Here is a 57,671-nt window from a genome sequence, read left to right on the forward strand (position 1 = left end):
TGAGATAGTGTCGATGGTAGTTGGGAGACGCCCTGTGAGAAATACACCACTGATTTTTCAGTGGTGTCAGAGTGTTGACAAAATACCTCGAGAGTTGCATCTCTCGAGGTATTTTGTCAACACTCTGAAATTGCCACGTTTAGTGGCAATTTTTTATTAAAATTATATTGTATTATGAAACTATTACTGCTATAATTTTACTTATCGCTAAGGAATACTATTTGGTCCCGTGGTGTAGCGGTTAACATGCCTGCCTGTCACGCAGGAGATCGCCGGTTCGATCCCGGTCGGGACCGCCATAATACATAAAATACAATCCTTTACAGTCAGGAGACTTGTAAAGGATTTTTTTTGTCTAAATATTTATTTCATGTAAGGTGGTACAAATAATACTTTAACAGAAACTATTCATTAAATTATGTAAAATATTGTCTAATTATTAGTTTTAAATTTCACTCATGATGGCAACCATGAATAAATATATTGGTATTACCAAGTTTTACATCGGGGTGAAAAAATTTGAATAATCATAAACTTCGACAAAAATTAAAGGTATTATATTTTATTATAATAGCAAATTTGTTACTGTTTGTAATTAATTATAATTATGAGACTAATAAATTCTATACTATCGAAGAAATGAATCAATTTAGATGGCAAAAGTTTATGAGCGAAGAGGAATACAATCAATTAGAAAATGGAATGTCCTATATGGAGGTAGTTAAGATTGTAAAAGGTAGAGGGGATCAGTTAACGGAAAATACCTTTGTTTGGAAAGATGAAATTCTATTGACACAGTCTTATCTGATTACTTTTGAAGATAACGGATTAGTAAGTAAACAAATTTATAACCAAAAAAAGCAATACTAAAATAAATCATTTATAATAGGTGTGCATGAATCCAATTGCACACCTTCAATTGTTGTATAGTGTATTGCTTTTGAACAAACTACAATCATTAGGTAAACTATAGTTAACGTAGTTAATGAAAGAGGATACGAAAAATGGAATATGAAATAATGATTAAGTCTCTTGAAGAAACAAATAACCTCGCAAGTAAGTTGGCAAATTTGCTGAAAGCACAAGATACGATCACACTAGAAGGTGATCTAGGTGCTGGAAAGACAACTTTTACAAAAGTTTTGGCAAAAGGGTTAGGTATAAACAGAACTGTTAATAGTCCTACTTTTACTATCATGAAGCAATATGAAGGAAGAGTAACTTTAAATCACCTTGACGTTTATCGTTTAGCTGATAGTGATGAAGATTTAGGTTGGGATGAAATATTTTATGGAGATAGCGTTACAGTTGTAGAATGGGCGCATTTAATCGAGGATTACTTACCTGAAGAACGTTTGAAAATTGAAATAAGCCGAATTAATGAAAATGAAAGAAAAATACGATTAATACCTATTGGCAAACGGTATGAAGAGTTGTGTGAGGAGTTATTAAAATGATATGGCTAGGAATTGAAACATCCAATTCACCTCTATCCATTGCGATAGTGAAGGATGGACAAGTATTAACTGAAGTTGTACAAAATATAAAACTGACCCATTCAGTAACGGTAATGCCAACAATTGAAGAGTTGTTTTCAAAAGTGAATCTTAAACCAAATGAGATAGATGCCATTGCAGTATCAGAAGGTCCTGGATCATATACGGGTTTAAGAATCGGTGTAACGATTGCAAAAACCTTAGCTTGGACATTGCAAAAGCCGTTAGTTGGCGTATCGAGTTTAAGCGTATTAGCTTCCAATGCAAATCTTTTCAATGGACTTATCTGTGCAATGTTTGACGCAAGAAGAAAAAATGTTTATGCAGGTGTATATAAAGGACAGGAGTTAAATGCAGTAATTGATGATCACCATACGCATATCGATTATTTATTAGAACGACTGAAGGAATTAAACATGCCTATATTGTTTATAGGAAGCGATATCGTTTATTTTAAAGATCAAATTGCTGAACAACTAGGGGAGCTTGCCTCCTTTGCATCATCATCAATTAATTTACCAAGAGCATCTAAATTAATCGAACTTGCTGCCAAAAAAACGTTGCCTTCTCAAGATGAGATACATACATTTGTTCCAAAATATCATCGACTCGCTCAGGCAGAGGCTGAATGGATAAAAGAACAAAAGAGGGAGCAGCAAAGCTAATGGTCATTTATCGAAAAATGACAGAAAAAGATGTGCAAGCAGTACATGCAATTGAAGTTGCCTCTTTTCCGACACCTTGGACATTAGATTCTTTTTATTATGAAATGACGGAAAATAACTTTGCCTACTATATTGTAGCGGAAGACGAGAATAGTAATATTGTTGGATTTTGTGGAATGTGTATTGTAATTGATTCTGCTCAAATTACGAATGTTGCCGTTGTTCAAAATGTTCGTGGGCAAGGAATTGGTGAAGGACTAATGCGAGAGGCAATGCGTATAGCACGCGAGCATGAAATAGATGTAATGAGTTTAGAGGTGCGTATTTCAAATACTGTTGCTCAAAATCTATATCGGAAATTAGGATTCCAGGATGGCGGCATAAGAAAAGGATATTATACAGATAATCAAGAAGATGCTCTTGTAATGTGGGTGAATATATAATGGAAAATCAAATGATTTTAGCGATTGAAACGAGCTGTGATGAAACAGCAGCAGCTATTATTAGAAATGGAACGGAAATTGTTTCAAACGTAGTTGCTTCACAAATTGAAAGTCAAAAACGATTCGGTGGTGTAGTACCGGAAATTGCATCACGGCATCATGTTGAAAAAATAACACTAGTTATAGAAAAGGCTTTAAAGGATGCAGAAATCGAGCCAAAAGATTTAGATGGTGTTGCTGTTACAGAGGGACCTGGGTTAGTAGGTGCATTATTGATCGGAATTAATGCTGCAAAGGCTTTTGCCTTCGCCCATGGACTACCTATTATCGGTGTACACCATATCGCAGGCCATATTTATGCAAATGCACTTGTACAAAAAATGGAGTTTCCATTACTAGCACTAGTCGTTTCAGGTGGTCATACAGAATTAGTTTTAATGAAAGAGCATGGTCATTTTGAAGTGATTGGAGAGACACGCGATGATGCGGCAGGCGAAGCATATGATAAAGTCGCACGTGTATTAAACATGCCTTATCCAGGAGGGCCACATATCGATCGTCTAGCACATGAGGCAGAAATTGGAGTTGAATTTCCTCGGGCATGGTTAGAAGATAGCTATGATTTTAGTTTTAGTGGACTAAAATCAGCAGTAATTAATTACAAACATAATATGGACCAACGTGGAGAAGAAATAATACCCGAACAGGTAGCTAAAGGTTTCCAAGATAGTGTTGTTGAAGTATTAACAACGAAAACTGTTCGTGCTGCAAGAGAATTTCATGTAAAGCAAGTGATTGCAGCAGGTGGCGTTTCAGCAAATAAAGGGTTGCGCTCTAGTTTGGAACAAGCATTTTCTAAGGAAGGCATTCCTTTTTATGTACCACCTTTAAAATTATGTACAGATAATGCAGCGATGATTGGTGCAGCGGGTTCATTTATGTTTAAATCAGGTGTTCGTAGTAATTTAAGTATGAATGGATTACCTGGAATGGAATTGAAAAGTTGGTCATTAGCTTAATTTATTCTGATCTACAATTTTACTATGACTTAAGAGCTTTGTTAGGACTGTTTAGAAAGTGAAATGCATCTCGATTGTAAGACAAACATCTTACAATTGAGATGCATTTTTTTCTATTTCTTTTGAAAGATAAAATGTAGTATATTCTAAATAATATAATATTTAAATAAAATAATATAATATTTACAACGGTTATTAAGAAAAAATGGTCGTTTTAGAGAAAAAGTGTTGTTTTTTTATAATATATATTATAAAATCTGAATAAATAATATAATATATACAAGAAAGTAGTGCTGTGGTTAGATATGGAAAAGGAATATGGAGAAAAATCTGATTACGCGTATAACTTAATCAAGGAAAAAATATTTAGTTGGGAATATGGGCCAGGGCAGAGGTTAAATGTAAGCAAGATGTCTAAGGAAATGGAATTAAGCGCTATTCCTTTGAGGGAGGCATTATCAAGATTACAGTCATCTAAGCTTGTTGTTTTAATCCCTAACAAAGGATATCAAGTAACTGATATTCTAGATGAAATCTCAATGAAAAAAATGTCTGAATTTAGATTAATGTTAGAATCTGAGTCCTTAAAAACTATCATCCGTAGCAATAAATCGGAGTGTTTGTCGAATCTAGAAAAGATTAATGAAAAAATAAGACAAATACAAATTAATAACTATAAAGATATTCTTGAGTTTAATAATCTTGATTATATGTTCCATTCAGAATTGATTAAAAATTCAGAAAATAAATACTTGATTGAGAGTTTTGAAAGTTTGTTTTGTCATTTGCACATAGCTAGATTTTATTATAGACGAGGTTCAGTTGATCAAAATGAAACAATAATTGAACACGAGAAAATTATAAAAAGCATTCAAATGAGAGATTTGGAGTATGGACTGGAATTTATTAAAGATCATATTTTAGGTGCGTCAAGTAGATTGCTAGAAAAAAGATCTTAATAAGCACTTTAAAAATAAAACTATAAATGTAAGGGGAGTAGTAATTGTGGAGAAATATGGACACTTTGTTGATGGGAAATGGATAGAGGCTGGTGAAATTATTCCTGTAACGAACAAATATACAGGTGATACCTATGGTGAAATTTATGAAGCAGATGAATCAATAGTTAATAAGGCTGTTCAAAACGCCTATGAATCATTTGAGAAGAATGAACTATCTGCTGAGGATCGTTTTACCATTTTAAATAAAGCGGTTACATTAATTGATGAAAGAAAACTTGAGTTAGCAGAATTGCTCATTTACGAAGCAGGAAAAACTAGAAAAGATGCTGTTACAGAAATTGAAAGGGGTATTTCAACACTTAGAGCATCGGCAGAAGAAGCAAAAAGAATAACGGGGCAAGGAGTAGCTTTGCCAAATAGTGCTGATAAAGGAAAACTTGCTTTTACAGTTCGAGTACCAGTTGGAGTGGTTGTTGCTATTACACCATTTAACTTTCCATTTAATTTAACAGTTCATAAGATTGGACCAGCATTAGCAGCAGGAAATGCAGTCGTTTTAAAGCCTGCTGAAATGACACCTTTAATTGCATGTAAACTGGTTGAAATATTTAAAGAGGCAGGTTTACCGGACGGATTATTTAATTTGGTAAATGGTAGAGGTACACAGACAGGTGAATATTTATTAAAAAATAATTTAGTTGATATGTACACATTTACAGGTAGCCCAAAAGTGGGTCAGTTAATTAAAAGTAAAACCGGTATTAGAAAAGTTGCCCTTGAATTAGGAAATAACTCACCGAATATTGTCCATAAAGATGTAGACGATTTAAAAAGAGCTGCAGAGCTTTGTGTATCAAGAGGGTTTTCTAATGCTGGACAAGCATGTATCTCTGTTCAAAGAATTTACGTTCATGAAGAAGTCTATGATCAATTTTTAAAGTATGCTACCGAATTTACGAAATCGTTAGTTCTTTGTAGTGAAGATAATCCTGATGGAGACGTTGGACCTGTTATTTCAGAGAGAGAAGCTACTCGGATAGAATCATGGATCGAAGAAGCTGTTCAACAAGGGGCAAAAATTATTGTCGGTGGGCAAAGAAAGCGTTCACAATTTGAACCAACTATTTTGGCTGATGTGTCGCAATCGATGAAAGTAGTTTGTGAAGAAATTTTTGGACCTGTTATTACGATTCAAAAATATCAAGATATTGATGATGTACTTCATAAAGCGAATGACTCAACAATGGGACTACAAGTGGGAATTTTTACATCAAATATTCAGATTGTTATGAAATCTATTAAAAAATTAAAGTTTGGAGGCGTTATTGTAAATAATGTCTCTACTTATAGAGAAGATGTTATGCCATATGGGGGAGTGAAGAATAGCGGTATCGGTAAAGAAGGTCCGAAGTATGCAATATTAGAAATGACAGAAGAAAAATTAATTGTTTTAGATGCGTAATTTATAAATTAATTGGGGTTATTTAAAAAACAGGGGGCAAAAAAAATGAGAAAAGAATGGAAATTAAGTTTAATTGTTTTAACTATATGTTTAATGATTTTATCTGCATGTAGTGGGGGTAACGAAGGGGCATCATCAGATTCAGGAGATGTGATAAAGCTTAGATTAGGACATATCTTCCCAGCAGACAGTGTCAAAGACCAAGCTGCAAAATTATTTGCAGAACGAATAGAAGAAGAAACAAATGGAGCAATTCAAATTTCAGTTTTCCCTTCAACACAATTAGGTGGGGATGAGGTAATGGCTCAAGATATTTCGCGAGGAACTTTAGATATGTCATTTATTAACCAAGGTTCTTTATCTGGATTAGATCCGCTATTGGATTTCCATTACTTACCGTATATCGTAACATCTTATGAACAAGCTGATAAAATTTTCTATGGTGATGGCGTTATTCCAAAATTAATGACAGAAACATTGGCAAAACATAATATGACAACATTAGGTTTCTTTGAAAATGAATTCCGTGGTGTTTCAAACTCTATTAAAAAAATTGAAAAAGTAGAAGATTTAAAGGGATTAAAATTACGAGTTCCAGGCTCACAAGCGATTAAAGGATTCTTTGAAGAGGCAGGCTCACAAGCGTTAGTAATGCCATTTAATGAATTATATTTAGCGCTACAACAGGGAACAGTTGATGGGCAAGATAACGGATTATTATTTACTGTTGATAGTAAATTCCAAGAAGTTAATAAATTTTACACACAGTTAAATCATGTATATGCTTCAGGTTCAATTGTCATTAACACAGATAAATTTAATTCATTAACTAAAGAGCAACAGGAAATTTTTAAATCAGTTGGAGCAGAGATACAAGCATGGCAAATTGAAGAAAATCGCAAGGCAACTGAGGAGTACATTCAAAAAATTAAAGATGTAGGTGTAGAAGTAACGGAATTAACAGAAGAACAAATTAAGGCATTCCAAGAGTTTGGATTAAGTCAATGGGATAACTATGAGTCAACGTATGGTGCAGAATTAATTCAATCTCTAAAAGAAGAATTAGCTGAAATCAGCGAATAATTATTAGTTATGATGGGACAGAAATATCTGTCCCATCTATTAAATAAGGAGTGAATACAATGTGGCATAAGATAGAAAAAGGTTTATATAAGACTCAAGAATTCTTAATTGCCATTGCACTAATAGTTATTATGATTGCTGTAATACTCCAAATTGTTGGCCGTTTACTTGGATGGCATTCTCTAGGGATGCCAGAATATGCAGCTATTGGAATGACAACTATTACGTTTTTAGGTGCTAGTGCAATTACTTATAGCAGGGAATATATATCAATAGAATTGAGCCAAGTTATAAAGATCAAAAATATCCAAACTATTATGAATCTGATAGTTGACGTTCTACTTGTAATTTTTGTTGTAGTATTTTTCAATATTGTATTTTCATTCTTTCAATTTGTAAGCGAAAGCGGAGAAAGAACATTAGAAGCGGGCATTCCTTTATCAATTACATATGGAATTATTGTTATATCCGTTGTTGTAATGGGATTACACAGTTTAAGTAATATCTTTAAAGGTATTCAAATGCTACGAAAAGGAGGGGCTGCGTAATGTTACTAATTGTTATAGTACTAATTGCTATTTTAATGATAGGTGTACCGATTGGTGTATCTTTTGCAATTAGTGCATTACTGGGAGGGGAAATATTAGATATCCCAGCAGCTTCATTTGCAACATTATCGAATCAAGCTGTTTCTTCCTTTTCATTGTTAGCAATTCCTTTGTTTATACTAGCTGGACAAATTATGAGCCAGGGTAGTATTATTTCGCAATTAATTCAGTTATCAGAGAAGTTGTTAAAAAAGATTCATGGAAGTTTAGGTTATGTAACGGTATTAGCAAGTGCATTTTTAGGAGCAATAACAGGTTCCTCTGTTGCAACAGTGTCTGCTATTGGAAGTTCAATTGGTCAAAAAATGGTCGAGAAAGGTTATGAACGTGGCTATACGGCTTCACTAATTGCGGCGGCTGGTTTATTAGGTGTATTTATCCCACCTTCAATTCCGTTGATTCTTTATGGAGCAACTGTAGGTACTTCAATATCTGATTTATTTATTGCATCCATTGTACCGGGAATATGCTTTATCATTGCATACCTTTTACTACACCGCATTTTATTGAAAAAAGTGTATAATCCAAAACTATCATCTGTTTCAGAAGAAACGAACCAACTAGAAAACAAAGCTGCTAATGAAACGTTAGGCAAAACGTTTCTAAAATCTATTCCGGCTTTGATTATGCCAATCATTGTATTAGGCGGAATTTATAGTGGAATATTTACACCGACTGAAGCAGCAGCTGTTGCTTGTATATATGGTTTGATTTTGGCGATTGTTACAAAAAAAATCAAATTCAGCGGACTATTTTCGCCATTTAAATTAGCTGCACTTTCATCTGCAGCGATTCTGGGTATTATTGCATTTAGTAATCTATTCAATTACATGATTACTTTGGAACAAATCCCGCAAATGGTATCAGAGGCGGCTATTAATTTAACAGATAATAAGTATGTATTTTTACTTTTATTACTTCTTATTTTGTTTGTTGTTGGGATGTTTATGGAGACAAATGCAGCGGTATTATTGATGGCAGTTTTACTAGCACCTGCTGCACAAACATTTGAAATTAATCCTATTCACTTTGGGATTATATTAGTTACTACTATTGAAATAGGACTACTTACACCCCCTCTAGCTGCAAACGTATTCGTTTCTGCGAAGGTGAATAAAAGTTCAGTGCTAGAAATGATGCCACATACAATAAAGTTTTTATTAGTGTCAATAATCGTGTTGTTAATTGTCACATTTGTACCGTTTTTAACAACATGGTTCTTATAAATTTAAAGTTGATTGGGTAGGTGGAAGTATTGAAAACATATTGGCAATATAACTTTCCTGGTAATATTTATTTTGGAGAAAATTCTTTAGACGAATTAAAAAATATTTATGCAACAATGAACAATCAAAAGACTTTGGTAATTACAGATAATGGGATAAAAAACAGTGGGATTCTTGATGTGCTTAAAGAGAAATTAGATACATTTGAAATTCCTTATGAAATTTTTGATCAGGCGAAGCCAGAGCCTACTGTAAAAGATGTAGAAGAAGTACTAAATGTTTATCGAAATAAGGATATAGATATATTAATAGGTCTTGGCGGAGGAAGCTGTATAGATTTAGCAAAAATGATTGCTTTTATGCTGAAAACGGATCATCCTATAAGCTATTTCTATGAAAATAAAATTGATTTTAAAGCTGCTACTATTATTGCAATACCAACTACTGCAGGTACGGGATCAGAAGTAACGGGTGTTGCAGTAGTGAATGATGAAGAACGTAATCTGAAAGTAGGTATCTCAAGCAATTATTTAAAACCAAATTTTGCAATTCTAGATCCGCAGTTAACGGTAGGTATGCCGCCAAGGGTTACAGCATGCTCAGGTATTGATGCACTTGTACATGCAGTAGAAGCATTTACATCTAAAAATTACAATGAATTTGAAAAAGACTACCAAGCAGATTTTAGAGGATCTACAGTGTTATCTAATTTATTTGCAGAAGAGGCAATCAAGCTTATTACATCAAGTCTAGTTGCTGCTTTCAAAGACGGAAAAGATATTAAGGCTAGATCAAACATGCTTTTAGGCAGTTTATTAGCGGGACTAGCATTTTCGAATTCAGGTACATCTATTTCACATGCAATGGCATATGCGATTGGTGGAAGAGTACATTCTCCACACGGAGAGATTACGGGTTTAATGCTACCATATACAGTCAAGTATAATTATCAATCTAATTTAGAAAAATTTAATAAATTATATGATATGTGTTTACCAAATGATAATTCAACGAGTGTCGAAGAAAAAGAAAATAAACTTTTTGAATACTTTATTCAACTTCTTAACTCTATCAATTTACCAACAAAACTATCAGAAATTAAAGTTCAAGAAACAGATTTAAAACCAATGACACTTGAAACTTTGGGTATAGCACGATTAATGAATATGAACCCTAGAAAAGCAACAGAAGAAACTTTATATGAAGTATTTAAAGAAGCTTACTAAAAATAAAACAATCCTAATATGAAAATAAAATATCTAAGTAGTAAAATTCTAATAAATTTGCTACTTAGATAAAAAAGTTCTTTAAGGAAGAATAAAAAAATCCAGCTATAAAAAACACTTTTTTATAGCTTTTTTGAATTTCAAAGATTTACTCATACATAACTTTTAAATACTTTAAAGCGCTATTTGATTAAAAATATCTCCAAGAGTAATAATTGTTCCACCTAACAAAGATAAAGATCGACCAATTTACCTCTGTTTCTCCAATAAAATATACATTCCCACAATTTATATGCACCAAAAATAATTGTATTTGCTAAACCTAAAATTAAATAGAAGGTATTCCTTTGATAATAAAACAGCGACTCTATGATGAAAGTTTTAACAAATCATATTCGTTGAATTTTTCTGAAAAATTATCCACAGGTTTGCAATAAAAATATAAAAATGTCAATACGAACACTCGTACTTATGCACAAACTGTGGATAACTTGTGTATAACATGTGGTAAAACTATATATTGTGTTTAGATTTACACACAGCTTTGTGGATAAAATTAATTAAAAATGTGAATAGTGTGGGAAACTTTGTTGATATGTTGTTATTACTGAATTTGTTCTGTGCATAAAACTGTGGAATATATTTTGCGAATTTTGTCTATTGACCAAGATATATGCATTATACTGTCGGATAACAAAAACCATGTGGAATAAGCCACATGGTTTTATAAAATAATGTTTTCAAGCTCTTCATTTAAATCGAGCCAGTGTAGTTCAAGATTCTCGTATTCTGATTTGAAATTGTCTAGTTGAGTTTGTAATTCTAAAACTTTCTCATGATTTTGGAAAATATCAGGCTTACATAATTCTTCTTCAATCTTTGAGATTTCCTCATTTATCTCTGCCATTTCTATCTCAAGCTGTTCTATGGAACGTCGTAATTGGCGTTCACGTTTTTTTGCTTCTTTATCAATCTTAGAAGTGGTTTGTTTTACAACAATTGCTTCAGCTTTTTGAGATTCATTTACTTTCATTTGAGCAAGTTCCTCAAGCTCTTGCTTTTTTTCGATATAGTAATCGTAATCTCCTAAATATTCAAAGGCGCCGTTTGAAGAAAGTTCAACAACTTTTGTAGCAATACGATTAATGAAATAGCGGTCATGAGAAACGAAAAGCAATGTACCGGGATAATCGATTAATGCATTTTCTAAAATCTCCTTACTATCTAAGTCAAGATGGTTTGTTGGTTCGTCTAATATTAATAAATTTGCTTTTTGCATCATTAACTTTGCTAATGCAAGCCTTGCTTTTTCTCCACCAGATAAAGAATTAACGGTCTTAGTAACATCATCCCCACTAAATAGGAAGCTCCCAAGAATTGTTCGTATATCTTTTTCATTCATTAATGGCCATTCATCCCATAATTCTTTGAGCACAGATTTATTGCTGCTTAACTTTGCTTGCTCTTGGTCATAATAACCAATTTTTACATTTGTACCATAACGGATATTACCGTTCTTGATAGGTAAATCCTGTACAATTGTTTTTAAAAGCGTAGATTTCCCTACACCATTTGGCCCAACTAATGCAATACGATCTTCACGAAAAGCTCGAATTGAAATATTTTTAGAGATCGCTTGATCAGCATAACCAATTGTAAGATCATCAATAGAAAGTACGTCATTTCCACTTTGTTTTTCAATGGTAAAACCAAAGTTTGCGGTTCTTTCATCCCCCTCCGGAGAGTCCATCCACTCGGTACGTTCTAACATTTTCCGTCTACTTTGAGCCATTTTTGTTGTAGAAGCGCGGGCAATGTTTTTTTGAATAAAAGCCTCTAGTTTGGCTTTTTCAGATTGCTCTCGTTCAAACATTTTTAGATCACGTTCATAATTTTTTGCCTTTTCTTCCAAATAACCGCTGTAATTTCCAACATATTTTGTTACATGTGTTCTTGAAACTTCATAAACAATTGTAACTAATTGGTCAAGGAAATAGCGGTCGTGGGAAACAATTAAAATGGCACCTTCATAGCTTTTTAAATAATTTTCTAGCCATGTAAGTGTCTCAATATCTAAATGATTTGTGGGTTCATCTAAAATTAATAAATCAGGTTTACTTAATAACAATTTTGCGAGTGCTAATCGAGTTTTTTGTCCACCTGATAACGAAGAGATTGGTTTATCATAATCTTCAGGGAAATACTGCATACCATGCAATACAGAACGAGTTTCTGCTTCATACTGATAACCACCAGCTTCTTTAAAATCATGTTGTAATTGATCATATTCGGCAGTTATTCGCTCATACAGATTTTTATTTTCATAAACCTCAGGATTCGCCATTTTTTGTTCAAGCTCACGAAGTTTTTTCTCCTGTACTTTAATATCTGTGAAAATGGTCATCATTTCTTCCCAAATGTTTAAAGTAGAATCAATTCCTGAATGTTGTTCTAAATAACCGACTTTAATACCCTTCGGAATAATGATATCTCCTGAGTCGTACGACATTTGACCAGCGATAATTTTTAATAAAGTAGATTTACCTGCGCCGTTGCGCCCTACCAATGCTACTCGATCACGATGCTGCACTTCTAATTTCACACCGCTTAATATTTCATCAGTCCCGAAGGATTTATATATTTGATTTACTTGTAAAACTATCATTGTTACACCTCAGTTCACTATTATTAGTGTAAAGTATAGACTGGGTACCATGCAATCGAATGCTTTACTTATTTTCATTTGTTTAGTAAGATGTATACATTTCCGATGATTGTTATTTTTTAATCTTTGATAATATCATAATATAGTTAATAAAGTATAAATCGACGATGTTTTATTCGCAGGGGAATATTTGAATGGGGGATAGATGCGTGAAACCAGAGCTTAAAATTCCACAAGCAACGACAAAAAGATTACCACTTTACTATCGTTTTTTACAAAATCTAGCTAATGAGGGGAAAAGGCGGATTTCATCACAGGAATTAAGTGAGGCTATGAAAATTGATTCGGCGACGATAAGACGTGATTTCTCCTATTTTGGAGCATTAGGAAAAAAAGGGTATGGGTATGATGTTTTGTATTTGCTTGAATTTTTCCGCCGTACGCTTGATCAAGATGAGGGAGCAAATGTTGCACTTATTGGGGTAGGGAACTTAGGAAATGCATTTCTAAAGTATAACTTTCAAAAAAATCATAATACACGTATTGTAGTTGCATTTGACTCAAAGGCGCCGATGGAAGGAAATGAAATTAATAATATCCCTGTATATCATCCAGATCGATTAGAAGAAATGTATGAGAAGTATAATGCAGAAATGGCAATTTTAACAGTTCCATCCCGTTCTGCTCAAGAAATAACAGATAGACTTATTGCGGTTAATGCAAAAGGAATACTTAATTTTACGCCGGTTAGACTAAATGTACCTGATTCGATGAAAGTCATGAATATTGATTTATCCGTTGAATTAGAGGCATTAATCTATTTAATACGCAATGCTTAAGACGAAAAGATTTCACATTAATATAATAGCAATAACATTTAAAGTAAGTTAAAATGGTACATATAATAGAGGAGGTTAGCAACAATGGTAGTGCATTTAAACGCAATTGGACCAACAGCAATAATTATTATTGCAGTGGCAGCATTACTGATCTTTGGACCAAAAAAATTGCCTGAATTAGGTAGAGCAGTTGGGACTACTCTTCGTGAATTTAAAAAAGGCACTAAAGGTTTAATTGATGATGAAGATGATGATTCAAAGAAAAGCGTCATTGAACATAAAAATACAACAATTCAACAAGCAGAAGTAAAAGAACCAAACAAAGACCAAAATGTTAAGTAAGTCAAGGATGTCAAGTCTATGAATCCAAAAGAACAAACAGTCGTTGAGCATATACAGGAATTGAGAAACCGGCTAGTAGTATGCGCGGTAGTTTTTATGATTTCTTTATTTGCTGGCTTCTATATAGCAGAGCCCGTCATAAAATATATTCAGCATAGTAAGGAAGCTGAACAATTAACATTAAATGCTTTTAATGTTACTGACCCACTTGCTGTTTATTTACAAGTGACTTTTCTAGTAGCTTTAGTGATTACATCGCCGATTATTTTATATCAATTATGGGCATTTATTACACCAGGCTTATTAGAATCAGAACGTAAAGCAACGTTGAAATATATTCCCTACGCCTTTTTCTTATTTGTAGGTGGACTAGCTTTTGCATATTTCGTCTTATTCCCAAATGTCCTTGATTTTATGATGAATCTGTCAAACCGACTTGAAATTGAGCAGACTATTGGGATAAATGAATACTTTTCCTTTTTATTTAAATTAGTTGTACCTTTTGGATTTATATTCCAGTTACCAGTAGTAACATTATTTTTAGCACGACTGGGAATATTGGATCCAAAGTTAATGGTGAAGTTCCGTAAATATTCATACTTCGTCTTATTTGTTATAGCTGTTTTATTAGCGCCACCGGATCTTGTTTCATATTTAATTATTTCAATTCCATTATTTGCGTTATATGAAATAAGCATTATCATTGCTCGTATCGGCTATAGGAAGTTTATGAAAGCGGAAGAACAAAGACAACGTGAAGAACAAGAAGAGAGTCAAAGACAACAAGTAGAAGCACTACTTGCTGAGCAACGACGCCAAATCGAACAAATGAGCAATCAACAACCATAAAAAAGTGTAGGTAAAATCCAATGTGATTTCACCTACACTTTTTCTATTGTATAAAAATAAAGAACTGGAGCGCGTTTTGCATTTCTTTAAGTGTTTCGTAATTTAGTTGAGTGATGACAACAAAACCATTAAGCATGGTATGGGCAATAATTGAAGTAAGTAAACGCTTAGTTTTGTAATAAAGAAAAGCGAAAATAAAGCCACTAATCGTATAAAGAATAATATGTGTAAAGTCTAAGTGAATTGCTCCAAAAACAATGGAGCTTATGATTCCGGCAATCCAGAAATTTTGTGTCTGTACTAAAGAACCAAATACAACTCTTCGGAAAATAAGTTCTTCTAAGAATGGGCCCAATAACACCGTCGATAAAATCATAATAGGAGCAATTTCAGTAACTCTTAAAAGAGTCTCGGTATTTTCAGAACCATAATCAATCCCGATAGCAACCTCAATATTTGCACCAACCATTTGACCAAATAATACTAAGAAAAAACCTAAAATACCCCAAAGGATTGCGCCACCAACAGAAGCCTTTTCACCTTTAAATATATTCCAGAAATTCTTATTTTTTAGAATTAAAATGATAGAAATGACAAATGCGATAGCAAAGGCAATTGTAGACCACCAAGCAGTTAAAGAATAGATTGCTACGGTATCATTTCCTATATAATTTAGGAATAAATCTCTCACGGTTGGAATAAGTAAAAGAAGGCTAGAAAGTTGACAAGCAATATAAACAAGCAATATATAAAATGCAGTTTTTTGTGTTTTACCATTATTTTTATGACTCAATATTTAAATCCCTCTTTCTAAAAGATGTAGTTTAAAAAATAATGGAAATACCTAGAATAGTACAGTTGGGCTCTAAATATAACCAATCTTACTCTATTGTAGATGATGATGAAAATAATTCAAATTTTTTTGTGCTTCATACTTGCAAATGGAAATTGAATTCATTATTATAATAATTGTATTAGCACTCGTTAGAGTAGAGTGCTAATAAAAATGAAATATTAAAACTAATAATATTCTAGGAGGTTGTTTCACTTGTTAAGACCATTAGGTGATCGTATCATTATCGAACTAGTTGAGGTGGAAGAAAAAACTGCATCAGGACTTGTTCTTCCAGATTCAGCAAAGGAAAAACCGCAACAAGGTAAAGTGGTAGCAGTAGGAACTGGTCGTGTACTAGATAACGGCACACGTGTCGAGCTTGAAGTGAAAGAAGGAGATACAATTATCTTCTCTAAATATTCAGGCACAGAAGTGAAATATGAAGGTAACGAATATTTAATTTTACGCGAAAGCGACATTTTAGCTGTAATTGGCTAAAAATGATATGAAACTAGGAAAAATAGCGATTTAGTAGATGCTTTTAATATGAATATTGAGTTAAAAATTGGAGGGTAAAACAATGGCAAAAGATATTAAGTTCTCTGAAGAAGCTCGTACGTTAATGCTTCAAGGTGTTGATAAATTAGCAAACACTGTAAAAGTAACATTAGGCCCAAAAGGTCGTAACGTCGTTCTTGAGAAAAAATTTGGTTCTCCATTAATTACAAATGACGGTGTAACAATAGCAAAAGAAATCGAATTAGAAAATGCTTATGAAAATATGGGTGCAAAATTAGTTGCTGAGGTTGCATCTAAAACAAACGAAATCGCTGGTGACGGTACAACTACTGCAACAGTATTAGCTCAAGCGATGATTCGTGAAGGTCTTAAAAACGTTACAGCTGGTGCAAATCCAGTAGGTATTCGTAAAGGTATGGACAAGGCTGTAGCTGCTGCATTAGAAGAACTACAAGTGATTTCTCGTCCAGTAGAAAATAAAGAAGCGATTGCACAAGTTGCTGCAATTTCTGCTGCTGATGAAGAAGTAGGTCAATTCATTGCTGATGCGATGGAACGTGTAGGTACTGATGGTGTTATTACAATCGAAGAATCAAAAGGCTTCACTACTGAATTAGATGTAGTTGAAGGTATGCAATTCGACCGTGGTTATGTATCTCACTACATGGTAACAGATACAGATAAAATGGAAGCTGTATTAGAAAATCCATATATTTTGATTACTGATAAAAAAATATCAAGTATCCAAGAGATTCTTCCATTGCTTGAACAAGTTGTTCAACAAAGCCGTCCATTATTAATCATCGCTGAGGATATTGAAGGGGAAGCTCTTACTACATTAATTTTAAATAAATTACGCGGTACATTTAATGTAGTTGCTGTAAAAGCTCCTGGCTTTGGTGATCGTCGTAAAGCGATGTTAGAAGATATCGCTATCTTAACTGGTGGTCAAGTAATCACTTCAGAACTTGGTTTAGACTTAAAAACTGCTGACGTTACTTCATTAGGTAAAGCAGGTAAAGTTGTTGTTAATAAAGACAACACAACAATCGTAGAAGGTGCTGGTAGCAGCGATGCAATTGAAGGTCGCGTGAACCAAATCCGTTCTCAAATTGCTGAAACTACATCTGAATTTGATAAAGAAAAATTACAAGAACGCCTTGCGAAATTAGCTGGTGGTGTAGCAGTGATCAAAGTTGGTGCTGCAACGGAAACAGAATTAAAAGAACGTAAACTTCGCATTGAAGATGCATTAAACTCAACTCGTGCTGCAGTTGAAGAAGGTATTGTATCAGGTGGTGGTACTGCACTTCTAAACATCTATAATGCTGTTGATAAAGTACTTTCTGAAGTAGAAGGCGATGTAGCTACTGGTGTACGTATCGTATTACGTGCTTTAGAAGAACCAGTACGTCAAATTGCGAACAATGCGGGTCTTGAAGGTTCAATTATCGTTGACCGCTTAAAACGTGAAGAAATTGGTGTTGGATTCAACGCTGCAACTGGAGAATGGGTGAACATGATTGATGCTGGTATCGTTGACCCTGCAAAAGTAACTCGCTCAGCATTACAAAATGCTGCAAGTGTAGCTGCTCTATTCTTAACAACTGAAGCAGTAGTAGCAGATATTCCAGAGAAAAACCCAGCTCCAGCAATGCCTGACATGGGCGGAATGGGAATGATGTAATACACCCGGAAATACTGGGAAATTAGGCTTTGTTATAGAGGCTTCTCATTAGTTTTTTAAACTTTTGAGAAGCTTCTTTTTTTATAAAAATGTATATCGAAAACCAAAAATAAGATGTATATCTAAACATAAAAATGACACTTAAAGAATGTACTTCAAGTGTCGTTTTTATTATGGAGAATAATAATAAGTTTAATATTTCCCGATAGGAGACTCCTACTTCAAACAGCTTGTAAGAGAATTAAGTGGAAGTAGTTCAAAAAGCCTTATACATCTTTCACGCAATTTTTGAAAAGGAATTAATACCTCTTTACTTCTTAAATGTATGAAGAATTAGTAATGGGAAAATCTAATTATGAGTTTAAGAAAGGAGAGATGTTTAGTGAATTATACAAAAGCGTTTTTTATTAAACTCGTTATGACAGTAGCTGTTTTATGGATTGTTTTAGGACTGTTTTTTGGCGTATCTTTTGGAGATATACTTATTATAAGTGCACTACTAACTGTAATTGCATTTGTTGGAGATATATTCATTTTACCGTTAACTGGAAATATAGGTGCTGCTGTTGGGGATTTTATTCTTGCCTTTTTAGGAGTTTGGGTTTTAGGCTCATTTTTGTTTAATAATAACGTAGCTGTATTGTCTGCTGCATTTTTATCGGCTTTGTTTATCGCGGCTGGGGAACTATATTTCCATAGATATTTAAGAGATCATGTTTTTGAAGATGTAGATCGGCCAAATAATTATAATCGTGTCAATAATCTTCAAACAGAATTTTCGGAGGATTTTGATACCGATTTGGATAAGGAAAAGGAAACTTAGGACTTAAGTTTGAAAATATGTGGAAGATTATTAATTCAATATATAGAATAAAGGGAAGTACGCCTATGATAAGAAAGGTGTTCTTCCTTTTTTGTATGTTGTAATAAGAAACAAACCTTTAAAAGTTCAGCAACTTTTGTAGGTTTGTTCAATCTCTTAAGTTATAAAGAGAAAAATAAACTTAATTAGTCATATTGTCATCCAAAATAAGTAAAAAGTTCTAAATTTGCTTTTATTGAGGATATCGTTAAAATCCAATGGAAATCTATGTTACAATTTATATATTGTTAGATATTTTAAATAATTTAACAGAAAGGGAGATTGAGATGAAGAAAAATAGAATTGCCTCATTTTTACTCGCTTTACTTTTAATCCTTGCTTTACCAATTCAACAAGCGCATGCAGCAGGTTCTTTTAAAGATGTTGCAGAGAATTATTGGGCTAAGGATATTATCAACGAATTTGTTGAGGCGGGTATTATAAAAGGTTATGAAGATCAAACTTTCCGTCCAAATCAAAAGGTTACTCGTGGACAAGCTGCAATTATGCTAACAAATGCATTAGAATTGGATACTGAGAATGTAAGTACTATCCAATATAAAGATATTAAAGCAGACCATCCTTACGTTAAAGAAATAGCTGCGGTTACAAATGCAGGTATTATGTCAGGGAGTAATAATAAGTTTGAACCTAACAAGCCACTTACGCGAGCTCAAATGGCTACAATCTTAACAAACGCATTTGACTTAAAAGGAAATAAAACTTCAACTTTCAAAGATGTAAAGAAAGATTATTATGCATATGCAGCAATTGATGCACTATATGCAAATAACATTACAGCTGGATATGAAGATAAAACATTTAAACCTTCTGTACCAACAACACGTGCTCATTTTGTAGCTTTCCTGTCGAAAGCTCTAGATCCTAATGAGGAAAATACAGGTGTTGTAGATTTATTGAAAGAAGTTTATACAAATGAACTAAACCTAAATACTTACGAGTTTGAAGCAAATATGGATTTAGGTCTTATTTTACCTGAGATTGATGAGGAAACACCAGAAGTTGCAGCATGGTTTGAAGTATTAAAAGATGTTCAAATTGATATCACAGGTGCATACCAAAAAGACCCTATGCAATTTGAAGCGGATATTAACGTTTCATTAAAAGGTGACATTCAATCAACATTCACTATACCAATGGTCATGACAGAAGAAAAAATGTGGATCAAACTTCCAGATTCTCCACTATTACCATTACCAGAAGCGCTTAAAGGGAAATTTATTGAATTTGATCTTATAGAACTAGCTGAGTTATCTGGACAGCCTGCTTCAACATTTGATATGGAGTTACAAACGAAACTAAATGCAGACATTATTAACCTATTCGTTGATTTACTAGGAAAAGATTTCTATAAAGAAATCGATTTAAGTACTGTAACAGTTCCAGAAGGTGTAGATGCTAGTAAAGTAATTAAATTTGAATTAACGAATGAAACATTAAAACCATTTTTAGATAAAGTCGTTAATGAATTATTACCTCAATTATTAGAGGTATTAGATAATCCTGAATACATTAAAGCTTTAGGACTAACAGATGAAGATCTTGCATTAGCGAAAGAATTATTCGCTACTGAAGAAATTAATATTGATGAAGTAGCTTCAGAGATTAATAAATATTTAAAAATTAATCAATTAGATGAAATCATAGTAATTAGTGAGGACAATTATATTAGCTATGATGAAAGTACAATTGATATTACGATTACAGCTGAAGGTGAAGCATTTAGCTTTAAACTTTCATTAGATCAATCAAAATCAAACGTTAATGAAAAAATCGAATTTTCACATGGTATTCCTTCTGGTGACGATGTTCTTCCATTTGAAGAACTAATTAAACTAGAGGAAGAAGCATTACTAAATGATATAAATTAACGTATCGTAAGTGAACATAACCAAAAGGCCTTGTAGTGATACTACAAGGCTTTTTTAATGGAATATGGAAATATAGTTATAAATTTTGGTTCTTTGTCAAATGTGGTGGTGTTTAATCCACCAAAAAAATCCAAAATACCCACTCTTCGAAGTGAGTGTACCTTTTATACACTCACTTCTCTTACAATTTGACGCCATAATATTTTCTTTCTTAATCTTGCGAAAGACTTAATTCCGTAAGACTTGCGTTTTATAACCTTAGTTGTATTGTTTACTCCCTCAATATAGCCATTACTATATAGATAGACAAACGAGTTTAAAATCTCTGTTTTCCATCGTTTAAATGTTCCAACAACTGAATGAAATGCCTCTATATTTGAATTCTCTGCTAATTCACACCAGCGTTCAAGACCTGCTTTAGCCGTATTGCTATTGCTTGTTTTAAACCATTCATCTAATTTATTTTTTAATACATACGCTTCTTGCAATCTTGGCTTATCTTTTAACAATTCTTTGACTCTACTTTTTTGATCATCTGTTAGTTTAAACGGTGATTTCCATAAAAGTTCTTTACTTCTTTTACAGAGAATACGATCTTCTTTTCGAAGTTCATTTTGTACTTCTCTTCTCACCTTATCAAACCCCCAATAAACCTGTCTCATATAGTGAAATCGATCCGCAACGATTAAAGGGTTTCCAAGGGCTTTTCGAACCGCATCTTTAAAACGTTTGGATAAATCCATAACGACCACTTTTACTTCACTTGTGTCACATTTTCGGAAATAGTTTTCTATGGTTTTACTTAGACGATCTGGGAGAACATCAATGATTTTTTTATTTTGCACATCTACAATAATCGTCTGAAACTTTTCTTTATCGGCATCTCCTTTAAATTCGTCAATGGCAATTATAGCTGGGAGTATACGTTGCACCTTGATTCGACGCTGATCAAATAGGCGCATCACTAGATTTGTGCTTACCCCGGCCATTTTCCCAACATCCTTAAAAGAGTTCTCTCCCACATACGTTAATACCTGTTGTTCAAGGGATGTAGTATGACGTTGATAACGTTTGATAAATCCCACTTTTTCATAAAAAGTCTTCTTACAAGCTGTACATAAATATCGTCTTTTTCGTAGATGAATTTTTACAGGTCGATCTTCTATCAGACGTCCTTTAATTTTTTGAGTACGATAACTATGAACTCGTTTTGTTTTAGTACCACAATTAGGACAAGTTTGTTTCCTTTGTTTTGTTTGAAGCCAGAAGTGAAATTCCCGGTTTTCTTCTTTCATGTCCCATAGTTCAACGTGTTTATCTTTAATTCCTAGTAGTTCCATGATAAAATGTTCTTGCATCCTTACTAACTCCATTCCTTTTTTGCGCCACATTAAAGGTATCAAAAAGAGTGAGTAGGATGTTATTTTTTTTGCTTTTTTTAGAAAGTTGTCAAACTCTTGATTGTACTGACCACACCACCACATTCAGTATAGAGCCTAAATTTTTTACTAGCTACCTTAAAAGCTACATTGATCGGTAATTGTGATTATCAACAAAGGAATAAGAAAAACACACACCCAAATGGATGTGTAATAGTTATACAAGGTTCTTTAGATTTACTACTTTTAATACTAACGGAAATTTTCTAAAATTTTTGAACGGCTCTCATTCATTTTGTTAATAAATTGAGTCATTGTATTGAAAGTTTCATTGCGTTTATTTGACAATGATTGAAGACGTAGCATATCCATCTGCTGTGAATTGCTTATACTGTCAAGGTAGGTTTTCACTTTAGTCAATTCAATTTCAACTTTCGACTTTAAATTAACTAAATGTTCCTTTTGAGTTGAGTCAAAGTTTAAATCTAATTTATCCATCCCGATGCTTTGATAAATTGCATTCAACTCAGTTAGATGATCACTTAATGTGGACGTATCGATGCTTTGTTGAGAATTCAATAAAATTAAACCTAGCTCATCATTCATTGCTTTTAAAATAAGGTGTACATTATTCATTTGGCTAGCCTGTTCATTCCTCTTTTGAACCTCTAATATTTGTTGGTTAAGCTGTTCATCAAGTAATTTCGTTCTTTGTTGCTGAACCATAAGCAGAGCACTTTCAATATCCATACCTTCTAAATTTATCTGACTGATGTTACTAGTACCGATATTTTCTAAATTACTTTGTGCTGCTTTAGCAGACGGTGGTCCAACAGTAACAAGTACAAAGCTAGCTGTTAATGCTGCACCAATTAATAACTTTTTCATAATATTTACACCACCAACTCCGTTTTTTTAGAGACAATGAAATTTTGTATTACTTCAAAAAATCCCTAGGTTAAATTGTAAGAGTTAAAGGTTAAATCTAGGTTAATTTCAAAAAAACTATTCACATTTACTCTATAGAAGAGGGATAAAAGTATGGCTTACAAAAGTTCTGCCTTCTTTTTGTGCATATAACGCCATAGGTGAACAGATATCTCATGTGCTTCAGCTTCATGTCGTGAGTTTCTAAAGGATTTATTAAAAGCAGCAACAACTACCTCGAGAATAGAATAATTACCTTTGGATGAATTTAATTCACATAATATAAATTCAGCATATTCTTTCCCTTTTTCTGAATCTAACTCGGTTAAATTTTCAATAAATCCTTGCAGTTGTTTTACTAAGTCTTCTTTTTTAATAACTTTTTCTTCGATTTTACTTCGTAATGCTTGAACAATATCCGGTGTAATGATTAGATCACTCGACGAGACAAGATGTGGAAGCATACTTTCTATACGTTTTAAAATGGGAAAAATTATATTTTCAGGGGATTTATTTTGTTTTGTTGTAATAGAAATTGTTCGAAGTGTTTGGAACAATATTCCAAATAAGGAAATAGCGCAATCGTAGGAAACACTTCTTATTTCCTCTCCGAAAACATCAACAAGTCGATTGGCTAACCAATTTAATTCTTGAATCGTATGCTTTTCTAATACCTCTTTAAGCTCAGCATCTTTAAAACCTGATATGGACTCAAATATTTCTAACAAATTGTGCTCTCGGTTTACATGAAGCAATAGTGATATTTGTTTGACGAGAACATTGAAATCGGTAGGATCTTCATTCATGGCAACTTCAAATCGTCTATTAACTGTTACTTCTCTACTTTCCTCTAAAATAGCAATTAAACATTCATTTTTCGAAGTAAAGTGATTATAAAAAGTCCCCTTTGATACATTTGCTGAAGCAATAATGTCCATAATAGATGTATCGTTAAAACCCTTTTCTATAAATAATTTACGAGCTGCATTAATAATTTGGCGTTTTCGATTATTCATTTGATCACCCTATTTGCACTTTATTACTTAAAATTATACCACAAGTATACTTTGTAAACACTTACAATTCAGCGGATTTAAAAAAATAAATTTATTTCTTGTAAAAAATAGACTACGGGTATAAAATGTATTTCAGCTATATGAAATGAAAGAAAAGAGAGAGTGAATATAATACTTATGAATACACATACAGAACAAACTCCTCAAAAGCCCCCGTATTTAATGATTGCCATTTTATTTGTGGGTGCTTTTGTTGCTTTTTTAAATAATACACTATTGGCTGTTGCGCTACCAACGATAACAAGTGATTTAGGAGTAAGCTATGCAACAGGACAATGGTTAGCAACAGGGTATATGTTAGTTAGTGGGGTACTTATTCCTGCATCTGCATATTTTATTACCCGATATAAAACAAGACCTTTATTTATTGTAGCAATGATTATTTTTGCACTAGGTACACTTCTTGCTGCAATCGCTCCAACATTCGCAGTGCTACTTGCTGGGCGAATAATTCAGGCAGTAGGGTCTTCATTTATGGCGCCATTATTAATGAATGTTATGCTAATCAGTTTCCCCGTTGAAAAGCGCGGTGCTGCGATGGGGATGTTCGGATTAGTTATGATTGCTGCACCTGCAATTGGGCCTACATTATCTGGATATATTGTTGAACACTTCAATTGGCGAGTATTATTTGAAATGATTTTACCATTCGCTATATTGAGTCTATTATTTAGCTTTTGGAAGCTCGAAAATGTGTTACCAAATAAAAAAGTTACATTAGATTATTTTTCCATAGTTCTTTCAACGATAGGTTTTGGTGGACTACTTTACGGTTTCAGTACTGCAGGTAATGATGGCTGGACTGATCCTATTGTAATTACTACACTTATTATTGGAATTATTGGCGTTACTTGGTTTGTAATCAGACAGCTAAAATTGGAAACACCAGTATTAGATATGGGGATTTTTAAATCACCAATGTATGCTCTCGCAGCAATTATTAGTGCTGTTTTATCAATGTCAATGATGGGTGGTATGATTTTAACACCTGCATATGTTCAACAAGTTCGTGGAATTGAGCCAATGGAATCAGGTTTAATGATGCTTCCAGGTGCTATAGTGATGGCAATTATGTCGCCGATTACAGGTAGATTATTCGATAAAATTGGCCCGAAACCATTAGCAATTACAGGTTTAATTATTACAGGAATCTCAACATATCTATTAGCAAAGCTTCAAATTGATTCAAGTTATTTCTACATTATTTTTGTATACACAATCCGTATGTTTGGGATCTCTCTTGTTATGATGCCGATTATGACAAATGGATTAAATTCACTAACAGCAAAACTTTATCCACATGGTACAGCTGCAAACAATACGATTCAACAAGTTGCAGGTTCAATTGGTACGGCAATACTTGTTGCAGTTATGGGTGAACGAGCAGCTTCAGCTGGGGCTGATATTGCAAAAGAAGCAATGGCTAGTGGTACTATGATTACAGAAGAAGCGTTAACACAACAAGCATTGCTTGAGGGAATTCATCTGTCGTTTTTAGTAGCGACTTTATTCACAGTAATTGCATTAGTACTTTCATTCTTCTTAAAACGTGTAACAAATTCAAAAAAAGCACATTAAACAATATAAAATGACAATCAAAACCACTTCTCAGCTTTTGAGAGGTGGTTTTTTCTAAAAAGCGATTACTAATCAGTGCTTTTATTGTTGATGAAATCATAATTAATCATATGATTGGCTTAAATAGGCATTTTCCCTTATATTAAAAATGAATAAAATGATGTATATTTATAAATTATTATTCAAAAAAATTCATACACGCAACTTTTTGTAATATATGATTTCGTGTATAATTAATTTAATAGCTTTGCCAGTGAAATTTGTGTGTGGGGGTTTGAAGGATGAATGTTCTCGATATTTTAGATAGATTAGACGATATAGAAATAGAGTTTGAACCAATTTATAGTGCGGATGAGCATGTTCTAGTTGCTTATGAAGTAATAGGTCAAATTGCAAACGAAGGTAAAAGCTACAAAATTGTTGATTATACTTACGATGAATCGATTCCGGCGGATTTACGTATAGAAATAGAGCATTATGTTGTGGAAAAAGCGATTAAGCTTGCAACAGATCAATTGCGAGAAGTGAATTTATTATTGCCATGTAATCCGAATTTATTAATGGAGGATTTCGGAGATTCTTATTTTCAAATCTTAAAAAATTTAGTTGAAGAGTCCCTATTACCTCATATTTATTTAGTAATTCCAGAGCATAAATATAAAGGGGAATTTGAGCAATTGCAACATCCGATACGATATATTAAAACGTATGGGGTAAAGATTGCTTTAGATAATATCGGTTCTGAAAGTAAATTGGACCAAATATTAATGCTTGAACCAGCAATATTGAAAATCAATGTTACTCAATTGAATTATAATAATTGGGGGGCACAAAACCATGTGTTTAAAACGATTCAATCACTAGCTGTTAAAATTGGTGCAACACTCATGTTTGATCATATACAGACTGACTATCAGCTTCATCATGCTTGGAAAAATGGTGCGCGATATTTTAAAGGTCCTTATTTGCAAAAGCCCACTAAAGAGTATATCCCACGTGACACGTTGAAGGAAAAATTTCGAAGTGAATGTCAGCATTTTATATCTGCTGAGAAAAAGCAACTTGAAATAAAATATGAGGAAATGAAAAAGCTGCAGAAAATGATAGCAACCATAGTGGAGATGATTAAACCATCAAGCTGTGATGTGGAAAATTTACTACAATTAGCTAAAAAGTTAGAGGCATATGCATTTCGTTTTTATATTTGTAATGAAGAAGGGTTTCAAACTTCACCGAACATCATGTTTAAAAATGGTGTATGGAATGTACAAGAAAGTGCAATTGGTAAGAACTGGAGCTGGCGTCCTTACTTCCTTTTCAACATCATCAAAATGCGAAATGACGAAAAAGGTGAATTATCTGCAATCTATAGTGATATCGAGACAGGTGAGTTAACACGTACATATTCAATGGCAATAAGTGATAAGGAGTATTTATTTGTTGACATTACCTACGATTATCTATATGAGCATAATCTAGTGAATTAATGCTAGCTGTAATGAGGAATACCCGTAAAAGTTTGAAAATGATCAAACTTTTACGGGTATTTTTATAGTTGTGATTTGTTATGTATTTTGATATTGAATCATAAAATTAATTGATATGGACAAAAGCGACCTACAGCGTCCATTTAGTGAAAAAGTGATAGAAGGAGTGTTATCATCCAAATTCATGTTGTACGGCAAGGTGAGTCGGTATGGGGGATATCACAAGCATATGGTATAAACTATCAAAATATTTTACAAGCAAATCAATTAGCAGAAACAGATCAACTAGTCGTGGGGCAAGCGCTTGTGATTCCGATTGTAGGCAGTTTTTATTGGGTTCAACAAGGTGATTCTTTGTACTCGGTAGCACAGCGATTTGGCCTTAATCCAAATAATCTTGCTCAAATCAATGGGCTTAACCCCAATCAACAATTGTGGGTGGGGTTAAGACTTTATATTCCACCAATGGAAAAAACAGATGCCGAAGTGAATATTTATATTGAGCCGACGGGAGAAACTGTTAGTCAGGCGTTATTGGATGACGCAAGAAGTGTCGGTCAATACTTAACGTATTTAGCACCTTTTAGCTATGAAGCAAGAAGAGATGGAAGTATAGAATTAATGCCAATTGAGGGAATACCAGAAGTCGCAAGAGAAACCGGCGCTTCTTTAATGATGGTTGTGACCAACTTAGAGGAAGGCCAATTTAGCGGCGATTTAGGAAGAGCAATTTTGCAGAGTGAAGCAGTACAGGAAGTTCTTCTCGAAAACATTGTGGAAGAAGCTCAAAGAATTGGAAGTGTGTCGGACATTCATTTTGATTTCGAATTTTTACCAGGAGATCAAAGGGAAGCTTACAATAACTTTTTAAGAAGAGCAGCGGAATACTTACATGGTGAAGGGTTCTTAATTTCCACTGCGTTAGCACCAAAAACAAGCGCTGAACAGGCTGGACAGTGGTATGAAGCTCATGATTATAGAGCACATGGAGAAATCGTTGACTTTGTTGTTTTAATGACATATGAGTGGGGATATTCTGGTGGGCCGCCAATGGCTGTTTCGCCAATTGGTCCAGTTGAAGATGTCATACAATATGCCTTAACTGAAATGCCCGCAAACAAAATTATGATGGGTCAAAACCTTTATGGATACGATTGGCAACTTCCATTCGTTGAAGGTGGGGAGTATGCTCGAGCGGTTAGTCCACAAAGAGCGCTGGAAATTGCAAGAGAAAACAATGCGGTAATTCAATACGACTATGAAGCGCAAGCACCAAATTTTAATTATGTTGATAATGAAGGGAATGCCCATAAAGTTTGGTTTGAAGATGCAAGATCGATCCAAGCGAAATTTAATTTAATGAAGCGTTTAGGAGTCCGCGGAATTAGTTATTGGAAACTAGGCTTCCCATTCCCACAAAATTGGCTCTTAATAAATGAAAATTTCAACGTTGTGAAAAGATAAAACTTGAGGAGATGGCTATGAAAATAGCCATCTTTTTTTACATTTTCATCCCACTCATTTTAAATTGGTCATATTTGGGTAAAACTAAAATTTATGGATAACAAAAAATGAATGAGGATGAATAATTTGAGAACGAATAAACGTACAATTGATTCAATGAACTTTTGGTCAGGTATTTTATTTGGCTTAGGAGCAGTAGCATTTTTGGATGAAGCAATTTTTCACCAATTATTACATTGGCATCATTTTTATGACTTATCAACGACAAGTGTTGGTCTAATTTCCGATGGATTATTTCATGCGTTTAGCTGGTTTGCAACGGTTGGTAGCCTTTTTATGGTAGCGTATTTACGTAAACAGAAAGCTTGGAAGAAAAGGCGATGGTTTGGTTCGTATATGCTTGGAGCAGGGGTGTTCAATCTATATGATGGTATTATTCAACATAAAATTATGAGAATTCATCAGATACGCTATAATGTAGAAACATTTTATTATGATTTGATATGGAATGTTTTAGCTGCAGCACTCATCATTATTGGACTTGTTGTCATTCGAAAGGCTAAAAAAGCAGAGAGAGTGAGTGAGGGACAAGTTGCAACATGAACATACGAATCATGTTACATATAATCTGTTTGAAATGTTCCTATGGAGTATCCCATTTCAACTATTGATTGTATTGTATCTATATGCAGTTGTATCGACGAAAAAAAATTATAGAGCTTGGCCAATTTATCGGATTGTTAGCTTTAGTCTCGGTATAATATGTATTGCAACTGCCCTGATCGGCCCAATTGCAATGCTTTCCCATACGAATTTTACAGCTCACATGGTTGGACATCTTTTGCTAGGGATGCTTGGCCCATTACTCATTGTAATATCTGCACCGATCACCTTATTACTTAGGATATTAAAAGTAAACCATGCAAGGAAAGTAAGTATGGTGTTAAGGAGTAGGTATGTTCAAATTATTAGTCATCCTTTAGTGGCGAGTGTGCTGAATATTGGAGGTCTATGGATTTTATACACAACTGATCTTTTTGAAGCGATGCATCAGTCTGTGCTTCTTTATATACTAGTTCATGTACATGTTTTTTTAGCAGGGTATGTTTTTACAGCTTCTATGATTTATATAGATCCTACTCCACATCGTACGACTTTTCGATTCAGAACACTCGTATTCATTTGTGCGTTGGCGGGACATAATATTTTATCAAAGTGGATTTATGCAAATCCTCCCTCAGGTGTATCAAAGGCTGATGCTGAATTAGGAGCAATGACGATGTATTATGGGGGCGACTTGATTGATGTATGGATTATTATCATAATGTGTTATCAAGTATATAAGTTAAGAGTTCTACATTTAAATGAAATACCAAGTCTAATCAATAAATAAAACCTTCCTAGAAAAAGTTCTAATGAAGGTCTTATTTTCCCTTACGCTCTTCTACTAATTGTTTTAAATTCTGAAGTACCTTACTAAAATTTTGTTTTTCTCCGACTTCTCTAAATTCTCGGAATGGGTCCCCGTTAATTCTCAATCTCTCAATTACCTGTGGTAGAGAAAATAAAGCTGGTGTAAGGTTTTCATTTATTTCCTCCCAGTTCAGTGGTGTGGCAATTAAGCCTTGTTCATTCCCTCTTGGTGAATAAGGGGCTATAATTGTTTTCCCATAGGCATGTTGAATGAAATCAAGATAAAGCTTTTGACCGCGATTCTTTTTCAAGCGCTCCATTGTAAACCAATTAGGCTCTTGTTCACATAAAAATGTACATACAAATTCCGTGAAAATACGAGTATCCTCGTAGGTAAAGGCATTTTTAGGCAAAGGGATATACACCTGCAATCCTTTTCCGCCTGATGTTTTTACAAAGGAAACTAATCCAAATTGGTCAAAAATTGACTTCATCATTACTGCTGCTTCGATAGCTAAAGAAAATTCATTCACTGATGGTGGATCTAGGTCGAAAACAATTTCAGTTGGATAATGTGTATCCACGGTTTGAAAAGGGATATGAAATTCGATAACAACCTGATTTCCTAACCATAGTAACGTCTCAATATTATTACACAAAATGTAATTTATATCTTCCTCCATTTTTGTAGCAATAAATGAGGGTTTGTAATCAGGTGCATTTTTTTGATAAAAGCTTTCACCAGGAATACCGTGGGGATAACGGATTGCTGTTAAATAACGATTTTTAAGAAAAGGTAAAAAATATGGTGACACATGTTGTAAATAATACAAATAATCGTCCTTATCAATATTTAACTTTGGCCAAATCGGTTTATCAGGATGTGTAACTTGTACCTTTTCAGGTATTGGATTTAATTGTCTAATCATTGTTTTCCAATTAACGAATTCTGGTTGCAAATCAAATCGAAATTTTGAAAAACGAGGTTCTCTCAACTTTTTACCGTCAAAATCAATACATGCAATGTCTACACAAATGGAAGGGTCCATTTCCCAAGTTTCAGATGTTACTTGTCGACCATTTCTTTTAAAAAAAGTAACAAGTGTTTGAAATTCTTGTTCTGAAAATCCATGCTTAAAAACGGTGATTTCAATTAGTTGATCTTCTCTATAAATAGATCCGTGGAAATAGCCATTTTCTTGATCATATTTGGTCAAAATGACAGTTACATAAAACCAATTTTTCACTTTTAACCATTGAGTTGTTCGTACACTACTGTCCCACGTACTAGATTGATGCTTTGCAACTACTCCTTCTCCACCATGAATTTTTACTGTATCAATTGCTATTTGATCTTTTTGAAATACATCTATTAATTGAATATGGCCTTTTTTTACGTAATCAATTGTTGTCGAAAAACCAATTGCTTCAAAAAGAGATTTTAACAATGCCTTTCGCTCATTTAGGACATAATCAGATATATCTAATCCTTTATATCGGATAAGGTCGAATACGATAAGATTACAAGGAAATTTGTTTGCACTATTTAGAATCACATCTTCATTTCGCATTCTTCCACGAGTTTGAACAACTGAAAAATTACTTTTATAGTTATTTATAAGGTAGCAAATTTCCCCATCTAACGTTAAAGGAAGGAAAGGATAAATTTTGTCCTTTGCCTTTTCAGAAAATGTTACGATCTCGGGATAGAAATTTGTTAATTCTTTTTCATTTCGACTCATTATTTGAATCCCAGTTTTATCCCAGTGAATGATGCAACGAAACCCATCATATTTCACTTCATATAGCCAATCTTTTGTTGAAGGTAATTCTTCTGATGCGGTTAAAAGCATTGGTTTCATTATCATAAACCTCTTTTTTCTTTAGTTTTAGGATAAATGTAGTAGTTATACATAGAACAATGCAGAGAACAACATAATAAGAAAAAAGGCGGTGATGAAGGTGCATACAGTTTGGAAAGGTAGTATTAGTTTTGGTCTTGTGAATATTCCGGTGAAATTACATACTGCAACGGAAAATAAAGATATTAAATTGCGCCAATTGCATAAAGAATGTAATAGTCCGATCAACTATAAAAAAGTATGTCCTGTATGTGATAAGGAAGTAGGAAATGAAGATATCGTAAAGGCTTATGAATATTCTAAAAATAAATTCGTTGTACTTGATGACGAAGAGTTAGAAAACTTGAAGAAAGAAAGTGAAGATAAAGCAGTCGAAATTATTGAATTTGTTCAATTAGATGAAATTGATCCAATATATTTCGAACGTAGTTACTTTCTAGCACCAGATAGTGGTGGTGGTAAAGCATATGCATTACTAAGAAGTGCATTAAAAGAATCTGGAAAAATTGGTGTTGCCAAAATTACAATTCGTTCAAAGGAACAGCTAGCAATCGTTCGAGTTTATGGTGACACATTGTTAATGGAGACAATTCATTTTCCAGATGAAGTAAGAAAGGCTGATGAAGTTCCTAATATACCGAGTGAAGATAAGATAGCTGATAAAGAACTGGATACAGCTTTAATGTTAATTGAACAATTAACAGAAAAATTTGATCCTGAAAAGTATAACGATGATTATCGAACAGCGCTACTTGAACTTATCGAGAAGAAAAAATCTGGTGAGGTTGTCGTAACAGCGACTGAGAAGGAAACGAAAGTACCTTCAGATATGACAGATTTAATGGCGGCTTTACAAGCATCACTAGACAAAACAAAGAAACCTACAGTACGAAAACGAAAAACACCAGCAAAGAAAAAAGCGTAATGAATTTAGACCACAAATACTCAGTATTTGTGGTTTTATTTTTCGACATCACATGACATGGAATGATACTTAGTTAATCAGTCAAATTCGAATAGTATTGCCGTAAAAACAGGAGTTATCAATGGATTCTAAAAGCGTCAACTACTTATCTGAAATTTTATAATATTATAACAATCTTAACATTAGATTAATATCATCTCTTTTTGGCATTGAAATTGTTAGATAATTGAGAATAAAATAAAAACAATAAAGATTTCAAAATTTGAACTCTTGATTTCACAAAATGAAATTATTAAATGGTGTATGTAATGTGTATTGAAATCTACATACTCAAAATATTTTTTCACAGTATTAGGTTAAAAAACTAAAAAGGGAGTGAATTCCATTGGCCGAAAGCGTATTAGAAGTAAAGGATTTAAAACTTGGAATCCGGGACGGGAAACGGCAAATTCCAATTGTAAACGGAGTAACCTTCGATTTGAAAAAGGGCGAAACGTTGGGGATTGTTGGTGAGTCTGGCTGCGGAAAAAGTTTGACGTCATTATCGTTGATGGGTTTACTGCCACCAGGTATCGAGTATCAAAATGGAAACATTGAAATAAGAAATCAAAACATGGTGGGTGTCAAAGATAAGGTTTGGAGATCTGTTCGAGGTAAGAAGGTATCAATGATTTTCCAAGAACCGATGACCTCCTTAAATCCCGTTTTTACAATCGGGGATCAAATTGTCGAAATGATTCTAAGCCATAACAAGATGAAAAAAGCAGAAGCAAAAAGTCATGCAATACATATGTTGAAAACCCTTGGAATTCCGAGAGCTGAGGAAGTGTTTAATGAATATCCTCACCAATTATCAGGAGGTATGAGACAAAGGGTTATGATTGCAATTGCACTATCCTGCAACCCCGAAATTTTAATAGCAGACGAGCCTACAACTGCATTAGACGTAACAATTCAAGCGCAAATACTTGAACTAATGAAAAAGCTTCAGAAGCAAATGGATATGTCGATTGTACTTATTACTCACGATTTAGGCGTTGTAGCTGAAATGTGCGACAGAGTCATTGTAATGTATGCTGGTGAAGTTGTAGAGGAATCAACAGTAGTAGAGTTATTTGATAATCCGAAACACCCATATACGAAAGGGTTACTTGCTTCACTACCAAAAATAGAAGAACAAAAAGAGTTTTTATCATCTATCAAAGGAGTTGTACCAACTGCTGCAAATATGCCATCTGGCTGCCGATTTGCACCACGTTGTCAATTTAGAACAGAAAAATGTGATGAAAAACCATTGCTAAAAATGATTAATGATCAGTCTCAAGTGCAGTGCTGGCTTTACTCTGATTAAAGATGGAGGTGATCTTGTGGAGGCAGTAGCAGTAAAAGAAAAAGAAACATTATTGAAGGTTGAAAATCTCTCAAAACATTTTATCGTCAAAAAGGGATTTGGAAAAAACAACGTTCAAAGAATTAAAGCAGTCGATAACGTATCCTTTGAAGTGAAAAAAGGCGAAATTTTCGGGATAGTTGGAGAATCAGGGTGTGGTAAAAGTACTACTGGGCGTACTATTCTTCGATTATTAGAACCTACCTCAGGAAAGATAGAGTTTGAGGGTAAAGATATTTCAACTCTTAGCGGCAAAGAGATGCGCCAAGCAAGAAGAGATATGCAAATCGTCTTCCAAGACCCATTTGCCTCATTAAATCCGCGGATGAAGATTTTTAACGTAATCGAAGAACCTTTAATCAACTTCGGAGTAAAGGATGCTAACGAAAGAAAAAAGAGAGTATATGAAGTTGCCGAACAAGTTGGACTTACAATAGCACAGTTAGAACGTTTGCCACACGAATTTTCAGGTGGACAGAGACAAAGAATTGGCATTGCGAGAGCGCTTGTTTCACGTCCAAAGTTAATTATTGCAGATGAACCAGTATCGGCACTTGATGTTTCCATTCAATCACAAGTATTGAATCTAATGAGAAAACTGCAAAAAGAAATGGACCTAACATACATTTTTATCTCACATGACTTAAATGTTGTGCATCATTTCTGCGATCGAATTGGTGTAATGTATTTGGGGAAAATGGTTGAAATAGCTGATAAGGATGAACTATTTAAAAATCCATTACATCCTTATTCAAAAGCTTTATTCTCTGCTTTACCAAAATCACACCCTTTAGAGAAGAAAGAGAGAATTGTGCTCCAAGGGGATGTACCTAGTCCAGGTAATCCTCCAAGTGGTTGTATGTTCCACACGAGATGCTTTGCTTGTATGGAACAATGTAAGACCGAAATTCCAGTTTTGACAGCTAGAAATTCTCAACATAAAGTATCTTGTCATCTTTATCCTGAATGAGAAAAGAGGTAACCGATGAGTAAGACGTTAGAAAAGGGAATTCAGTTATTTGAGCTTTTTACGAGTGATAAACCTATTTGGTCTATGGATGAAATTTCGGAGTATACAAAAATACCAAAACCTACAGTTTATAGACTATTAAAAATATTCGTAGATAATGAGTTTTTACAAAAAACTACCGCCGAAAATGGTGAAGGATACCGTTTTTCCTTAGGATTGAAGTTTTTAGAACTGGGAAGTGTTGTTCTTTCGACATTCGACATTCGAAAAATTGCTTTACCACCTATGAGAGAATTACAACAAAAGTTTAATGAGGCAGTACAGCTTTCTTATAAAGATGGTGAAGAGGGACTATATATCGAAAAAGTCGAAAGTACAAAGCCAGTTCGATTATACACACGTGTTGGAAGAAAGGCGCCTCTCTATGCTGGGGCATGTATGAGAACAATTTTAGCATTCCAGCCACAAGAGGAAATTGACTATATTATTTCTAAAAATTTAAATCAAATCGCAAGTGGAACTCCACAATCGAAAGACAATGTATTACAGTTGCTTGTTCAATGTAGAACAGAAGGTTATTCATATAGTATTTCTGAATTAGAAGAAGGAACCTTTTCTATTGCAGTTCCAATTTTTAATCATGAGGGACAAGTAAAATACTCTTTAAGTATTGCAGGAATCGCTACTTCATTTTCTCAACAGCAAATAAAAGAATTTGTTACTGAGCTTTGGAATGTTGCAGCAGAAATTTCAGTAGGTATCGGTTATAAAGAACCATATCCTTATGGGCTTTTATAAATAACAACAGATAAAACAGTAGGGGGATATAAAATGAAAAAGATGAAGCATTGGCTATTACTTTGTGTTGTATCAGTAGTGTTAGTATTAACTGCATGCTCTGGCGGTGATTCAAGTTCACAAGACGAAAGTGCAGAAGCAAACAAAGAAAACCCGGCAGCAAATAGAGGAAACGAAATCGTTATTGGTATTCCTAGTGAACCACAAAACTGGGACCCAATTGATACATTTTTATTAGATTGGAGTACTGTAGCTACTTCTGTTTTTGAAGGCTTAATTGATCGAGATGTTGACTTAGAGTTACAACCAGGATTAGCAGAATCTTGGGAGTACCTTGATGACAAAACACTTCAGTTCAAACTTCGTCAAGGTGTAACTTTCCATAACGGTGAGCCGTTCAATGCTGACGCTGTTAAATTTACATTTGACCGTTTATTAGGTGAACAAGGACAAGCCGGTCCACAGTATTCGAATTACAATTCAATTGATTCAGTTGAAGTTAATGATGAGTATACTGTTACTTTCCACTTAAACACTGTAGATCCAGTATTATTAACAAAATTAGCTAGTTATGGTGCGGTAATCGTTCCACCTCAATATATTCAAGAAAATGGTGAGGAACATTTTGATAATAACCCTGTAGGTACAGGTCCTTTCAAAATGACTGGTTATAAAAGAGATCAAGAAATCGTGTTAGAGAAAAACGAGGACTATTGGAAAGAAGGATTACCGAAATTAGACAAGGTTACGTTTAAAGTAATCCCAGAAGCATCAACTCGTTTAGCTGAACTACAAACAGGTACGATCGACATTATGAAAAGAGTTGAAGTAGCTCAAGTAGAAACAGTTAATTCAACTAATTATTTAAACTTATTGGAAGTACCAACACCCACTGCGTTTGCCTTACGTTTTGATACTGCAGTTAAACCTTTAGATGATGTAAGAGTGCGTCAAGCAATTAACTATGCAATTGACCGTGACGCTTTAATCGAAGAAATTTTAAGTGGTTATGGAGTTCCGATTGCAACGTTCCAAAGTGAATTATCATTTGGGTATAATCCAGATCTAAAACCATATCCATATGATCCAGAAAAAGCAAAACAATTACTTGAAGAAGCGGGTGTGGAAGAAGGTACAACAATTGATGTAGTCATTCCTGGTAATGATGGTAACTTCAAAGAAATTACACAAGCTGTTGCCTTTTACTTAGAACAAGTCGGTATTAAATTAAATATCCAAACAGCAGATAGTACAACATTAAACTCAGATTTAATTCCAAATGGTAATGCTGGTGGAATGTATCGTCAAGGTTGGGGTGGATGGACTTTAGACTTTGATAACACAGCTTACTTAATGTACCATTCAGGAGAATTCTGGAACCCATCATTTATGGATGAAGATGTAGAACGTTTGTTAGAAGAACAAAGAAATTCAGTTGACCAAGAAGAGCGTGCAGCGATCTTTACAGAATTAACGGAAAAACTATATGAATTAGCTCCAGAGGTTAACTTATACGCGGCTGTGGATTTATATGCTGCAAATGAACGTGTTGTGGATTTCCAACCACCACATGATGACCGTCTACGTTTAGAAGAGGTTAGTGTGCAATAAAGTTTAGTAAAAACTGGAGATAGTATGGTTTTCCATACTATCTCTTTTATTCCATAAAGTAAGGATGTGAAAAGCTTGTTATCTTACATAATTAGAAGAATTTTTCATGCCGTGTTAGTAGTTTTCGCTATTTCAATTATAGTTTTCTTTTCCATTCGCTTAACTGGGGATCCAGTAGCAGTCATGTTCTCAGCGGGTGAACCAACGCAGGAAGCAATCGATCAATTAACAGAAGAACTAGGATTAGATAAGCCGTTATATGTTCAATATGGTGTATTTATGAAAGGCCTTTTAACATTTGATTTAGGTGAATCATTTAGAAGTGGTATTCCCGTTATGACACTTATATTAGAAAGGGCATGGCCGACATTTGTCTTAGCTTTAGGTGGTATCTTTGTTGCATTATTAATTGCATTCCCTGTTGGAATTATCTCAGCAGTAAAAAGAGATACATTTTTAGACTTTGGTGGAAGAGTATTTTCTTTAATAGGAATTTCATTTCCGAACTTCTGGCTAGGTTTTATGCTTATTCTTATCTTCGCAGTTAATCTGCAATGGTTACCTGCATCTGGTTTCGAAGGCTTTTCATATCTGATTCTACCTTCTATCACACTAGGTTTAATCCTATCAGGTGTATTAGCTAGATTAGTAAGATCCTCCATGTTAGAAGTATTAAATCAGCAATATATTCGAACGGCTAAATCTAAGGGAATTAGTAAATGGAAGGTTATTTTAAAGCATGCATTTAGAAATGCTTTATTACCGACAGTAACATTTATTGGTTTGCAATTCGGAGCGCTTTTAGGTGGTACGGTTATAGTAGAGCAAGTATTTTCTTGGCCAGGTATTGGTCGATTAATCATCGATGCAATTAATCAACGTGACTATCCAGTTGTTCAAGGTGGAATTGTATTTTTAGCACTTGTCATGGTAGTCGTGAACTTATTAGTCGATTTAAGTTATTCACTAATTGACCCTCGTATTAAAGCAGGAAAGGGGAAATAGTAAATGGAACAAACAGTAAAGGTTACAAATGCACCAAAGAAAGCTTCATTTGTTTCAAGGTTCTTTAAGTTCATAAGAACAAATCCAATTGGAGTATTTGGAATGTTGTTAGTTGCGTTAAGCGTTATTTGTGCTGTTTTCGCTCCATGGATTGCACCATATGACCCAACAGAAGCGAGTTTAACAAATCGACTAGACGCACCATCATTTTTAGATGCTACTGGGGAATCTACCTATCTTTTAGGTGGCGACCAACTAGGTAGGGATCTATTAAGCAGAATTATATACGGAGCCCAAATTTCTTTAATAGTAGGGATTGCTGGTGTATTCATTTCATTAGTCATTGGAACAATTATGGGATTAATTTCAGGATATTTTGGTAAATGGTTAGATGATTTAATCATGCGAGTTGCCGATATCCAGTTGGCATTCCCATTTATCTTATTCGCTATTGTTATTATGAGTGTTCTTGGTACTGGTATATGGAAAATTGTTATTATTTTAGGACTCACATATTGGGTTGGATTTGCGAGATTAATAAGGGGACAAGTGATTTCCCTTAAAGAACAAGAATTTGTTCAGGCTGCTAAAGCAATAGGCGGATCCCATAGAAGAATTATTTTTAAACATATATTACCGAACGTACTATCATCAATATTAGTTTTAAGTACAACGTATATTGCGGAATTTATTTTACTTGAAGCTTCACTTACATTCCTTGGTTTAGGGGTAGATCCTACAATTCCATCATGGGGTGGTATGTTAGCAGATAGTCGAAACTACATTACAACAGCTTGGTGGACGACTGTATTCCCAGGGTTTGCAATTATGCTAACAGTATTAGGATTTAATTTATTAGGAGATTGGCTAAGAGATCGATTTGATCCAAACTTAAAAGCGTAGGTGATAAAGTGATGGAAGATTTATGGACTTTGGATGGATTATTAGTAGACAAAAATGATGATGGTATACCAGATGGCGTTTCGTTATATATTGACCTCCCAGAAAATCTTTATCCTATAGGGCTTTTTGATTTTCTAGCTAGGGCGGGCTTAGAAACAACAGCTTTATCTTTTAATTTTTTTGAGAAGCACAATCAAAAGGTCACGTTAACATTCGAAAAAAGTAATCATTCTGAAATAACTTTTGAATCAGAAATTCTATCGATTTATTACCAATCTGAAGAAGATTTGTCGAATCAACTGCGTCATATTAGTCAGCTAGGCTTAAAAATGAGTGATTCAGAAGAATCAAAAGAAAGACCAATGATTAGGGGAGTAAGTGATATTTGGACTCTAGCAGGTTTTGGTCAATATCAAGAAGCAAGTCCAATACATCCCTTAAGTGTGAATATTGACAGCAAACTGGATTGGAACAAATCGTTATTTCTAGCGGTATGTCAGTTGGTTGCCCGGTTAGGATTAGTGAGTACAACGATAAAGTTCCCACTAACTAATAATGAAATGGCAGATATTCAATTTGTCATAGAAGAAAATGGTCAGAGCTCTATTAAAGTACTAGAAGAAAATATTATAAAAGTTAATGGTTCTAAAGAAGAATGTGCACAGCTAATAGATTGGTTATCAAATGAAAAGGCCTGGAAGGAAGATGGGGTTTTAGGTAGCTGGGAAAGACCATTCCTTTATGCACATTTAACAAATGAAAATGTCATTTTAATCGAAGAAAATTGGCAAGATCAGTCGGAAGTCGATATTGCGGAAGAACATATTAAAATGCTTTCAGAAGAAGAAAAAGAAAACGTTGTTATTTATTTATCAGAGCCATTATCTAATAGAACCTGTCTAAAAGAAAAATGGGAAAAGAACTATGGAATTCAAAATTTAGTGGTTCGGTCTTCATTTAAGCCTGCCTTCCATTGGTTAAAAGAAGAAATCATTGAAAAAATACCTCAAAATACGAAGCAAGTTGTTATTAAAGTAAAAGAACATGACGTTGAAGGAAGTCTAGAATTACCAATTCGATGGATTCAAGAAATCTATCCCATTGATTTAATTATTGAAAAAGCAACATCTATACATTCGGATAATGTCATTTTTGAACTAAATAAAGACCAGCAACATACATATGAAGTATTTGCTGTACTAAATAATGAAGAATGTGTGTTTATTGATTATTTAGATGTTGTATATAGCAAAGTTCCATATGTAGATGGTGAAAAATTTGCAACGCCAACAACCAGCTGTATCGTTTGTGGCGAAGAGCAAAATAAAGTGATTACAATACCAACAGATAGAGAGAGATTTTATAACTATTATTTAGAAGCTTTTTTACCAAAATTAGTAGAAACTATTGGTGATATTAAGGATGGAATGGGTTATACGGAACCATTATTTAGTGGACTCCAAGTAGAAGTTTGGATGAGTGAAGAAGAAGAAAAGCTGGGTGTAGATGAAGAAAGAACATCATCACTAGAAGCACTTTATGAAGATATATACTTTAATACGTTAGATTATTTTGACCATCTCGGTAATAAGCAAGCGGGTAAACCATATACAGCACTTGGTGCAGTAATACCTGTCATGCATGTTGAGCAAGGAACTAAACCTAGAGCAAACGTAAAAGTAACCAAATGGAATAACCATCGTAAGAAGGAAGTTCAAACAAAAGAGCTATTCTTTAATGATGGTAAACCATCAAAAGTACAGATTGCAGTCAACAACGAAACATCTATGTATGATGTTGATGAGTTACAGCTAGAGTGGGAAAAGATAAAAAAAGCCGAGAGTAATATTGGAGAAAATTTATTTATCGATTATTCGTTTAGAGGATTACCGATTGATTCTATTGAAAAATATTTACCTACAGGTGAGCAATTTGAGTCACCTATAAAAATGACATTATTTAAACCAACAGTGTTAATCGAAGCAATGCATCATCCAAATGAAGTATCAAGCAATCCAGCAGTTCTTAAATTATTGGAGGAGCTTGATTCAAACACGAATTTACTAAAACAGTTGAATGTTGTAACAATCCCGATGGCAAATCCAGATGGATATAGTCTATTAATGCGACTAACGAAGGAACATCCAGAATGGAAACATCACGCTGCAAGATACAATTCTCTTGGTTTTGAGTATGCACATACAAGATATTTAGATACTATTTTTGGCGAATCAAATGTCTTACCAGAATTAATGAAGCGCTGGGCACCAGATGTTGTCGTTGATAACCATGGTATACCGGGACATGAATGGATTCAACCATTTGCAGGTTATAATAGTCCTCCTAGATTCCCAGTTTCATATTTTATCCCAAGTGCAAAAATTTACGGACTCGGAAGATATTCCTTCGATACACAGACGGAACTAGCTCGAAATAATCTAGATAAAATTGTAAGTGATATGAATGAAATATATCGTTCTACGAATATACCGAAACAAAATGAGTATTGGAGAAATCGTTTTACAAAATATGGCCATCAATGGTTACCGAATGTGTTTCCTTTGGAAGTTCACGGCAATATAAACTTCTATAAATCTATAGAAGTTACACCTACATATTCATCTGTTAGTATATTACGTTATCCTAATTGGGTAGCCGCCGATATTATCTCGGAAGCAGCAGATGAAGTAGTATATGGTGATGTGCTAGAAGAATGTATTGATGCGCAATATTTATTTAATTTGTCAATTATTCAAACGGTTGCCAAAACAAAGGTCAAAGTGAACAGAAACGGAAATACGATTTATAGAGAAAGACCATTAAGAATATAGCCTAAAGAGGTGAACAAGATGAAAAAAATATTGTTAACTGGCTTTGAACCATTTTTAGATTATAAAGTAAATCCAACGATGAAAATTGTAGAAGAATTAAATGGAAATAGCATAAATGGTCATGAAATTGTAGGCTGGATACTACCTGTGGATTTTGAACAGTCAGCAAAACTTTTACTAGAGAAGATAGATGAAGTAAACCCAGATGTTGTTGTTTCATTGGGGCTTGCTGGTGGAAGATATAAAATCACACCTGAAAGAATCGCTGTAAATGTAAAAGATGGCGATGCAGATAACAACAACCATGCACCGCAAGATGAATTCATTGAAGAAGCTGGGGATACAGCTTATATTCCTACGATTCCTGTTCGCAAAATAACAAATCGCTTAATTGAAGAAGGTTACCCTGCTGAAATTTCTAACACAGCTGGTACTTATTTATGTAACAATGTCATGTATAGTGCACTTCATCATGCAAAGGTAAATAAATTAAGTTATAAATCTGGTTTTATCCATATTCCAGCATCACACGAATTAGCTATTCAACACGGGAAAATACCTAGCTGGTCCCATTCAGATTTGATGCGTGCTGTTGAAATTAGTCTTGAAGTGATTACTGATGAGGTGAACTAGTTTGTTCCCATCCGTTATTATTCAAGACAAGAAAATCGCTTCATTTATTTTTGGACAAGAGATAGATGAAGAAACTTTTCAGCATGTAGAAGCTTTTGATCAGTTTATAAATATTAAATATAAAAAACTTATAGTGGAAACCGTTCCTACTTATCATATGGTAACGGTTTTCTTTAACAAAGAAATCGCTCAAGATCAATCATTACTTACAGACATTATTTACAAATGGAAGAAATTTGAAATTCAGTTGCAATCGTCTAAAAGTAGAAGGGTAACAATACCTGTATGCTATGATGCACTATTTGCTTTAGACCTCGAAAGAGTAGCGGAAGAATTGAATCTAACGACTGAACAAGTTATTAAAAAGCATAGTGAACCAACATATAAAGTCTATTTAATCGGGTTTTTACCGGGTTTTCCGTACTTAGGTGGTTTAAATAAAGAACTATTTGTTCCTAGATTAGATAAACCGAGGAAATCCGTTGAAAAAGGAAGTGTGGGAATTGGCGGAAGACAGACAGGTATTTACCCCGTAACGTCACCAGGTGGTTGGAACATTATCGGAAAAACCCCTATCGACCTATTTGATGTGAATCGAAACCCTGCTTTTTTACTCCAACCAGGAGATCAAATTACATTTAAAAGTATATCAATCGATGATTTCTATAATGTTAAAGAAAATGTTGAAAAAAACCCTCAATATATATTGAATTTGATAGATACAAAAATTTAGCAAATGGTTGGCTAGAAAGTGGAGATAAACATGAAACAATTGCTTAAAGTGGTCAAGAAAGGAGTTTTTAGTTCACTTCAGGATAATGGTCGATATCGATATAGAAGATTTGGAATCCCAACAGCAGGCCCTATGGATCAATTATCTTTCGAGTTGGGTAAAAAAATTTTAGGTAATAAGGAAAATTCTACAGCTTTAGAGATTTTTTACGGTGGAGTAAGTTTTTTGTCCTTAGCAAAACACGAATATGTATTAGTTGGAGCGGACATGAAGGCAACGGTAAACGGAAAGCCAGTTGAACCTTGGAAAACCTTCATTTTGAATGTTGACGACCTTTTAGAATTAAATGTGTCTACTGAAGGATCAATCGCGTATCTAATGGCGCTTGGAGGTTTTAATACAAACTCTGTTCTAAATAGTACCTCAACATATTTGAAAGCAAATTTAGGTACAGTTATTAAAAAGGATACGATTCTCTATGGAAAAAGTGACCTACCAGATGTTTTAAAATATAGAACAGGTTTATATAAATCATTTATTCCTAATATATCAGATTGCGTAAAAGTAAGAGTTACCCCTAGTTATCATCTCTCGTATTTTATAGAAGAAGATGTAGACCATTTCTTTCAAAGTGAATATCAGTTAACGAATGGAGACCGTATGGGGTACTACCTTCAAGGACCTTTAATGAGGATGAAAGTAAAAAAAGAATTACTGTCTGAACCAACAATGTTTGGCACAATTCAAATACCACCCAATGGACAACCAATTATTTTAATGGCTGATGCTCAAACGGTAGGAGGATATCCAACTGTCGGAAAAGTGGTAGAAGAGGATTTATGGAAAGTGGCACAATTGCGTTACGGTAATCGAATTTCATTTGAATACCAGCCTATAAGAAATACTACTGATTCAGTAAGATTCGAAAAGGATGAATAAAATGGAAAATCAATTATATATTGACTTAAATAGTGATTTAGGTGAAAGTTTCGGTCATTACAAAATCGGTAATGATGAAGAAATCATGAAATATGTTTCATCTGTAAATATTGCGTGTGGATTTCATGCTGGTGATCCAACTACTATAAAAAACACTGTAAATAAAGCATTAGAAGCTGGTGTTGCCATTGGTGCTCACCCAGGATTTCCCGATTTACAAGGATTCGGTAGAAGAAATATGCATATTAATCCAGAGGAAATATACGATTTAACTTTATATCAAATAGGTGCATTGAATGCTTTTGTTAAAGCGAGTGGAGGAAAGCTTCACCACGTTAAGCCACATGGAGCGCTTTATAACATGGCAGCAAAAGATGAACAATATTCAAAAGCAATTGTTGAAGCTGTTTTAAATATAGATGAAGATTTAATTCTTTACGGCTTGTCAGGAAGTCAACTAACAGCAGTTGCAAAACGATATGGTTTAAGATGCGCAAATGAGGCGTTTGTTGATCGTACATATAATCGAAGTGGACAATTAACACCGAGGACGGAACTAAATTCATTAATTAAGACTGAAGAAGAGGCATTAAATCAGGTTTTAAAAATGATTCATGAGAAAAAAGTTATTGCCACAACTGGAGAAGAGGTATCGATAGAAGTCGATACATTATGTATTCACGGTGACGGCATAAAAGCAGTAGAATTTGCGCAAAAAGTAAATAATACATTAAAACAAAACAATATTATCATACAGGCATTATAAAAATATTTTATACGAGAATAACCCTTGCAAATATAATGCAAGGGTTTAGTTTTAGCCTATACTTCTTTGCTCTGGAGGAGTTAAGTGCTCATATGAATTAAGTAAGTGCCCCAAATAGTTACCTATGTGATCAAAATAAATTTATGTGATTCAAAGCATGTTACTCCGCTCAAAAGGGCTAATAAGTGCCTAAACAATCTACTAAGTGCCCCAAACAAGTACCTTTATTCCCAAATCATAAATTATTCTATTAAAATAGAAAAACCTTCTAACAGTAATCCTTGTGATACTGTTAGAAGGTTATCCTTCGTCTCTATCATTCTTCTAATCAAAGTCTAATTTATAATCCTCATCCTTAATCATTTTCAACTTCTTCTTGAATATATAAATGAAGAACAAGTTAAGAATAAGAGGTAGAATAAGGAACATGCTCAACATGATGGCTATATTTTGTGCAGTCCATCCACCTTCAGCTAGATTGATATAATTTAGTGGCCCTACAAGACCAGATAAACCAAAACCAGCACTGTATGGAGTTCCTTGTACATTTAATAACCCTGCTAGAGCACCAAGTATAGCTGCCGAAATAAGCATTGGAAAGGCCATTTTAGGCTTCATAAAGAAGTTGCGCATTTGAATTTTTGGTGACCCTAACACATGAGCTAAAGCTGTTCCAAGAGCATTTGCTTTCATGCTAGCTAAGAATAGCCCCATACCAACGGCAACAATTCCAATATTTGCAGCACCTGAACCAATTCCAGATAACATAATAACAGTTGCAACCCCCACAGTTGATAGAGGAGACATAATTAATATGCCGAATATAACCGCTAGTAAAGCGCCCATTAATAATGGCTGTAAAGTTGTTAAGAAAGCAACTCCATCACCAATATAATTTGCTCCATTTTTTACATACGGTAAAATGGTATAACCAATCATACCTGGAATTAATACTGAAAGCATTGGAATAAGTAAAATGGAGTAAGCTTTTAAACCTTCCCCTACAAGCTTTACAAACAATACAGCTAAGGCAGCTGTAATACCTGCATTTAAAGTTACACCGATGCCGTTCAATGTAAAAGCTCCTTCAGCCGTTTTAAGAATTGCACCACTACCAACGACAGTGGCAATTCCAACACTAGCTGTTTGGATAGGTGTTAATTTAAACTGCATTCCAACTAACACCCCAGTTAAAACTGGTAACATACTCATGACAATAACAGTTGCATCAAGCAATCCTTGGAATACAGGTGCATGTGGAATAATCAATTTTAATATTTCACCAAGTAATGCATTCGGAATAAGTGCAACTACAATAGCAATACTCATACCGTTTAATAGTTTACTAAAAAAGTCCTTCATTTCTATTTCCTCAAATCTATTGTTGTATTTTATTAACTTAGTAAAGTAATTATAAAGTGATTTATTTTCAGAATCAACAAAAAATTTAATGATTCAACGCGTTAAATCGACGAATGATGCTATTGTCGTATATTATTTCAAGTAATTTTATTTTTTTTAGGAAATTTGTACTTTTCATTAAAAAACATTTAAAAGGATAAAATTTAAACTTATGGGGAAAATATGAGAGATTAACATGTATTAAAGGAGTGGCTAAAATGAAGAAATTTAAGTTAATACTCTCAGTACCGTTTTTGTGTATTTTACTGTTGGGGTGCAATACGGAAGAACAAGAGACAAATACGACGATAAATACTGAGCCTAATGTAGCTGATGATGAGGAAACTGGTAATAGAGCTTTAGAGGATCAAGATAATCAAGATGAAGATAATACAAATCAAGCTCAAGGGAATACAAATGCAAATAATGGAGGTGGAGAAGGGGATAAGCCCTATCTTTTTACTGATTTTGATTTAGACGTTGATTATGCAAATGATATTTCCTATGAAGCTGACTATGAGATAAATCAAAATGAGGTTAAAGCAGAAATTGAGGATGAAATAAATAACATAGTACAAACTGGTGAAGAAGCAAAAACGACTTTAGAGGAGTATTTTGAGCAGTTAAGTTTCAATGAGCATTCCAAAGACGAAGAAGTTGCTGGTCAGGTGATTGCAGCCTTCAGATTACCGGAGGACTACGTTTCTGTAGAGTTAGAAGTACGCTATGATTCAGGAACTGTGAAGGAATATAAATTTACAAAATAAAGTGAAAAATGTCCCCAAATAGTCTGCACTATTGGGACATTTCTTTTTTAATTACGTTTATGAACTAAGTTTCCTTGTACCCAAACCTCACGAATATTTTCAGGTCTAGAGAGATACATAATTTTTTCAAACACTTCATCTAATCGCTCATTAAATAGTGGGAGCTTTGCAGAAGGGATTAATGTATCGATGATTTGAACATCCCATGCGAAGTTTTCTTCAATTTTCCCAATAGGAAGGCTTAGAGCATCCCCACCTCCCGCTGTTGCTAGATAGAAGGCTTCATTCATCGTGATTCTGGAAGAAGGAACTCCTCTAGTTTCTTTAGGAAGCTTTGGATCAACTCCTTCTTCTAACATTCTAGAAGAAATGACGGCTTGCCTTGCATTATCAAAAAGACTTGGAGAAAAACCGCCTGAAATATCTGTTCCAAGCCCTATATCCACACCTTTTGAATGCAGGTGAGCCACAGGTAACACACCGTTAGAAAAGAAGACATTAGATATCGGACAATGACTAATAGCTGTTCCGGTTTCAGCAAATAGTTCAGCATCGTCATCAGCAAGGAATGTACAATGAGCCATGATGGATTTATCTTGTAATAGACCAAAATCATTTAATGCAAAGGCATCATGTTTATTAAATCTGTCAATAACATACTCGTGCTCCCAATCACTTTCACTGCAATGAGATTGAATATGTGTATCATATTTTGCTGCTAATCTCCCTAATCCTTCTAAAGCTTCGTCTGTACAGCTTGGAATAAAGCGAGGAGTAACAACTGGGTAAACTCCTTGTTTTGTTGATTTGGCTAAATCCTTCACAGCTATAATAAATTCTTCTGTTTCTTTTAAAGCAGTTTCAGTATCTTTATCTCGATAATCAGGAGGGCATTGGTCCACGTTATCCATCACAACTTTACCGACAAGCCCTCTTTGACCTTGTTTAGCACATATTTCAGCTAATAAAATACTTGCTTCTTTATGTACTGTCGCAAAATATAAAACAGTTGTCGTTCCATTAGCAAGTAATGTTCGAACTAAATCATCATAAACCTTTTCTGCGAATTCGATGTCTGAAAACTTGGACTCAATCGGGAAGGTATACGTATTTAACCAATCATAAAGCGGAAGGTCAAGCGCGGTTCCTGATTGAGCCCATTGAGGAGCATGTACGTGTAAGTCGACAAAACCAGGCAATAAATATTGTCCTTTTTCTAATCGATGGAAGCTATCCTTAAACTCATATTGTTTTATAATTTCTTCATATTCAGCACTTTCAGGTGATACTAATTTTTCTATCATTCCATCTTCATTAATACAGAATAGATAATCTTTTAAAATTTCTATTTCTTTTGTTGATCTACTTGTGAAAGCAGTTCCTTGAAAAACTAATGCAAACTCCTTCATAGCGTTCATCCTTTTCTATATGAATTTTTAAGACTACACATGATAAGTAAAAAAATGATTCATTGCAATTGAAGACTATATTAAGATGAGGTGTGATAACTACTGGTATAAATCATTTATACATAAAATGGTCATCTTTTCATTGGATTGTGTAAAGAGACCTGACAAGGAAGTTTAGTCTTTACCAAAATAAAGGCGAATGTGTTAAATCTTCTATTCAATAAGTATATAATATTTATTTGATTATTTCGTTTTTTGTGCATCTGGGGTTAAATTTAAACGGTGTTTAAGCTATAAATGAAAAAAAGTGATGTTTTAGGGTACTTTAATTTATATTGCGTTTTACTAAATGAAGGGCGTGACAAATCAACATGAAGCAATATTTCGCTGATTTACATATTCATATCGGTCGGACTGAAACTGGAAAGCCAGTCAAAATTACAGGAAGTAGAAATCTTACATTAAAGAATATTTTAGAGACAGCAAGCTCAAGAAAAGGGCTTGATATGATAGGGATTATCGATTGCCATTCACCGGAAGTCATTGAAGAGATGGAAGCTTTGATTGATAAGGGGGAAATGCAGGAGCTGGACGATGGCGGATTACAGTTTAAAACAACTACGTTAATTCCTGGTTCAGAAATTGAAATTTATGATTCAAATTGCCATGGTCCTATTCATGTGCTTGCCTATTTTCCGACTCTTTCTATCATGGCTGAGTTTTCGAAATGGATGGGGTCCAACTTAAAAAATATTCAGTTGAGTTCCCAAAGAATTTATTGTGATGGCGTTACATTGCAACGAAAAGTAAAAGAACTCGGAGGTATTTTTATTCCTGCCCACGTTTTCACACCATTCAAAAGCTTATATGGAAAAGGTGTAATTAGTAGCTTAACGGAAGTGTTTGATCCATCAATGATTGATGCAATTGAGCTTGGGCTAAGTTCGGATACAGAAATGGTAAACAGAATTAGAGAGTTAGAGCCATTTACATTCGTGACAAATTCAGATGCACATTCCCTTGGTAAGTTGGCAAGAGAATATCAAAAGATTCAATTAGAAAAACCAAGCTTTGAAGAGCTAAAGCTTGCATTATACGAAAATGAAGGACGAATTATTATTGAAAACTATGGGCTAAATCCACTACTTGGTAAATATCATTCAACAGCATGTGCACATTGTGGTGAACCGATTACAAAAGAAATGACCATATGTCCAACTTGTGGAAGTAGTCAGTTTGTAAAGGGCGTTTCGTCACGAATTCAAGAGCTTTCTGATTTATCATATAAAGGGAAAAAACGCCCTAACTATATACATCAGGTACCTCTAGATTTCATCCCTGGTGTTGGACCAAAAACAATCGAACGGTTGTTACACGCTTTTGGAACGGAAATGAATATTCTCCATAATACGTCACTTACTGACCTAGAAGGAATAGTACCTAAAAAAATTGCTCAAACAATTGATCAGGCTAGAAAAGGAGAATTATTTATTGAAGTTGGTGGAGGTGGAGTTTATGGAAGGATAAAACAAAAATAAAACAAGCTACTGTTTAAGACGGGGAATCTTAAACGTAGCTTGTTTATAGGGATGTAATGCCACAAAGGACATTTATTTTATAGCAAATTGGGGAATTTGCTAGGGGATACAATAGTAATATGGCCAAATTTTTTAAATTTTATTATTAATTATTTAAAAAATTTATGAAAAATTACTCATTCCATTTTAAACTTTCGAAGAAACGATACACTTCTTCAAAAACATACTCTTTTTCTTGATCAAGAGTTAAAATGTGGCCAGAATTAATAAAGCTTTTAACTGATTTAATTCGAGATTTTACAGAGTTATATATTAAATCTGCACTTTCGCAGTAATATTCATCATCACGTAGTCCACGTAAAATATGAACGGGTGTCTGAATTGTATCCAATTTTGAACTAGTATCATTGATGATACCTTGTAAATATTCAAGAGATGGCATTTGAACATACTGGGCAACCTTGTCTGGATTGTCATTTTGTTCATCATATGTGCCAGATAATTTTTTATATTTTATCGTATAATCGATGATACGACTTTGTAGGCTATCTACACTTTTAGCTAGTGCAGGTGCACTCATTGCAACGATTGCTTTTGTTGGGCGCTCTTCGCCAAGTCTTAACGAGAAAATTCCTCCAAGAGATACGCCAGCTACAGCAATCTCATCATAACCACGTTGTTTTAGTTCATCATAACCTTCTAAAACACTGTTCCACCACTCAATTGGATCCGTTTTGATAAGTGTTTCAGGATCACCACCATGTCCTTTGTATAATGGTGCATGAACTGTGTAATTACGTTCTGATAAATAACGACCTAATCTTTTAACATCGTTTGTGTTGCCAGTAAAACCATGAAGTAATAGAACAGCGCGATTTCCTGATTCTATTGTAAACGGTTTTGGCGGGATGATTTTCATTTTTATAAGACTCCTTTTAATTCCTAGATGTGACAAAGAAATGAACTATTTGTAAAAGTAGTTGTTTTTTATTTTGAAATTTGATATGCAAACTTGATGTTTAAGCTTATTATAGAGGTAACAATACATAAGTACAATTTATTGTTTTTATTAATATGATTCCAAAAAGTTATTAATCGAAAGAGGTATAAATTTCATGGAAATTCAACAGCTAGAATATTTTAAAGTCGTTGCAGAAATGCAACATATGACACATGCTGCAGAAAGATTGAATATCTCACAGCCAGCCTTGAGTAAGTCAATTTCAAATATAGAGCAAGAGATTGGTGTGCCTCTTTTTGATCGTCAAGGTAGATCAATTAGTTTAAATCGTTATGGAAAGCTTTTTTTAGAAAGTGTGGACAGTATTTTAAATGAGTTTCAAAAAGCAAAAGAAGAAATTGGAGGACTTGTTAAACCGGGATATGGTGTAGTGGCATTAGGCTTTATACATTCATTAGGTATGGAAGTAGTGCCGGAATTATTAGCGCATATACCAGAGAAGTATCCAAATATGAAGTTCACTTTAACGCAAGCTTCCTCCTACAATTTATTAAAATGGCTAGAAGAAGGAAATATTGATTTATGTTTATCTCAAAGAATTCAGTCAAAAATAATTGATATACAATGGGAAGAACTTTGGAATGAAGAATTGTATGTCATAGTTCCGAAAAACCATCGATTTGCCAATCGCGAATCCATTCGTCTTGAGGAAATAAAAGATGAACGATTCATATCCATTAAACCTGGAAATGCTTTAAGAAAAATTGTTGACTATTTTCTCGAACAAGCAGGAGTGACAACAAACACGACATTTGCTGGGGAAGAAATGCATACTGTAGCAGGATTTGTTGGCGCAGGGTTAGGCGTATCATTAATACCTGATATTAAGGGATTAAAGGAATACAATGTGAAAAAAATCCGAGTTAGTGAACCAATTTGCGAAAGAAAGATTGGGATAGCTTGGGTAGGTGGAAGATATTTGTCGCCTGCTGCTACGCAATTTAAAAATTATTTATTGGAATACTTTACTGATCCAACGCAAAAATAGAAATAACCTTTTCAAACCGGATAGATAATTACAGCTTAGTGAAGGTGTGTAGTACTTGTACGCAAATAAGGACGTAATTTTACAACTAATAAAAGATTCTTCGATACAAGTTGATCAACAAGATATAAACGAAATATTAGAACAGCTCGAAATCGCTAATACTGGAGATGTAGAGGCGATGGTCAATATAGCAAAGGCCTATAAAAAATTTAAAAAATATGACGGTTATCTATTTTGGCTACAAAGCGCATCCTCAAAAGGATATCCTGATGCACAATATCTGCTTGCTAATTGCTATATTGATGGGGAGATTATGGAAGAGGACTATGATGAAGCCTTTAAGCTTTATAAAAAAGCAGCCGAAGCAGGACATCCCGATGCAGCTAATAATTTAGCTGATATGTATATGAATGGCGAAGGTATTGAAGTGAATGAAAAAGAAGCGCTTAAGTGGTTTACATTTGCAGCAGAAAAAAATATTCCAGAGGCGATGTTTACGCTAGGTATTTTATATGAGCAAGGAATCGGAGTAGAAATAAATGAACAGCTTGCCTTCGAATATTATTTGCAGTCAGCTGAAAATGGATATGATGAAGCTCAATATCGAATTGGTTCCATTTATTTTGAAGGAATACTTGGAGTTGAAAGAAATATGGCTGTGGCAATCCAGTGGTTTGAAAAAGCAGCCAATCAATATCAAGTGGATGCCTTATTTAATTTAGGGTATATATATGAAAATGGTATAAGTGTAAAGCAAAATGGGAAAAGAGCGATTCAATATTACAATCAAGCAGCACTACTTGGTGATTTCCAATCAATGATTAATATCGCCCATATATATGAACATGGAATTGATGTAAAAAAGGATTTGGAAAAAGCTAAAAAATGGCGCTTAAGGGCAGAAAAACAAATGATTGAGATTGAAAAATAGGGTTGTCCCAGAAGAGAAGTACATTCCATTAATTTTGGAATGTACTTTTTATATAGTAATGCTCGTTTTTGATGGAGGCTTCGTGTTTCGCGGGCGACCGTCATACATTGGGAAATGATTATTTCAATTTTTTAACTTAACAATTAACAACATGTTACGAATTTTGTAAAAGAACAAACAATTATTATTATAGAAAAAGTTTATACTAGAGGTACAAGCGACTGACGCGAAGGAGTTGTGTATATGAAAACGGTGGTTGTTGTTGGCGGAGGTATTACAGGGCTATGTACAATGCACTACTTAACAAAAAAATTGAAAGAAAACAATGAGGAAGCCCGTCTAGTATTGATTGAAAAGAATTCATATCTAGGAGGCAAGATGCATTCCGTTTATGAAAAGGATTACATAATGGAAACAGGTGCTGATTCAATCGTGGCGCGACATCCCGGGGTTCTTGAGCTTATTCAGGAACTTCATTACGAATCAGAGGTTGTATATAACGAAACGGGTATCTCCTATATTCATACAAATAATAAATTACATGCCATCCCAGTAGGTTCTATTTTTGGTATACCGATGGATGAAGCGTCATTAATGGCAAGTACATTAATATCCCCAGAAGGAAAAAAACGTGTATTACAGGATGCTGAAATTCCAAATACAAAGTTCACTAAAGAAAGTTCAATTGGAGAATTTCTAGAGTATTTTTTAGGAGAAGAAATTGTTAGGAAGCAAATAGCACCAGTGCTTGCGGGTGTTTATTCTGGGAACCTTTATGAATTATCGCTTAATTCCACATTACCTTATTTAGTAGATTATAAAAATAATTATGGTAGCATCATGAAAGGTTTTGAAGCAAATCGAGAAAAATATGAAAGAGATGCAAATAGAAAATTTATTTCATTTAAAAAAGGTTTATCGGGATTTATCAATCAACTTGAGGACTCTTTACCTGAAGTAGAATTCATGAAAAATACTGTGACAGAACGTGTTACAAAGAATGGCAATGGATATGAGTTATCTTTTGAAAATGGGGAAAAAATTCAAGCAGATGTAGTAGTTTTAGCATGTCCAAATCAAGTCGTGCGTCAAGTAGTGGCTGATAGTGAAATTAATGAATTATTAAATCAATTTACAGATGCTTCTGCAATTACGATGTACTTAGGATTTGACTTACCTGACTCTATATTACCAGCAGATGGTACGGGATTTATCGTGTCCCACAATAGTGATTTAATATGTAATGCTTCTACTTGGACAAGTAGAAAATGGAAACATACATCTTCAAACGGTAACCTACTCGTGCGACTTTTTTATAAAAGTAGTAACCCAAAATATGAAGAGTTAAAAGGAATGTCTGACGAGGAGTTAACGGAAGTTGCGCTACAAGATATTAAGCTTAGCTTAAACATAGAAGAAACACCAGCTGTAGTGAATATCCGAAAATGGATTGATGCAATGCCAAAATATGATCTTGCCCATAACGAGGCATTACAAAAAGTGCTCACTCAATTCGACGAGAAATTCCCAAACTTATTTATTGCAGGATGCTCTTATTTTGGAGTTGGAATCGGTGCATGTATTGAAAATGGCAAAAAAACAGCTGATAAAATATTCCAAGTAATTAAATAAGAAAAGTCTAAAAAATTTGAATTAACTATTGAAGATTTTTTCATTTTAAGATATGATTCAAACTAATCAAATAAAAAATTCTTATCAAGAGAAGCAGAGGGAACTGGCCCGATGACGCTTCAGCAACCAACAGTTATGTATGGTGCTAAATCCAGCGGTTATCCGGAAGATAAGAAGGAATTCATATAGCTATGTTAAGCCTTCTTTCTATAAGAAGGCTTTTATTTTTATATAAGGGGAAGGGATTGGAATATGGGATTACGTGAAGCGCTACAAACAAAAGTACTGACAGCAGATGGGGCAATGGGGACTCTTTTATATTCTTATGGACTGGATTATTGTCATGAAGAAATGAATCTTACTAGACCTGAGTTAATTGAAAAGATTCATAGTGAATATATAGCAGCGGGTGCAGATGTTATTCAGACAAATACTTATGGTGCAAATGCGATAAAGCTAGCGCGCTATGGATTAGAATCTCAAGTCAAAGAAATTAATGAAGCAGCGATAAAGATAGCGAAAAAAGCAGTTCAATCAGGTGATCAATTTATTATTGGATCAATTGGAGGAATTCTAGGTGTTCGTAAAAGTGATACAACGTTAAACGAAATCTTAACTACTGTCCGAGAACAAGCTGAAATACTAATAGATGGTCAAATTGATGGTATTTTACTTGAAACCTACTATGATTTTGAAGAGTTAACAGAAACACTTAAACTTCTTCGAACGATGACGGACATACCAATCATCGCGCAAGTATCAATGTCAGAGCCTGGAGTATTATTAAATGGAATTAAATTAAATGATGCACTTTTGGAACTTGAAAATATCGGTGCAGATATTGTAGGAGTAAATTGCCGACTGGGCCCTTATCATACAATACAAGCATTAGAAACAGTTGAATTACCAAAAAAGGCTTATTTGTCAGCATACCCAAATGCATCATTGTTAGATATTGAGGAGGGTCGCGTAATTTATGAATCTGAAGTAGATTATTTTGCACGAGCGGCACTTGAACTGCGCAACCAAGGTGTTCGATTAATCGGTGGGTGCTGTGGAACAACTCCAAAACATATTGAAGCGGTAAAAAAACAATTAAGTAATCTTAAACCAATCGAACAAAAACGAACGAAGCCCGAGAAAGAAGTACTTATTCGAGAGCCAGAGCCAAGAAATACAGAACCCCTTCATGAAAAAGTTAAACGAGAACGTTCTGTTATTATCGAGCTCGATACACCACGTCATTTAGAAGTGGATGCTTTTGTAGAAGGTGCGAAGGTTTTATACAAAGAAGGCGCGGATATTATTATGATGGCGGATAATTCATTAGCATCTCCAAGAGTAAGTAATATTGCAATGGGTGCAATTTTAAAGCAACACGGTATTCGTTCGATGCCACACATAACATGTCGCGACCGAAATTTAATCGGATTGCAATCGCATCTAATGGGCTTAAATGCATTAGAACTCCACGATATTTTAGCTGTTACAGGAGATCCAACGAAAGTAGGAGACTTCCCAGGTGCAACAAGTGTGTACGATGTTTCTTCAATGGAATTAATTACACTAATTAAGCAGCTAAATGAGGGGATTTCCTTTTCTGGTAAAGCTCTTCGTAAAAAAGCTAATTTTTCAGTGGCGGCAGCATTTAATCCGAATGTCCGTGTATTAGATAGAGCGGTAAGTAGATTAGAGAAAAAAATAGAGCATGGAGCAGATTATTTTATTTCCCAGCCGGTATATTCCAAGGAAAAAATAGTAGAAATCTATGAAGCGACGAGAGAATTGGAGGCACCTATTTATATAGGGATTATGCCGCTGACAAGCTTTAGAAGTGCGGAGTTTTTACATCATGAAGTACCAGGAATCAAGCTTTCTGATGAAGTGCTAGAAAGAATGAAAGCATGTGATGGCGATAAAGATCGCGAAGCAGAAGAAGGAATAGCAATAGCGAAAGAATTACTCGATACGGCGACACAATATTTTAATGGTATCTATTTAATCACACCATTTTTACGATACGATTTTACTTTACAATTGATGCAATATATTAAACAACTCGACGAAGAGACAAAAGGGGTAAAAGTAAATGGTTAACCATCTGATAGAAGAACAATTAAAAAAGCGCATATTAATTATCGATGGTGCAATGGGTACGATGTTGCAACGTGAGAATCTAACAGCGGAGGATTTCGGTGGAGAAGCACTAGAGGGGTGTAATGAAAATTTAGTCCTGACTCGACCAGATGTCTTAACAAATATCCATCGAGCGTATTTAGAATCAGGTGCGGACATTATTTGTACAAATACTTTTGGTGGAACTCCCCTCGTATTAAACGAATATGGATTAGGCTATAAAGCAGAGGAAATAAATAAACGAGCAGTTCAGTTAGCGAAGCAGGCAGTTCTGGAATTTTCCACTGATGAATGGCCTCGATTTGTAGCAGGCGCCATAGGTCCTACGACAAAGACTCTTTCTGTTACAGGGGGGATTTCCTTCGATGAGTTATTAGACAATTTTTATGTTCAAGCAAAGGCTTTAGTAGAAGCAGGAGCAGACCTTTTATTACTGGAAACAAGTCAAGATATGCTGAATGTCAAAGCGGCTACTCTA

General features: G+C 34.2%; 51 protein-coding genes, 1 tRNA gene and 1 riboswitch (1 of these 53 running past the window's edge). Of the genes, 43 read left to right on the plus strand and 9 right to left on the minus strand.

What is annotated here, in order from left to right; genetic code table 11:
- Positions 1–223 precede the first annotated feature (223 nt).
- The 12 genes from CD30_RS09990 (at position 224) to CD30_RS10045 (ending at position 10,190) form a co-directional block, all read left to right on the plus strand.
- A tRNA-Asp gene (locus tag CD30_RS09990) sits at positions 224–299 on the plus strand.
- A gap of 367 nt (positions 300–666) precedes the next feature.
- Positions 667–870, plus strand: a complete 204-nt coding sequence (locus CD30_RS09995; RefSeq protein WP_170215822.1) for a hypothetical protein — start codon at positions 667–669, stop codon at positions 868–870.
- A gap of 134 nt (positions 871–1,004) precedes the next feature.
- On the plus strand, positions 1,005–1,457 hold the full coding sequence (tsaE, locus tag CD30_RS10000) for a tRNA (adenosine(37)-N6)-threonylcarbamoyltransferase complex ATPase subunit type 1 TsaE (protein WP_036176172.1): 453 nt from the start codon (positions 1,005–1,007) through the stop codon (positions 1,455–1,457).
- Entirely contained in the window at positions 1,454–2,161 is a 708-nt protein-coding gene (gene tsaB, locus CD30_RS10005; RefSeq protein ID WP_036176174.1) for a tRNA (adenosine(37)-N6)-threonylcarbamoyltransferase complex dimerization subunit type 1 TsaB, read from the plus strand. Before tsaE ends, tsaB begins: the two co-directional genes overlap by 4 nt.
- Positions 2,161–2,604 carry a ribosomal protein S18-alanine N-acetyltransferase gene (gene rimI / locus CD30_RS10010; protein ID WP_036176176.1) on the plus strand — a complete coding sequence of 148 codons (444 nt, stop codon included), beginning with the start codon at positions 2,161–2,163 and terminating at the stop codon, positions 2,602–2,604. The genes tsaB and rimI overlap by 1 nt, the downstream gene beginning before the upstream one ends.
- Positions 2,604–3,623: a tRNA (adenosine(37)-N6)-threonylcarbamoyltransferase complex transferase subunit TsaD gene (gene tsaD / locus CD30_RS10015; protein WP_036176178.1), complete on the plus strand. Its 1,020-nt coding sequence runs from the start codon at positions 2,604–2,606 to the stop codon at positions 3,621–3,623. Before rimI ends, tsaD begins: the two co-directional genes overlap by 1 nt.
- A gap of 305 nt (positions 3,624–3,928) precedes the next feature.
- Entirely contained in the window at positions 3,929–4,582 is a 654-nt protein-coding gene (locus tag CD30_RS10020) for a GntR family transcriptional regulator (protein ID WP_036176179.1), read from the plus strand.
- Between the two features lie 46 nt (positions 4,583–4,628).
- Positions 4,629–6,047, plus strand: a complete 1,419-nt coding sequence (locus CD30_RS10025) for an aldehyde dehydrogenase family protein (RefSeq protein ID WP_235802041.1) — start codon at positions 4,629–4,631, stop codon at positions 6,045–6,047.
- A 45-nt stretch (positions 6,048–6,092) separates the two neighbouring features.
- Positions 6,093–7,130, plus strand: a complete 1,038-nt coding sequence (locus CD30_RS10030) for a TRAP transporter substrate-binding protein (RefSeq protein ID WP_052126136.1) — start codon at positions 6,093–6,095, stop codon at positions 7,128–7,130.
- A 59-nt stretch (positions 7,131–7,189) separates the two neighbouring features.
- Positions 7,190–7,678, plus strand: a complete 489-nt coding sequence (locus tag CD30_RS10035; RefSeq protein WP_036176185.1) for a TRAP transporter small permease — start codon at positions 7,190–7,192, stop codon at positions 7,676–7,678.
- On the plus strand, positions 7,678–8,964 hold the full coding sequence (locus CD30_RS10040; protein WP_036176188.1) for a TRAP transporter large permease: 1,287 nt from the start codon (positions 7,678–7,680) through the stop codon (positions 8,962–8,964). Before CD30_RS10035 ends, CD30_RS10040 begins: the two co-directional genes overlap by 1 nt.
- 29 nt (positions 8,965–8,993) lie before the next feature.
- Entirely contained in the window at positions 8,994–10,190 is a 1,197-nt protein-coding gene (locus tag CD30_RS10045; RefSeq protein WP_036176191.1) for a hydroxyacid-oxoacid transhydrogenase, read from the plus strand.
- Between the two features lie 724 nt (positions 10,191–10,914).
- On the opposite strand, the gene CD30_RS10050 is transcribed toward CD30_RS10045, so the two are convergent.
- Positions 10,915–12,855, minus strand: a complete 1,941-nt coding sequence (locus CD30_RS10050) for an ABC-F family ATP-binding cassette domain-containing protein (protein ID WP_036176194.1) — start codon at positions 12,853–12,855, stop codon at positions 10,915–10,917.
- 209 nt (positions 12,856–13,064) lie between these two features.
- Between CD30_RS10050 and CD30_RS10055 the strand changes: the two genes are divergently transcribed.
- The 3 genes from CD30_RS10055 (at position 13,065) to tatC (ending at position 14,885) form a co-directional block, all read left to right on the plus strand.
- Complete coding sequence (locus CD30_RS10055; RefSeq protein ID WP_036176339.1) at positions 13,065–13,694, plus strand: redox-sensing transcriptional repressor Rex; 630 nt, start codon at positions 13,065–13,067, stop codon at positions 13,692–13,694.
- Between the two features lie 84 nt (positions 13,695–13,778).
- Entirely contained in the window at positions 13,779–14,036 is a 258-nt protein-coding gene (gene tatA, locus CD30_RS10060) for a twin-arginine translocase TatA/TatE family subunit (protein WP_036176197.1), read from the plus strand.
- An 18-nt stretch (positions 14,037–14,054) separates the two neighbouring features.
- The gene (gene tatC, locus CD30_RS10065) at positions 14,055–14,885 is read left to right on the plus strand and encodes a twin-arginine translocase subunit TatC (protein WP_036176200.1); all 831 of its coding nucleotides are present in this window, start codon (positions 14,055–14,057) and stop codon (positions 14,883–14,885) included.
- A 43-nt stretch (positions 14,886–14,928) separates the two neighbouring features.
- Here the strand turns inward: tatC and CD30_RS10070 are convergent, their stop codons facing one another.
- On the minus strand, positions 14,929–15,678 hold the full coding sequence (locus CD30_RS10070; protein WP_235802042.1) for a CPBP family intramembrane glutamic endopeptidase: 750 nt from the start codon (positions 15,676–15,678) through the stop codon (positions 14,929–14,931).
- A 255-nt stretch (positions 15,679–15,933) separates the two neighbouring features.
- On the opposite strand from CD30_RS10070, the gene groES reads away from it, so the two are divergent.
- From groES to CD30_RS10090, 4 genes are all read left to right on the plus strand, one after another.
- Positions 15,934–16,218, plus strand: a complete 285-nt coding sequence (gene groES / locus CD30_RS10075; protein ID WP_036176206.1) for a co-chaperone GroES — start codon at positions 15,934–15,936, stop codon at positions 16,216–16,218.
- 82 nt (positions 16,219–16,300) lie between these two features.
- A complete protein-coding gene (groL, locus tag CD30_RS10080; RefSeq protein ID WP_036176209.1) occupies positions 16,301–17,926 on the plus strand; it encodes a chaperonin GroEL in 1,626 nt (541 codons plus the stop codon).
- Positions 17,927–18,308: 382 nt separating this feature from the next.
- Positions 18,309–18,749, plus strand: coding sequence for a YndM family protein (locus CD30_RS10085; RefSeq protein ID WP_036176212.1), 441 nt, complete (start codon positions 18,309–18,311; stop codon positions 18,747–18,749).
- Positions 18,750–19,075: 326 nt separating this feature from the next.
- The gene (locus CD30_RS10090) at positions 19,076–20,680 is read left to right on the plus strand and encodes an S-layer homology domain-containing protein (RefSeq protein ID WP_170215824.1); all 1,605 of its coding nucleotides are present in this window, start codon (positions 19,076–19,078) and stop codon (positions 20,678–20,680) included.
- A gap of 164 nt (positions 20,681–20,844) precedes the next feature.
- On the opposite strand, the gene CD30_RS10095 is transcribed toward CD30_RS10090, so the two are convergent.
- From CD30_RS10095 to CD30_RS10105, 3 genes are all read right to left on the minus strand, one after another.
- Positions 20,845–22,038, minus strand: a complete 1,194-nt coding sequence (locus CD30_RS10095) for an ISL3 family transposase (protein WP_036176341.1) — start codon at positions 22,036–22,038, stop codon at positions 20,845–20,847.
- 273 nt (positions 22,039–22,311) lie between these two features.
- Positions 22,312–22,947, minus strand: a complete 636-nt coding sequence (locus CD30_RS10100; protein WP_052126137.1) for a hypothetical protein — start codon at positions 22,945–22,947, stop codon at positions 22,312–22,314.
- A gap of 158 nt (positions 22,948–23,105) precedes the next feature.
- Positions 23,106–24,002 carry a TetR/AcrR family transcriptional regulator gene (locus tag CD30_RS10105; RefSeq protein WP_036176219.1) on the minus strand — a complete coding sequence of 299 codons (897 nt, stop codon included), beginning with the start codon at positions 24,000–24,002 and terminating at the stop codon, positions 23,106–23,108.
- Between the two features lie 177 nt (positions 24,003–24,179).
- On the opposite strand from CD30_RS10105, the gene CD30_RS10110 reads away from it, so the two are divergent.
- The 5 genes from CD30_RS10110 (at position 24,180) to CD30_RS10130 (ending at position 29,984) form a co-directional block, all read left to right on the plus strand.
- Positions 24,180–25,640: an MDR family MFS transporter gene (locus CD30_RS10110; RefSeq protein WP_036176222.1), complete on the plus strand. Its 1,461-nt coding sequence runs from the start codon at positions 24,180–24,182 to the stop codon at positions 25,638–25,640.
- A gap of 281 nt (positions 25,641–25,921) precedes the next feature.
- Entirely contained in the window at positions 25,922–27,127 is a 1,206-nt protein-coding gene (locus CD30_RS10115; RefSeq protein ID WP_036176224.1) for an EAL-associated domain-containing protein, read from the plus strand.
- Positions 27,128–27,301: 174 nt separating this feature from the next.
- Entirely contained in the window at positions 27,302–28,591 is a 1,290-nt protein-coding gene (locus CD30_RS10120; protein ID WP_036176227.1) for a glycoside hydrolase family 18 protein, read from the plus strand.
- Between the two features lie 117 nt (positions 28,592–28,708).
- The gene (locus CD30_RS10125; protein ID WP_052126138.1) at positions 28,709–29,194 is read left to right on the plus strand and encodes a DUF2243 domain-containing protein; all 486 of its coding nucleotides are present in this window, start codon (positions 28,709–28,711) and stop codon (positions 29,192–29,194) included.
- Positions 29,184–29,984 (plus strand): cytochrome c oxidase assembly protein, encoded by an 801-nt coding sequence (locus CD30_RS10130; protein WP_235802043.1) that lies wholly within the window; start codon positions 29,184–29,186, stop codon positions 29,982–29,984. The genes CD30_RS10125 and CD30_RS10130 overlap by 11 nt, the downstream gene beginning before the upstream one ends.
- A gap of 31 nt (positions 29,985–30,015) precedes the next feature.
- Here CD30_RS10130 and CD30_RS10135 read toward each other — a convergent pair whose 3' ends face one another.
- On the minus strand, positions 30,016–31,866 hold the full coding sequence (locus CD30_RS10135; protein WP_036176230.1) for a DNA ligase D: 1,851 nt from the start codon (positions 31,864–31,866) through the stop codon (positions 30,016–30,018).
- A gap of 100 nt (positions 31,867–31,966) precedes the next feature.
- Here CD30_RS10135 and ku point away from each other — a divergent pair, with 100 nt between their 5' ends.
- From ku to CD30_RS10195, 12 genes are all read left to right on the plus strand, one after another.
- The gene (gene ku, locus CD30_RS10140) at positions 31,967–32,791 is read left to right on the plus strand and encodes a non-homologous end joining protein Ku (protein WP_036176232.1); all 825 of its coding nucleotides are present in this window, start codon (positions 31,967–31,969) and stop codon (positions 32,789–32,791) included.
- 385 nt (positions 32,792–33,176) lie between these two features.
- Positions 33,177–34,142, plus strand: coding sequence for an ABC transporter ATP-binding protein (locus tag CD30_RS10145; RefSeq protein ID WP_036176234.1), 966 nt, complete (start codon positions 33,177–33,179; stop codon positions 34,140–34,142).
- 16 nt (positions 34,143–34,158) lie between these two features.
- Positions 34,159–35,151, plus strand: a complete 993-nt coding sequence (locus tag CD30_RS10150) for an ABC transporter ATP-binding protein (protein ID WP_036176236.1) — start codon at positions 34,159–34,161, stop codon at positions 35,149–35,151.
- 15 nt (positions 35,152–35,166) lie between these two features.
- Positions 35,167–35,949: an IclR family transcriptional regulator gene (locus tag CD30_RS10155; protein ID WP_036176239.1), complete on the plus strand. Its 783-nt coding sequence runs from the start codon at positions 35,167–35,169 to the stop codon at positions 35,947–35,949.
- A gap of 33 nt (positions 35,950–35,982) precedes the next feature.
- Positions 35,983–37,560 carry an ABC transporter substrate-binding protein gene (locus CD30_RS10160; protein WP_036176242.1) on the plus strand — a complete coding sequence of 526 codons (1,578 nt, stop codon included), beginning with the start codon at positions 35,983–35,985 and terminating at the stop codon, positions 37,558–37,560.
- A 75-nt stretch (positions 37,561–37,635) separates the two neighbouring features.
- Entirely contained in the window at positions 37,636–38,565 is a 930-nt protein-coding gene (gene nikB / locus CD30_RS10165) for a nickel ABC transporter permease (RefSeq protein ID WP_036176245.1), read from the plus strand.
- Between the two features lie 3 nt (positions 38,566–38,568).
- Positions 38,569–39,468, plus strand: coding sequence for an ABC transporter permease (locus CD30_RS10170; RefSeq protein ID WP_036176248.1), 900 nt, complete (start codon positions 38,569–38,571; stop codon positions 39,466–39,468).
- Positions 39,469–39,479: 11 nt separating this feature from the next.
- Entirely contained in the window at positions 39,480–42,299 is a 2,820-nt protein-coding gene (locus tag CD30_RS10175) for a M14 family metallopeptidase (protein WP_052126139.1), read from the plus strand.
- A gap of 18 nt (positions 42,300–42,317) precedes the next feature.
- Positions 42,318–42,932, plus strand: a complete 615-nt coding sequence (gene pcp / locus CD30_RS10180; protein ID WP_036176251.1) for a pyroglutamyl-peptidase I — start codon at positions 42,318–42,320, stop codon at positions 42,930–42,932.
- Between the two features lies 1 nt (position 42,933).
- The gene (gene pxpB, locus CD30_RS10185) at positions 42,934–43,665 is read left to right on the plus strand and encodes a 5-oxoprolinase subunit PxpB (protein WP_052126140.1); all 732 of its coding nucleotides are present in this window, start codon (positions 42,934–42,936) and stop codon (positions 43,663–43,665) included.
- Between the two features lie 30 nt (positions 43,666–43,695).
- Positions 43,696–44,604, plus strand: coding sequence for a 5-oxoprolinase subunit C family protein (locus CD30_RS10190; protein ID WP_052126141.1), 909 nt, complete (start codon positions 43,696–43,698; stop codon positions 44,602–44,604).
- Position 44,605: 1 nt separating this feature from the next.
- A complete protein-coding gene (locus CD30_RS10195; protein ID WP_036176254.1) occupies positions 44,606–45,370 on the plus strand; it encodes a LamB/YcsF family protein in 765 nt (254 codons plus the stop codon).
- 324 nt (positions 45,371–45,694) lie between these two features.
- Here CD30_RS10195 and CD30_RS10200 read toward each other — a convergent pair whose 3' ends face one another.
- Positions 45,695–46,732 carry a PTS transporter subunit IIC gene (locus CD30_RS10200; RefSeq protein ID WP_036176257.1) on the minus strand — a complete coding sequence of 346 codons (1,038 nt, stop codon included), beginning with the start codon at positions 46,730–46,732 and terminating at the stop codon, positions 45,695–45,697.
- A 257-nt stretch (positions 46,733–46,989) separates the two neighbouring features.
- On the opposite strand from CD30_RS10200, the gene CD30_RS19485 reads away from it, so the two are divergent.
- Positions 46,990–47,538 carry a YusW family protein gene (locus CD30_RS19485; RefSeq protein ID WP_052126142.1) on the plus strand — a complete coding sequence of 183 codons (549 nt, stop codon included), beginning with the start codon at positions 46,990–46,992 and terminating at the stop codon, positions 47,536–47,538.
- 47 nt (positions 47,539–47,585) lie between these two features.
- Here the strand turns inward: CD30_RS19485 and guaD are convergent, their stop codons facing one another.
- Positions 47,586–48,947, minus strand: a complete 1,362-nt coding sequence (gene guaD, locus CD30_RS10210) for a guanine deaminase (RefSeq protein WP_036176260.1) — start codon at positions 48,945–48,947, stop codon at positions 47,586–47,588.
- Positions 48,948–49,318: 371 nt separating this feature from the next.
- Between guaD and CD30_RS10215 the strand changes: the two genes are divergently transcribed.
- The gene (locus tag CD30_RS10215; RefSeq protein ID WP_036176263.1) at positions 49,319–50,485 is read left to right on the plus strand and encodes an endonuclease Q family protein; all 1,167 of its coding nucleotides are present in this window, start codon (positions 49,319–49,321) and stop codon (positions 50,483–50,485) included.
- Between the two features lie 172 nt (positions 50,486–50,657).
- On the opposite strand, the gene CD30_RS10220 is transcribed toward CD30_RS10215, so the two are convergent.
- Positions 50,658–51,404, minus strand: coding sequence for an alpha/beta hydrolase (locus CD30_RS10220; RefSeq protein WP_036176266.1), 747 nt, complete (start codon positions 51,402–51,404; stop codon positions 50,658–50,660).
- A 196-nt stretch (positions 51,405–51,600) separates the two neighbouring features.
- Between CD30_RS10220 and CD30_RS10225 the strand changes: the two genes are divergently transcribed.
- The 5 genes from CD30_RS10225 to metH form a co-directional block, all read left to right on the plus strand.
- On the plus strand, positions 51,601–52,494 hold the full coding sequence (locus CD30_RS10225; RefSeq protein WP_036176269.1) for a LysR family transcriptional regulator: 894 nt from the start codon (positions 51,601–51,603) through the stop codon (positions 52,492–52,494).
- A gap of 55 nt (positions 52,495–52,549) precedes the next feature.
- The gene (locus CD30_RS10230) at positions 52,550–53,425 is read left to right on the plus strand and encodes a tetratricopeptide repeat protein (protein ID WP_052126143.1); all 876 of its coding nucleotides are present in this window, start codon (positions 52,550–52,552) and stop codon (positions 53,423–53,425) included.
- Positions 53,426–53,668: 243 nt separating this feature from the next.
- Complete coding sequence (hemG, locus tag CD30_RS10235) at positions 53,669–55,057, plus strand: protoporphyrinogen oxidase (RefSeq protein ID WP_036176272.1); 1,389 nt, start codon at positions 53,669–53,671, stop codon at positions 55,055–55,057.
- A 78-nt stretch (positions 55,058–55,135) separates the two neighbouring features.
- A riboswitch (SAM riboswitch) is annotated at positions 55,136–55,233 on the plus strand.
- A gap of 76 nt (positions 55,234–55,309) precedes the next feature.
- Positions 55,310–57,154, plus strand: coding sequence for a bifunctional homocysteine S-methyltransferase/methylenetetrahydrofolate reductase (locus tag CD30_RS10240; RefSeq protein ID WP_036176275.1), 1,845 nt, complete (start codon positions 55,310–55,312; stop codon positions 57,152–57,154).
- Positions 57,147–57,671, plus strand: the beginning of a protein-coding gene (gene metH / locus CD30_RS10245) for a methionine synthase (protein WP_036176277.1). It continues 2,907 nt past the right edge of the window; 525 of the gene's 3,432 nt are visible here — the first part of the coding sequence; the start codon lies at positions 57,147–57,149; its stop codon lies off the right edge, out of view. Before CD30_RS10240 ends, metH begins: the two co-directional genes overlap by 8 nt.

Origin of the sequence: Ureibacillus massiliensis 4400831 = CIP 108448 = CCUG 49529 (assembly GCF_000772965.1) — a bacterium.
Lineage (GTDB): Bacteria > Bacillota > Bacilli > Bacillales_A > Planococcaceae > Ureibacillus > Ureibacillus massiliensis.

Bases quoted from the DNA above. Each gene is read 5' to 3' on its own strand.
- CD30_RS09995 (WP_170215822.1), top strand. From the start codon at position 667: ATGAGCGAAGAGGAATACAATCAATTAGAAAATGGAATGTCCTATATG.
- tsaE (WP_036176172.1), top strand. From the start codon at position 1,005: ATGGAATATGAAATAATGATTAAGTCTCTTGAAGAAACAAATAACCTC.
- tsaB (WP_036176174.1), top strand. From the start codon at position 1,454: ATGATATGGCTAGGAATTGAAACATCCAATTCACCTCTATCCATTGCG.
- rimI (WP_036176176.1), top strand. From the start codon at position 2,161: ATGGTCATTTATCGAAAAATGACAGAAAAAGATGTGCAAGCAGTACAT.
- tsaD (WP_036176178.1), top strand. From the start codon at position 2,604: ATGGAAAATCAAATGATTTTAGCGATTGAAACGAGCTGTGATGAAACA.
- CD30_RS10020 (WP_036176179.1), top strand. From the start codon at position 3,929: ATGGAAAAGGAATATGGAGAAAAATCTGATTACGCGTATAACTTAATC.
- CD30_RS10030 (WP_052126136.1), top strand. From the start codon at position 6,093: ATGAGAAAAGAATGGAAATTAAGTTTAATTGTTTTAACTATATGTTTA.
- CD30_RS10035 (WP_036176185.1), top strand. From the start codon at position 7,190: ATGTGGCATAAGATAGAAAAAGGTTTATATAAGACTCAAGAATTCTTA.
- CD30_RS10040 (WP_036176188.1), top strand. From the start codon at position 7,678: ATGTTACTAATTGTTATAGTACTAATTGCTATTTTAATGATAGGTGTA.
- CD30_RS10050 (WP_036176194.1), bottom strand. From the start codon at position 12,855: ATGATAGTTTTACAAGTAAATCAAATATATAAATCCTTCGGGACTGAT.
- tatA (WP_036176197.1), top strand. From the start codon at position 13,779: ATGGTAGTGCATTTAAACGCAATTGGACCAACAGCAATAATTATTATT.
- tatC (WP_036176200.1), top strand. From the start codon at position 14,055: ATGAATCCAAAAGAACAAACAGTCGTTGAGCATATACAGGAATTGAGA.
- groL (WP_036176209.1), top strand. From the start codon at position 16,301: ATGGCAAAAGATATTAAGTTCTCTGAAGAAGCTCGTACGTTAATGCTT.
- CD30_RS10090 (WP_170215824.1), top strand. From the start codon at position 19,076: ATGAAGAAAAATAGAATTGCCTCATTTTTACTCGCTTTACTTTTAATC.
- CD30_RS10095 (WP_036176341.1), bottom strand. From the start codon at position 22,038: ATGCAAGAACATTTTATCATGGAACTACTAGGAATTAAAGATAAACAC.
- CD30_RS10100 (WP_052126137.1), bottom strand. From the start codon at position 22,947: ATGAAAAAGTTATTAATTGGTGCAGCATTAACAGCTAGCTTTGTACTT.
- CD30_RS10105 (WP_036176219.1), bottom strand. From the start codon at position 24,002: ATGAATAATCGAAAACGCCAAATTATTAATGCAGCTCGTAAATTATTT.
- CD30_RS10110 (WP_036176222.1), top strand. From the start codon at position 24,180: ATGAATACACATACAGAACAAACTCCTCAAAAGCCCCCGTATTTAATG.
- CD30_RS10115 (WP_036176224.1), top strand. From the start codon at position 25,922: ATGAATGTTCTCGATATTTTAGATAGATTAGACGATATAGAAATAGAG.
- CD30_RS10125 (WP_052126138.1), top strand. From the start codon at position 28,709: ATGAATAATTTGAGAACGAATAAACGTACAATTGATTCAATGAACTTT.
- CD30_RS10135 (WP_036176230.1), bottom strand. From the start codon at position 31,866: ATGAAACCAATGCTTTTAACCGCATCAGAAGAATTACCTTCAACAAAA.
- CD30_RS10155 (WP_036176239.1), top strand. From the start codon at position 35,167: ATGAGTAAGACGTTAGAAAAGGGAATTCAGTTATTTGAGCTTTTTACG.
- CD30_RS10160 (WP_036176242.1), top strand. From the start codon at position 35,983: ATGAAAAAGATGAAGCATTGGCTATTACTTTGTGTTGTATCAGTAGTG.
- CD30_RS10170 (WP_036176248.1), top strand. From the start codon at position 38,569: ATGGAACAAACAGTAAAGGTTACAAATGCACCAAAGAAAGCTTCATTT.
- CD30_RS10175 (WP_052126139.1), top strand. From the start codon at position 39,480: ATGGAAGATTTATGGACTTTGGATGGATTATTAGTAGACAAAAATGAT.
- pcp (WP_036176251.1), top strand. From the start codon at position 42,318: ATGAAAAAAATATTGTTAACTGGCTTTGAACCATTTTTAGATTATAAA.
- CD30_RS10190 (WP_052126141.1), top strand. From the start codon at position 43,696: ATGAAACAATTGCTTAAAGTGGTCAAGAAAGGAGTTTTTAGTTCACTT.
- CD30_RS10195 (WP_036176254.1), top strand. From the start codon at position 44,606: ATGGAAAATCAATTATATATTGACTTAAATAGTGATTTAGGTGAAAGT.
- CD30_RS10200 (WP_036176257.1), bottom strand. From the start codon at position 46,732: ATGAAGGACTTTTTTAGTAAACTATTAAACGGTATGAGTATTGCTATT.
- CD30_RS19485 (WP_052126142.1), top strand. From the start codon at position 46,990: ATGAAGAAATTTAAGTTAATACTCTCAGTACCGTTTTTGTGTATTTTA.
- guaD (WP_036176260.1), bottom strand. From the start codon at position 48,947: ATGAAGGAGTTTGCATTAGTTTTTCAAGGAACTGCTTTCACAAGTAGA.
- CD30_RS10215 (WP_036176263.1), top strand. From the start codon at position 49,319: ATGAAGCAATATTTCGCTGATTTACATATTCATATCGGTCGGACTGAA.
- CD30_RS10220 (WP_036176266.1), bottom strand. From the start codon at position 51,404: ATGAAAATCATCCCGCCAAAACCGTTTACAATAGAATCAGGAAATCGC.
- CD30_RS10225 (WP_036176269.1), top strand. From the start codon at position 51,601: ATGGAAATTCAACAGCTAGAATATTTTAAAGTCGTTGCAGAAATGCAA.
- hemG (WP_036176272.1), top strand. From the start codon at position 53,669: ATGAAAACGGTGGTTGTTGTTGGCGGAGGTATTACAGGGCTATGTACA.
- CD30_RS10240 (WP_036176275.1), top strand. From the start codon at position 55,310: ATGGGATTACGTGAAGCGCTACAAACAAAAGTACTGACAGCAGATGGG.